Source organism: Streptomyces sp. MH60 (assembly GCF_002939385.1).
Classification (GTDB): domain Bacteria; phylum Actinomycetota; class Actinomycetes; order Streptomycetales; family Streptomycetaceae; genus Streptomyces.
Genome location: NZ_MULI01000005.1, coordinates 115,226 through 171,746, shown reverse-complemented (window position 1 = coordinate 171,746; position 56,521 = coordinate 115,226). Strand labels below are relative to the sequence as shown.

48 protein-coding genes, 2 pseudogenes and 1 riboswitch (2 of these 51 cut by a window edge) are annotated in these 56,521 nt (G+C 72.4%); of the genes and pseudogenes, 16 read left to right on the top strand and 34 right to left on the bottom strand.

Annotated elements, in window-relative coordinates; all coding sequences use genetic code 11:
• The 5 genes in view from BZZ08_RS06375 to BZZ08_RS06355 are tightly spaced (at most 31 nt apart) and all read left to right on the top strand, a layout consistent with a single transcriptional unit that may run on beyond the window.
• A protein-coding gene (locus BZZ08_RS06375) for a hypothetical protein (RefSeq protein ID WP_133169152.1) crosses the window boundary here: on the top strand, positions 1-278 show its 3' end. The gene continues 856 nt to the left of window position 1, outside the view; the window shows 278 of its 1,134 coding nt (coding positions 857-1,134); the start codon falls outside the window, past its left edge; it ends in the stop codon at positions 276-278.
• On the top strand, positions 275-1,009 hold the full coding sequence (locus tag BZZ08_RS06370) for a DUF6182 family protein (protein ID WP_133169151.1): 735 nt from the start codon (positions 275-277) through the stop codon (positions 1,007-1,009). Before BZZ08_RS06375 ends, BZZ08_RS06370 begins: the two co-directional genes overlap by 4 nt.
• On the top strand, positions 1,009-2,634 hold the full coding sequence (locus BZZ08_RS06365; RefSeq protein ID WP_104631140.1) for a GH3 family domain-containing protein: 1,626 nt from the start codon (positions 1,009-1,011) through the stop codon (positions 2,632-2,634). Before BZZ08_RS06370 ends, BZZ08_RS06365 begins: the two co-directional genes overlap by 1 nt.
• A gap of 31 nt (positions 2,635-2,665) precedes the next feature.
• Positions 2,666-5,005 (top strand): phosphotransferase, encoded by a 2,340-nt coding sequence (locus tag BZZ08_RS06360; protein WP_104631139.1) that lies wholly within the window; start codon positions 2,666-2,668, stop codon positions 5,003-5,005.
• A complete protein-coding gene (locus BZZ08_RS06355; protein ID WP_104631138.1) occupies positions 4,998-5,792 on the top strand; it encodes a hypothetical protein in 795 nt (264 codons plus the stop codon). The genes BZZ08_RS06360 and BZZ08_RS06355 overlap by 8 nt, the downstream gene beginning before the upstream one ends.
• A 100-nt stretch (positions 5,793-5,892) precedes the next feature.
• Here the strand turns inward: BZZ08_RS06355 and BZZ08_RS38510 are convergent.
• From BZZ08_RS38510 to BZZ08_RS06345, 3 genes and pseudogenes are all read right to left on the bottom strand, one after another.
• Positions 5,893-6,006 (bottom strand): annotated as a pseudogene (locus BZZ08_RS38510) (HTH domain-containing protein); the annotation flags it as partial.
• A 128-nt stretch (positions 6,007-6,134) separates the two neighbouring features.
• On the bottom strand, positions 6,135-7,499 hold the full coding sequence (locus tag BZZ08_RS06350) for a class I SAM-dependent RNA methyltransferase (protein ID WP_104631137.1): 1,365 nt from the start codon (positions 7,497-7,499) through the stop codon (positions 6,135-6,137).
• A 51-nt stretch (positions 7,500-7,550) separates the two neighbouring features.
• Positions 7,551-9,629, bottom strand: a complete 2,079-nt coding sequence (locus BZZ08_RS06345) for an APC family permease (protein ID WP_104631136.1) — start codon at positions 9,627-9,629, stop codon at positions 7,551-7,553.
• 550 nt (positions 9,630-10,179) lie between these two features.
• Between BZZ08_RS06345 and BZZ08_RS06340 the strand changes: the two genes are divergently transcribed.
• Complete coding sequence (locus BZZ08_RS06340) at positions 10,180-10,851, top strand: potassium channel family protein (RefSeq protein WP_104631135.1); 672 nt, start codon at positions 10,180-10,182, stop codon at positions 10,849-10,851.
• A pseudogene (locus BZZ08_RS06335) lies at positions 10,851-11,510 on the top strand (potassium channel family protein); the annotation flags it as partial. The gene BZZ08_RS06340 and the pseudogene BZZ08_RS06335, both read left to right, overlap by 1 nt.
• Positions 11,511-11,517: 7 nt before the next feature.
• Here the strand turns inward: BZZ08_RS06335 and BZZ08_RS06330 are convergent.
• From BZZ08_RS06330 to BZZ08_RS06295, 8 genes are all read right to left on the bottom strand, one after another.
• Positions 11,518-12,330 carry a DUF3159 domain-containing protein gene (locus tag BZZ08_RS06330; protein ID WP_104631134.1) on the bottom strand — a complete coding sequence of 271 codons (813 nt, stop codon included), beginning with the start codon at positions 12,328-12,330 and terminating at the stop codon, positions 11,518-11,520.
• Positions 12,331-12,333: 3 nt separating this feature from the next.
• On the bottom strand, positions 12,334-12,732 hold the full coding sequence (locus tag BZZ08_RS06325; RefSeq protein WP_078884578.1) for an OB-fold nucleic acid binding domain-containing protein: 399 nt from the start codon (positions 12,730-12,732) through the stop codon (positions 12,334-12,336).
• Between the two features lie 94 nt (positions 12,733-12,826).
• Positions 12,827-13,510: a response regulator gene (locus tag BZZ08_RS06320; RefSeq protein WP_104631133.1), complete on the bottom strand. Its 684-nt coding sequence runs from the start codon at positions 13,508-13,510 to the stop codon at positions 12,827-12,829.
• Positions 13,507-16,062: a sensor histidine kinase gene (locus tag BZZ08_RS06315; RefSeq protein ID WP_104631132.1), complete on the bottom strand. Its 2,556-nt coding sequence runs from the start codon at positions 16,060-16,062 to the stop codon at positions 13,507-13,509. The genes BZZ08_RS06320 and BZZ08_RS06315 overlap by 4 nt, the downstream gene beginning before the upstream one ends.
• A gap of 121 nt (positions 16,063-16,183) precedes the next feature.
• Positions 16,184-16,876 (bottom strand): ABC transporter ATP-binding protein, encoded by a 693-nt coding sequence (locus BZZ08_RS06310; RefSeq protein WP_104631131.1) that lies wholly within the window; start codon positions 16,874-16,876, stop codon positions 16,184-16,186.
• A gap of 187 nt (positions 16,877-17,063) precedes the next feature.
• Positions 17,064-17,816, bottom strand: coding sequence for a DUF3710 domain-containing protein (locus BZZ08_RS06305; RefSeq protein WP_104631130.1), 753 nt, complete (start codon positions 17,814-17,816; stop codon positions 17,064-17,066).
• A gap of 1 nt (position 17,817) precedes the next feature.
• Positions 17,818-18,369: a dUTP diphosphatase gene (dut, locus tag BZZ08_RS06300; RefSeq protein ID WP_104631129.1), complete on the bottom strand. Its 552-nt coding sequence runs from the start codon at positions 18,367-18,369 to the stop codon at positions 17,818-17,820.
• Positions 18,366-18,950 carry a PaaI family thioesterase gene (locus BZZ08_RS06295; protein WP_104631128.1) on the bottom strand — a complete coding sequence of 195 codons (585 nt, stop codon included), beginning with the start codon at positions 18,948-18,950 and terminating at the stop codon, positions 18,366-18,368. The genes dut and BZZ08_RS06295 overlap by 4 nt, the downstream gene beginning before the upstream one ends.
• A 57-nt stretch (positions 18,951-19,007) precedes the next feature.
• Here BZZ08_RS06295 and BZZ08_RS06290 point away from each other — a divergent pair, with 57 nt between their 5' ends.
• Entirely contained in the window at positions 19,008-19,472 is a 465-nt protein-coding gene (locus BZZ08_RS06290) for a DUF3093 domain-containing protein (RefSeq protein WP_104631127.1), read from the top strand.
• Between the two features lie 47 nt (positions 19,473-19,519).
• On the opposite strand, the gene BZZ08_RS06285 is transcribed toward BZZ08_RS06290, so the two are convergent.
• The 4 genes from BZZ08_RS06285 to BZZ08_RS06270 form a co-directional block, all read right to left on the bottom strand.
• Complete coding sequence (locus BZZ08_RS06285) at positions 19,520-20,473, bottom strand: hypothetical protein (RefSeq protein WP_104631126.1); 954 nt, start codon at positions 20,471-20,473, stop codon at positions 19,520-19,522.
• 13 nt (positions 20,474-20,486) lie between these two features.
• Entirely contained in the window at positions 20,487-20,783 is a 297-nt protein-coding gene (locus BZZ08_RS06280; protein ID WP_003993510.1) for a DUF4193 domain-containing protein, read from the bottom strand.
• Positions 20,784-21,188: 405 nt separating this feature from the next.
• Entirely contained in the window at positions 21,189-22,433 is a 1,245-nt protein-coding gene (locus BZZ08_RS06275) for a sensor histidine kinase (protein WP_104631125.1), read from the bottom strand.
• 6 nt (positions 22,434-22,439) lie between these two features.
• Positions 22,440-23,093, bottom strand: coding sequence for a response regulator transcription factor (locus tag BZZ08_RS06270; protein WP_003993508.1), 654 nt, complete (start codon positions 23,091-23,093; stop codon positions 22,440-22,442).
• A 427-nt stretch (positions 23,094-23,520) separates the two neighbouring features.
• Between BZZ08_RS06270 and BZZ08_RS38945 the strand changes: the two genes are divergently transcribed.
• Positions 23,521-23,694, top strand: coding sequence for a hypothetical protein (locus BZZ08_RS38945; RefSeq protein WP_198601315.1), 174 nt, complete (start codon positions 23,521-23,523; stop codon positions 23,692-23,694).
• 121 nt (positions 23,695-23,815) lie between these two features.
• Here BZZ08_RS38945 and BZZ08_RS06260 read toward each other — a convergent pair whose 3' ends face one another.
• Both BZZ08_RS06260 and BZZ08_RS06255 read right to left on the bottom strand, forming a co-directional pair.
• Complete coding sequence (locus BZZ08_RS06260) at positions 23,816-24,634, bottom strand: inositol monophosphatase family protein (RefSeq protein ID WP_104631124.1); 819 nt, start codon at positions 24,632-24,634, stop codon at positions 23,816-23,818.
• A gap of 8 nt (positions 24,635-24,642) precedes the next feature.
• On the bottom strand, positions 24,643-25,770 hold the full coding sequence (locus tag BZZ08_RS06255) for a ferrochelatase (RefSeq protein ID WP_104631123.1): 1,128 nt from the start codon (positions 25,768-25,770) through the stop codon (positions 24,643-24,645).
• Positions 25,771-25,933: 163 nt separating this feature from the next.
• Between BZZ08_RS06255 and BZZ08_RS06250 the strand changes: the two genes are divergently transcribed.
• Both BZZ08_RS06250 and BZZ08_RS06245 read left to right on the top strand, forming a co-directional pair.
• On the top strand, positions 25,934-27,190 hold the full coding sequence (locus BZZ08_RS06250) for an MFS transporter (protein ID WP_104631122.1): 1,257 nt from the start codon (positions 25,934-25,936) through the stop codon (positions 27,188-27,190).
• Positions 27,132-28,469 carry a D-arabinono-1,4-lactone oxidase gene (locus BZZ08_RS06245; RefSeq protein ID WP_104631121.1) on the top strand — a complete coding sequence of 446 codons (1,338 nt, stop codon included), beginning with the start codon at positions 27,132-27,134 and terminating at the stop codon, positions 28,467-28,469. The genes BZZ08_RS06250 and BZZ08_RS06245 overlap by 59 nt, the downstream gene beginning before the upstream one ends.
• On the opposite strand, the gene BZZ08_RS06240 is transcribed toward BZZ08_RS06245, so the two are convergent.
• Positions 28,393-29,334 carry a hypothetical protein gene (locus BZZ08_RS06240; RefSeq protein ID WP_104631120.1) on the bottom strand — a complete coding sequence of 314 codons (942 nt, stop codon included), beginning with the start codon at positions 29,332-29,334 and terminating at the stop codon, positions 28,393-28,395. The genes BZZ08_RS06245 and BZZ08_RS06240 overlap by 77 nt on opposite strands.
• Before the next feature lie 469 nt (positions 29,335-29,803).
• Here BZZ08_RS06240 and sepH point away from each other — a divergent pair, with 469 nt between their 5' ends.
• Positions 29,804-30,862: a septation protein SepH gene (gene sepH, locus BZZ08_RS06235; RefSeq protein WP_104631119.1), complete on the top strand. Its 1,059-nt coding sequence runs from the start codon at positions 29,804-29,806 to the stop codon at positions 30,860-30,862.
• Positions 30,863-31,017: 155 nt separating this feature from the next.
• Here the strand turns inward: sepH and BZZ08_RS06230 are convergent, their stop codons facing one another.
• Positions 31,018-31,869, bottom strand: coding sequence for a sulfurtransferase (locus BZZ08_RS06230; RefSeq protein WP_104631118.1), 852 nt, complete (start codon positions 31,867-31,869; stop codon positions 31,018-31,020).
• Positions 31,870-32,110: 241 nt separating this feature from the next.
• Between BZZ08_RS06230 and BZZ08_RS06225 the strand changes: the two genes are divergently transcribed.
• Entirely contained in the window at positions 32,111-32,914 is an 804-nt protein-coding gene (locus BZZ08_RS06225) for a VOC family protein (RefSeq protein WP_104631117.1), read from the top strand.
• A 46-nt stretch (positions 32,915-32,960) separates the two neighbouring features.
• On the opposite strand, the gene BZZ08_RS06220 is transcribed toward BZZ08_RS06225, so the two are convergent.
• The 6 genes from BZZ08_RS06220 to BZZ08_RS06195 all read right to left on the bottom strand — a co-directional run bounded on the left by BZZ08_RS06220 (position 32,961) and on the right by BZZ08_RS06195 (position 39,398).
• A complete protein-coding gene (locus BZZ08_RS06220; RefSeq protein WP_104631116.1) occupies positions 32,961-33,809 on the bottom strand; it encodes a class II fructose-bisphosphate aldolase in 849 nt (282 codons plus the stop codon).
• A gap of 93 nt (positions 33,810-33,902) precedes the next feature.
• Positions 33,903-34,841 (bottom strand): DMT family transporter, encoded by a 939-nt coding sequence (locus BZZ08_RS06215; protein ID WP_104631115.1) that lies wholly within the window; start codon positions 34,839-34,841, stop codon positions 33,903-33,905.
• Positions 34,838-35,830 carry a BadF/BadG/BcrA/BcrD ATPase family protein gene (locus BZZ08_RS06210; RefSeq protein WP_104631114.1) on the bottom strand — a complete coding sequence of 331 codons (993 nt, stop codon included), beginning with the start codon at positions 35,828-35,830 and terminating at the stop codon, positions 34,838-34,840. The genes BZZ08_RS06215 and BZZ08_RS06210 overlap by 4 nt, the downstream gene beginning before the upstream one ends.
• 49 nt (positions 35,831-35,879) lie before the next feature.
• A complete protein-coding gene (locus tag BZZ08_RS06205) occupies positions 35,880-37,037 on the bottom strand; it encodes an SIS domain-containing protein (RefSeq protein ID WP_104631113.1) in 1,158 nt (385 codons plus the stop codon).
• On the bottom strand, positions 37,034-38,365 hold the full coding sequence (locus BZZ08_RS06200) for a D-tagatose-bisphosphate aldolase, class II, non-catalytic subunit (protein ID WP_104631112.1): 1,332 nt from the start codon (positions 38,363-38,365) through the stop codon (positions 37,034-37,036). The genes BZZ08_RS06205 and BZZ08_RS06200 overlap by 4 nt, the downstream gene beginning before the upstream one ends.
• Before the next feature lie 244 nt (positions 38,366-38,609).
• Positions 38,610-39,398, bottom strand: a complete 789-nt coding sequence (locus BZZ08_RS06195) for a GntR family transcriptional regulator (RefSeq protein ID WP_198601314.1) — start codon at positions 39,396-39,398, stop codon at positions 38,610-38,612.
• Between the two features lie 243 nt (positions 39,399-39,641).
• On the opposite strand from BZZ08_RS06195, the gene BZZ08_RS06190 reads away from it, so the two are divergent.
• Complete coding sequence (locus tag BZZ08_RS06190) at positions 39,642-41,711, top strand: glycoside hydrolase family 36 protein (protein ID WP_104631110.1); 2,070 nt, start codon at positions 39,642-39,644, stop codon at positions 41,709-41,711.
• A gap of 34 nt (positions 41,712-41,745) precedes the next feature.
• Here BZZ08_RS06190 and BZZ08_RS06185 read toward each other — a convergent pair whose 3' ends face one another.
• The 4 genes from BZZ08_RS06185 to BZZ08_RS06170 form a co-directional block, all read right to left on the bottom strand.
• Complete coding sequence (locus BZZ08_RS06185) at positions 41,746-42,396, bottom strand: thymidine kinase (RefSeq protein WP_104631109.1); 651 nt, start codon at positions 42,394-42,396, stop codon at positions 41,746-41,748.
• Between the two features lie 43 nt (positions 42,397-42,439).
• Positions 42,440-43,633 (bottom strand): alkaline phosphatase family protein, encoded by a 1,194-nt coding sequence (locus BZZ08_RS06180; protein WP_104631108.1) that lies wholly within the window; start codon positions 43,631-43,633, stop codon positions 42,440-42,442.
• Complete coding sequence (locus BZZ08_RS06175; protein WP_042825364.1) at positions 43,633-44,229, bottom strand: DUF5998 family protein; 597 nt, start codon at positions 44,227-44,229, stop codon at positions 43,633-43,635. Before BZZ08_RS06175 ends, BZZ08_RS06180 begins: the two co-directional genes overlap by 1 nt.
• A 95-nt stretch (positions 44,230-44,324) precedes the next feature.
• Complete coding sequence (locus BZZ08_RS06170; RefSeq protein WP_104631107.1) at positions 44,325-47,228, bottom strand: bifunctional acetate--CoA ligase family protein/GNAT family N-acetyltransferase; 2,904 nt, start codon at positions 47,226-47,228, stop codon at positions 44,325-44,327.
• A gap of 200 nt (positions 47,229-47,428) precedes the next feature.
• Between BZZ08_RS06170 and BZZ08_RS06160 the strand changes: the two genes are divergently transcribed.
• Positions 47,429-47,710, top strand: coding sequence for an HPr family phosphocarrier protein (locus tag BZZ08_RS06160; protein ID WP_007445064.1), 282 nt, complete (start codon positions 47,429-47,431; stop codon positions 47,708-47,710).
• 166 nt (positions 47,711-47,876) lie between these two features.
• On the opposite strand, the gene BZZ08_RS06155 is transcribed toward BZZ08_RS06160, so the two are convergent.
• From BZZ08_RS06155 to BZZ08_RS06140, 4 genes are all read right to left on the bottom strand, one after another.
• Positions 47,877-48,572, bottom strand: coding sequence for a GntR family transcriptional regulator (locus BZZ08_RS06155; protein ID WP_104631106.1), 696 nt, complete (start codon positions 48,570-48,572; stop codon positions 47,877-47,879).
• Between the two features lie 127 nt (positions 48,573-48,699).
• Positions 48,700-49,464: a M23 family metallopeptidase gene (locus BZZ08_RS06150; protein WP_104631105.1), complete on the bottom strand. Its 765-nt coding sequence runs from the start codon at positions 49,462-49,464 to the stop codon at positions 48,700-48,702.
• A 12-nt stretch (positions 49,465-49,476) separates the two neighbouring features.
• Positions 49,477-49,641: riboswitch (cyclic di-AMP (ydaO/yuaA leader) on the bottom strand.
• Positions 49,642-49,832: 191 nt separating this feature from the next.
• A complete protein-coding gene (locus tag BZZ08_RS06145; protein ID WP_104631104.1) occupies positions 49,833-51,221 on the bottom strand; it encodes a M16 family metallopeptidase in 1,389 nt (462 codons plus the stop codon).
• The gene (locus BZZ08_RS06140; protein WP_104631103.1) at positions 51,218-52,585 is read right to left on the bottom strand and encodes a M16 family metallopeptidase; all 1,368 of its coding nucleotides are present in this window, start codon (positions 52,583-52,585) and stop codon (positions 51,218-51,220) included. The genes BZZ08_RS06145 and BZZ08_RS06140 overlap by 4 nt, the downstream gene beginning before the upstream one ends.
• A 327-nt stretch (positions 52,586-52,912) precedes the next feature.
• On the opposite strand from BZZ08_RS06140, the gene BZZ08_RS06135 reads away from it, so the two are divergent.
• Complete coding sequence (locus tag BZZ08_RS06135) at positions 52,913-55,369, top strand: DNA gyrase/topoisomerase IV subunit A (RefSeq protein WP_104631102.1); 2,457 nt, start codon at positions 52,913-52,915, stop codon at positions 55,367-55,369.
• Between the two features lie 6 nt (positions 55,370-55,375).
• On the opposite strand, the gene BZZ08_RS06130 is transcribed toward BZZ08_RS06135, so the two are convergent.
• Positions 55,376-56,521 carry the 3' portion of a CobW family GTP-binding protein gene (locus BZZ08_RS06130; protein WP_104631101.1) on the bottom strand. Its footprint extends 6 nt past the window's final position, so 1,146 of the gene's 1,152 nt are visible here — the last part of the coding sequence; the start codon falls outside the window, past its right edge — the gene reads right to left on this strand; its stop codon occupies positions 55,376-55,378.

The following is a 56,521-nucleotide window of genomic DNA, read 5'->3' as shown; positions in this document are numbered from 1 at the left end:
ACCGGCTGGGCATGCGGCTGTACTTCGTCGGTACCCTGCACCGGCGCTCCGCCCAGCCGTTCCGGATGGGGCTGCTGCGCCGTTGCGTGGGGCGCGCGGCCCGGCTGCTCGACCGCGCGGCCGCCGGCGACGCGGACCCGGACCGGTGGAACGCCGCTGATCCGCTGGCCCGGCTCCGGGCACCGCACGGATACGTCGACCCCTACCGGCTGACCGCGTCCCTGCTCGGCGGGACCGGCGTCCCTCCCACCCCCGAGATCAGGGCGATCTACACATGAGCGCTCCATGGGCCCTGCGTCCCACCGACGCCGAGGTGCTGGCCGCCGCGGCGCGGGCCAGGGTCAGGGCGGTCCGCGCGGGGCTGGCGGGCAGCGGCCTCCCGGCCCCGCGGGAGCTGACCGCGGTCGTCGTCGTGGAGGACATCGACCCGGCCGCGTTCGTCGCCGGCGCCGCCTCGTTCGCGCTGGCGCTGGAGCCCGGCGTGCGGTCGGGCTGGTACTCCGCCTTCACCCGCACCGTCTTCCTCGCCGGGCGGCCCGGCAGCGTCGCCGGCCGTCATCCGCACCGCCGTCTCGCCCCCGGCGGCGGCCTCGCCTGGTACGGCCCGGCCACCCGACGCGAGCTGTCCGCCCTGTCGCGGATGCTGCGCGCCTTCCAGGGCCCGTTCCCGGTCGAGGTGCCCTCGGGGCCGCTCGCCGTGCGCGTGCCCGGGCGGCCCTCGGGACACCGGGTGGAGATGACGGTGGCCACCGGCGGGGTCCGCAGCGACGCGTACCTGGTGCACGTCCACCACCTGGTCACCGAGGCGGTGTTGCGCGGGCTGGTCGGGCCCGGCGACGCCGTCCGGGTGGAACACCGGGACGTACTCGACCCCCGGGACTTCCGTGCCGCCCTCGACCCGGGCCGCGCCGCCACGGTCCAGACCCGCATCTCCCGCGACGGCACCGACCACGACCGGCTGCGCCTGTACGGCGTACTCATCCCGAACCGCGACCGAGGAGGCCACTGATGGAGGCCGCACGCGTACAGGCGGCGCACCGCCGGCTCTTGGACAGCCTGGACCGGCCCGAGGAGACCCAACGCGAGCTGCTCACCCGGATCCTGGAGCAGAACGCCGGCACCGCGTTCGGCCACGAGCACGGGCTGGCCGGCGTCCGTACCGTCGACGAGCTGCGCCGGGCGGTGCCGATCCGCACCCATGAGGCGCTGATGCCGTGGATCGAGCGGGCGATGGACGGCGAACACCGCGTGCTGACGGCCGACGACCCGGTGGTGTACTTCTCCTCCAGCGGCAGCACGGGCCGCGAGAAGCACATCCCGGTGACCCGCACCTACATGCGGGAGACCTTCCTGCCCTTCTACCACGCCGCCTTCGCCCCGCTGCTCGGCACGCTGCCCGGCTCGGCGACCGCGCCGGACGGAGTGCTGAACCTGTGGCAGGACCCGACCGCGCCCGCGGCCCGCACCCGCAAGGGCCAGCCGCACATCGGCTCCAGCCAGGTCGACTACCGGCGGTTCGGCGAGGACTCGGCCGTCGGACCGGGCAACGACGCCTCCTGGAGCCGGATTCCCGAGGCGCTCGCCTCGGCCGACCCCTGGGAGCGCGCCTACTTCAAGCTCCGGCTCGCCGCCGCGCAGGACATCCGCGTCGTCATCGGCATCAACCCCGCGATGGTCGCCGCCCTGCCCTACCAACTGCGCACCTCGTGGCCCAGGCTGGTCGAGGACATCCGGGCCGGCACGCTCGGCGGCCGGCCGCACACCTCACCCGACCCGGAACGCGCCGACGAGATCGCGCGGTACGCCGCGGCGTTCGGCACCGTGCTGCCCCAGCATCTGTGGCCGCGGCTGACCGCCGTCCTCGTCTGGAACAGCGCCCTCGCCTCCCTCTACCTCCCCCGCGTACGGGAGACCTACGGGCCCGGTGTCCAGCTCTTCGCGGCGCCCGTCGCGTCCTGCGAGGGACCGGCCGCCGTACCGGTGGACCGGCACCCCGGCGGCGCGCCGCTCTATCTGCCCGGCTGCGTCTACGAGTTCGTCCCGGCCGACGGCCCCCTGTCGGCCGACAGCGAGACCCTGCTGCCGACCGAGCTGGAGGAGGGAGCCGACTACCACCTCGTGCTCAGCCACATCGGCGGGCTGTACCGGTGCGCCGTCAATGACGTGGTCCGGGTCGTCGGCCGGGTCGGGCGCACTCCGCGCGTCGAGTACGCGGGCCGGAACGTCGTCCGGTCCGCCGCCGGCGAGCGGCTCTCGGAGGCCGTGACGGTCCGCGCCCTCGGCGCCGCCTGCCGGGACACCGGGGCGGAGATCCGCAACGCCACCTGTCGCCTGGCCCCCGGGCCGCCGGGCCGCTACCAGGTCGCGGTGGCCTTCGCGGGGCCTCCGGTGGCGGACCTGGCCGGCGCGCTGGACGCGCGGCTGGCGCGGCACTGCCCGGGGTACGGGGCCGGCCGCCGGTCCGGACGGATCGCCCCCGTCGAGGTGATCACCGTCCACGAGGACGCCTTCCTGGTCGAGTGGGAGCGCGCGGTACGCGGTGGACAGCGACCGCCCCGCGTCAAGGACCGGGTCTTCCAGCCCTCCGAGGACGCCTGGGCGCGCATCACGTCCACCCGGCCGCAGGCGGCCTGATGCAGACGCCGACCCACGAGACGAGGGACCTATGAGCGACGTCATTCCGGGCCGGGGGCAGTACTCCGAGGAGGCCCGCAGGCAACGGCTGCGCTGGCTGCGGGAGCGCGGCGGCACCGCGCTCGCCTCGCTGGAGAGCACCGGCCTCGCGGCCCGGAACCTGATGGGCAACGTGGAGAACTTCGTCGGCTCCGTGGAGGTGCCGGTGGGTCTCGCCGGCCCGCTGCTGTTCGCCGGGGACGCGGCCCGGGACAGCGTCGTGGCCCCGCTCGCCACCACCGAGGGCGCGTTGGTGGCCTCCGCGTCCCGGGGCGCGCGGGCGCTGACCGCGTCCGGCGGCGTGGTGACGAAGGTGCTGTCGCAGCGCATGACCCGGGCGCCCGTCCTGGAGTTCGACGACCTCAACGCCGCGCACCGGTTCACGGGCTGGCTGCGGGAGCAGCGCGGACTGCTGGAGGAGCAGGTCCGCATGGTGTCCCGGCACACCCGGCTGATCGACGTCGAGCCCTACCAGATCGGCCGCTATCTGCACCTGCGCTGTGTGTTCGAGACGGCCGACGCGGCCGGCCAGAACATGACGACGGCGGCCACCTGGCAGATCCTGCGCCGGCTGACCGAGGCCGTCGCCGACGACGCGGGCATGCGCCCGGTGAACTCCCTGCTGGAGGGCAACCTGAGCAGCGACAAGAAGGTGGCCGTCACCTCCCTGCTCACCGGGCGCGGGACCCGGGTGACGGCGGAGTGCCGGGTGCGCCGCGACGCGGTGACCGGCGTTCTGAAGACCACGCCGGAGGCCATGGTCAAGGGCCATGTGGCGACGGTCCTCGGGGCCCAGCAGGCCGGGATGGTCGGCTACGGCGTGAACGCGGCGAACATCGTCGCGGCCCTGTTCCTCGCCACGGGCCAGGACGCGGCCTGCGTCCACGAGTCGGGCGCGTCGATCTTCTCGATGGAGACGGACGGTGACGATCTCGTCGCCACCCTGCTGCTGCCCAACCTGGTGGTGGGCACCGTGGGCGGCGGCACCGCGCTGCCGCACCAGCGCGACCTCCTCACCCTGCTGGGTTGCGCGGGCACGGGTGGAGCGCGTCGGTTCGCGGAGATCGTGGCCGGGTTCGCCCTCGCCCTGGACGTGTCCACCATGGCGGCGGTGGTCAGCGGCCAGTTCGCGGCCGCGCACCAGCGCCTCGGCCGGGCCCGGCGCGTCGACTGGCTCCAGCCGGGCGACCTGGACGCCGCCCTGTTGCAGCCCCTGCTCGCACAGGGCACCGGCGACCCCCGACTGCACATCACTCGCGTGACCCAGGGACCCAGGCTGCGGGGCGACGGCATCTCCAGCGAGCTGGGCGCACTGGCCGAGCGGCGCAAGCTGACCGGCCTGTACCCGCTGAGCGTCGGCTGGAACGCGGCCGACGGGTCCACCGGCGCCGAGCTGGTGGCAAAGGTCAAGTCGCGCGGGGACGAGATCGTCGGCGGCGTGGCGAAGCTGTTCTCGGTGTGCGGGCCGGAGCTGGACGCGGCCTGGCAACGCTGGGGCGCCGACACCGTGTTCACCGACGCCCACCGCCGGGAACTGGCGGTGTACCGGCGCGGGGAGCCCGTCCTCAAGGACTTGCTGCCGCACTGCTACGGGCTCCTGGAGGACGACGAGCGCGAGGCGTACGTCATCCTCATGGAACGGCTGCCCGACGACGGTGGTCCGTGGAACGCCGCCCGGACCGACCAGGCGCTGCGTGCCGTCGGCGCCGTCCACGGGCACTGGCTCGGCCGCGACCAGGAGGTCCTGGCCGAGGGCTGGCTGCACCACGTGCCCGATCCCCCGCAGCTGGCGAAGGCACGGGAGCTGTGGGCGGCGCTGGTGCGCCATGCCGCGGCCGAGCTTCCCGAACTGCTCGGCGCCCACCGCCGGGACGTCCTGCTCGGCGTGGTCGAGGACGCCGAGCGCTGGACGCAGGAACTGCACGCGATGCCCCGCACCCTGGTCCACAACGACTTCAACCCGCGCAACCTCGCGGTGCGGGAGGGGAGGATCGTGGTGTACGACTGGGAACTCGCCACCGTCGGACCGCCTCAGCGGGACGCCGTCGAACTGCTGGCGTTCACCGCCGGCCCCAACGTCACGGCGGAGGAGGTGGACCGCTTCCTCGACGTGCACGCGCGGGCGGTGGCCTCGGTGTCGCCCCGGGCGGCACGGCTCGTCGCGGACTCCGACTGGAGGCGTGGACACCGGCTGGCGCTGCGGGAGTTCCTGATGACCCGGCTCGCGCTCTACGCGGCCGGGAACACCCAGCGCGAGTTCGCGTTCCTGCCGGAGGTCGTGGCGACCGCGTTCCGGCTGTGGGACATCGAAGAGACCCGGGACGGTGGGTGAGGTGCGCGTCGCCCTCGTCGGCATCGACGGAACCGGGAAGACGACTGTGCTCCGCCGCCTCCGCGAACGGGACGGCGTCGGGGTCGTGCACGCCGTGCGGGGGCACGAGAACCCGGACAATCCGGGCGCCGGGCTGTCCGCGGCGCTGGCCGGCGCCTCCTCCGCGGCGGACGAGGTGGGCCACGTCCAGCTCAAGGTCTGTGTCCTGTACCTCCAGCTGTGCCTGTTCGGTCCGGCGGAGGGGCACGCGGCGGCCGGCGGCCGGACCGTCCTCGCCGACCGGCACCCGCTCGTCGACCCTCTGGTGTACCTGCCCCTGTTCGCCCGCGCCCGGCGGGAGGACGAGCCCGGTTCCGACGTGGACGCCTGGTGGCGCAAGCAGGACCCGGACGCCGCACGGGCGGTGCGCGACTGGCTGCGGACCCGCACCGGGGACACGGACGCCTGGGCGGCGGGCACCGAGGTGCTGCGCTGGGGCACCCTTCCCCCGGACACCCTGTCCACGACCCTCGCCCGCCACTTCGGCGTCAGCCTCCCGGACGGTGTCCTCCTCCTCGACCTGCCCGTCTCCGAAGCCCTTCGCCGCACCGGGCAACGCCCCCGCGGCGGCGAACTCCACGAGACCGAGACGTTCCTCACGGCGACCCGGGAGCGCTACGACACCGTGCTGGAGCACCTCTCCCGCACCCGCCCCGACCTGACGGTACGCCGGCTGCCCTGCTCGGGGCGTTCCGTGGCCGAGGTGGCCGCCGAGGTGCGCGCCGCCGTCGCGGCCTTGTCCTCGTAGTCGTCCCCGGAGCCCCCGCCGGACAACCTGATACCGAGCGGGGCAGGCAGCGCCTCCCGTCGGCCCACGGGAGGCGACGAGGAGCTCCGGGCCGGTGGCGACCGTGACGCCCGCGCTCCGCGTAGACCGGGACCCCCGCCGCGGAGAGCGCCTCCATGCCGCGCAGCACCGTCCGGGCCGACACCTCCGGCTCACAGGCACCAGGCTTCCTCACAGAACGTCAGAGCACGGCGGATGCCGAAGCGATGGGCGTGCGCAGTGTCATGAACCGAATGGCGCAGGCGCGGCAACGCAACGTGGTCAACCCGGTGTCGTGGTCGGTCGAGATGGCAAAAGCCCAGGTCAGCTGCCCTTGCCCGCAGGCTCCAGAATCGCCACGCACTCCACATGGTGCGTCATCGGGAACAGGTCGAACACCCGCAGCATCCGCACCCGGTACCCGCCGTCCCGGAAGTACCCCAGGTCCCGGGCCAGCGCGGCCGGGTCGCAGGCCACGTAGGCGATCCGGCGGGCGCCCAGGGTCGACAGGTGCTCCACCGTCTTGCGGCCGGCGCCCGCGCGGGGCGGGTCGAGGACGATGAGGTCGACCTCGTCGATGCCGGTGCGGGGCAGGACGGACTCGACCTTGCCCTGCTCGATGCGGACGCGGTCGAAGGCGGCGAGGTTGTGGCGGGCGTCCTCGACGGCGCGCTTGCCGGACTCGATGCCGAGGACCGCGCCCTGGTCGCCGACGCGGTCGGCCAGGGCGCCGGCGAAGAGGCCGACGCCGCAGTAGAGGTCCAGGGCCATGTCGCCCTTGCGGGGCAGCAGGCCCTGCATGACCGCCGTCACCAGGGTGTCGGCGGCCTTCGGGTGGACCTGCCAGAAGCCGCCGGAGCCGACCCGGTACGTGCGGCCGTCGGCGCGCTCGCGCACGAAGGGGCGGCCGTGGACGCGGTGGACGCCGCCGTCCTTCTCACCGACGCGCATGACCGAGACCGGGCGGTCCAGTTCCACGATGGGCAGGCGGGCACCGGGGCGCGGGGTGAGGATGACCTGGCGGTCCTGGGAACCGGTCGCGGCGATGGCCTCGACGGACTCCATGCCCGTCCAGTCCCGCGCCTCGATGCCCAGCTCGCTGACGCCCTCCGCCGCGATCATGCAGTGGTCGACCGGCTCGACCTCGTGGGAGCGGTGCTTGCGCAGGCCCGCGCGGCCCTCCGCGTCCACCGCGTACTGCACGCGCGTGCGCCACGACGGGACCTGGCCCGCGGGCACCTTGTCGCCCTCGGCCGGCATCACCGTGCCGTCCCAGCCGGCCTCCTCGGGGGTGAGGCCCGCCAGGCGCTGGAGCTGCTCGACGACGACCTCGCCCTTCAGGCGGCGCTGCGCTCCCGGCTTGGCGTGCTGCCAGTCGCAGCCGCCGCAGCGGCCGGGGCCCGAGAAGGGGCAGGGGGCCTCGATGCGGTCCTTGGAGGGGTCCAGGATCTCGACCGCGTCCGCGCGCAGGAAGCGGGCCCCCTCCTCGCCCTCCGTCACCCGGGCGACGACCCGCTCGCCGGGCAGCGTGTGCCGGACGAACAGCACCTGCCCCTCGGACGTGCGGGCGATGCAGTGGCCGCCGTGGGCGACGGGGCCGACCTCGACCTCGTACTCCTCCCCCACGAGCGAGACCGGCTGCGCGACCGCCCGGGACTCCGCCTGCGACTTGTTCGGTTCTGCCTGCATGGCGGGGTGACTCCAGAGAACGGGGACGACAAAGGACAACAGCCGACCAGTCTACGTGGACGAGGAGGAGTCCTTCGTACGGTCCCGGTCCCGGTCGTGGTGCTGGGCCGGGCCCCGCCGGACCGCGCCGGGCGCGCTCCACTCCTGGCGCTTGCGGGCCCGGCGCCTGGCGGCCTCGGAGGACTCCAGCTGGTACGGGACGGACGTGACCATGACGCCGGGCGTGAACAGCAGGCGGCCCTTGAGGCGCAGGGCGCTCTGGTTGTGCAGCAGGTGCTCGTACCAGTGGCCGACCACATACTCGGGGATGATGACGGAGACCGCGTCGCGCGGGGACTCCTTGCGCAGGCCTTTGACGTACTCGATGACCGGCCGGGTGATCTCGCGGTACGGCGAGTCCAGGACCTTCAGCGGTACGGCGATGCCGCGGCGCTCCCACTCCTCGCGCAGCGCCTTCGTCTCGACCGGGTCGACGTTGACGCTGAGCGCCTCCAGGCTGTCGGAGCGCATGAGCTTGGCGTAGGCCAGGGCGCGGAGCGTGGGCCGGTGGATCTTGGAGATCAGGACCACCGAGTGGACGCGGGAGGGGCGCACCATGTCGTCGCTCTGGGCCTCCTCGGGGTCCTCCGGGGCCGCGATCTCCTCGGCGACGCGGTCGTAGTGCTTGCGGATCGCCGTCATGGTCGCGAAGAAGATGCACATGCCGAGCAGCGCGACCCAGGCGCCGTGCGTGAACTTGGTCGCCAGGACCACGACCAGGACGAGGCCGGTGAAGAAGGCGCCGAAGGTGTTGATCGCACGGGAGCGCACCATGTGGCGGCGCTTGGACTGGTCCCGCTCGGTGGCCAGGTTACGGTTCCAGTGCCGGACCATGCCGATCTGGCTGAGCGTGAAGGACACGAAGACGCCGACGATGTAGAGCTGGATCAGGCGGGTCGAGTCGGCGCCGTAGACGACGACCAGGAGCATGGCGGCGCCGGCGAGGAGCACGATGCCGTTGGAGAAGGCCAGCCGGTCGCCGCGGGTGTGCAGCTGGCGCGGCAGGTAGCGGTCCTGGGCGAGGATCGAGCCGAGCAGCGGGAAGCCGTTGTAGGCGGTGTTGGCGGCGAGGAAGAGGACCAGCGCGGTGGCGGCGGCGAGCACGACGAACAGGAAGCTGCCCTCGCCGAAGACCGCCTCGGCGACCTGGGAGATCACCGGGTGCTGGACGTAGTCGGAGCCGACCGCGACGCCGCCGTGGAACAGCTCGGTGGCCGGGTTCTCCGACATGCGGACGTCGGTCGCGGACGCCAGCGCGATGATGCCGCAGAACATGGTGACGGCGAGCAGGCCCATCATCGCGAGGGTGTTCCCCGCGTTCTTCGACTTGGGCTTGCGGAAGGCCGGGACGCCGTTGGAGATCGCCTCGACGCCGGTGAGCGCGGCGCAGCCGGAGGAGAAGGCGCGCAGGAGGAGGAAGATCAGGGCGAAGCCGGCCAGGCCGCCGTGCTCCGGCTTGATCTGGTAGTCCGCCGTCGGCGCACGCATGGTGTCGCCCAGCACCAGGCCGCGGAACGCGCCCCACGCGATCATGATGAAGACGCCCGCGACGAAGACGTACGTCGGGATCGCGAACAGGGTGCCCGACTCCCGGACCCCGCGCAGGTTCATCAGCGTCAGCAGCAGGATCACGGCGACCGCGCACAGAACCTTGTGCTCGACGACGAAGGGGATCGCCGAGCCGAGGTTCTCGATGCCGGAGGAGATGGAGACGGCGACGGTCAGCACGTAGTCGACCAGCAGGGCGCTGGCGACGGTCAGACCGGCCTTGGGGCCGAGGTTGGTGGTGGCCACCTCGTAGTCGCCGCCGCCGCTCGGGTAGGCGTGCACGTTCTGGCGGTAGGAGGCGACCACGGTGAACATCAGGACCACGACCGCGACCGCGATCCAGGGGCTGAAGTGGTACGCCGACACGCCCGCGATGGACAGGACGAGCAGCACCTCGCCGGGCGCGTACGCCACGGAGGACAGCGGGTCGGAGGCGAACACGGGGAGGGCGATGCGCTTCGGCAGGAGCGTTTCGCCCAGCCGGTCGCTGCGCAGTGCGCGCCCGATCAGGATCCGCTTGGGCACGTCGGTCAGTTTGGACACAACAGAGGATCGTAAGCGTTCGAACGGGCGGCCGCCCAACCGCCACCCCCGATCCGTCCGCAGTCTGCTCTACGGGTGAATTCGGGGAGCGCTCCGGCTGCGGATTCCGCAGGTGACGGGGTTCGCATGTCTATATGACTGCTTACCCGACAAGCACCGTCCGGTTTCCGGCCGTTGCCGCCCCTGGAGGTCCCATGCACCTGAGCGCAGAGCTGATCGGCGGCGCCATCACGCTCGTCGGCCTCGGAATCCTGACGGTCGCCAGCATCCGGAGCATCTGCCGCCGGGGGTCGTCCGCCAGGGGGTGAGACGGCTCCTGCGGGCCCGAGCGGCTTGCCGATACGTTGGATCCGGACGCCGATACGTTGGCTCCGGGCGGGGGAACCCGGCCTCCCGGGCCCCTAGCGGCGTCAGCGTCGGTGCGCACCGGCATGATGTTCCCCTGCGGCCCGCACTCCGGCCGCGACGTGTCGCCAGGCGAGCCGAAAGAGAGACATGAGCACGACATCCACTAAGGCCGACGGGCCCGCAGGAAGCGCGGTGTGAGGCGATGCATATTGTCATCATGGGCTGCGGGCGCGTGGGCTCCGCGCTCGCCCAGACCCTGGAGCAGCAGGGGCACACGGTCGCCGTGATCGACCGGGACCCCACCGCCTTCCGACGCCTCGGATCCTCGTTCGGCGGCCGCCGGGTCACCGGCATCGGTTTCGACCAGGACACCCTGCGCGAGGCGGGGGTGGAGGAGGCCGGCGCCTTCGCCGCCGTCTCCAGCGGCGACAACTCGAACATCATCGCCGCCCGCGTGGCGCGCGAGATGTTCGGCGTGGAGAACGTCGCCGCGCGGATCTACGACCCGCGCCGCGCCGAGGTCTACCAGCGCCTGGGCATCCCCACCGTGGCCACCGTCCGCTGGACGGCCGACCAGATGCTGCGCCGGCTGCTGCCCTCGGGTGCCGAGCCGCTGTGGCGCGACCCCACCGGGGGCGTCCAGCTCGCCGAGGTGCACACCTCCTCGGCCTGGGTCGGGTACAAGATCAGCCGGCTCCAGGAGGAGACGGGCGTGCGGGTGGCGTTCGTCACCCGGCTCGGGGAGGCGATCCTGCCGTCCTCGCAGACCGTCCTTCAGGACGGTGACCTCGTGCACGTAATGATGCGCACCGACGAGGTCGACAAGGTCGAGGCGGCGTTCGCCAAGGGTCCCGAAGAGGAGGGCGGTCACTGATGAGGGTCGCCATTGCCGGAGCCGGTGCGGTCGGCCGTTCGATCGCGGGCGAACTGCTGGAGAACGGCCACGAGGTCCTGCTCATCGACAAGGCGCCGACGGCCATCTCGGTCGAGCGCGTCCCGATGGCGGAGTGGCTGCTCGCCGACGCGTGCGAGATCACGTCCCTGGACGAGGCGGCGCTCCAGCGCTGCAACGTCGTCATCGCCGCGACGGGCGACGACAAGGTCAACCTCGTCGTCTCCCTACTGGCCAAGACGGAGTACGGCGTCCCGCGCGTCGTCGCGCGGGTGAACAACCCGAAGAACGAGTGGCTCTTCAACGAGTCCTGGGGCGTCGACGTGGCCGTCTCCACCCCGCGGCTGATGTCCGCCCTGGTCGAGGAGGCGGTGAGCGTCGGCGACCTGGTCCGGCTGCTGCGCTTCAGCCACGGCGACGCCAACCTGGTCGAGCTGACGCTGCCGGAGGAGTCGGCCCTGGCCGGTACCCAGGTCGGCGACGTCCAGTGGCCCGAGGACACCTCGCTGGTGACGATCATCCGCGGCACCCGGGTGCTGACGCCCTCCCGGGAGGACTCCCTGGAGGCGGGCGACGAGCTGCTCTTCGTCGCCGCGCAGGCCCGTGAGGAGCAGCTGGAGGACCTGCTGTCGGCCCGGCGGCGGCCCGTCAGGCCTTGCGGTGCTTGCCGCCGCGCAGGTCCGCGGCCTCCCCGTCGGCCTCGGACGGCCCCGGCAGGGTCTGGTCCCCCGCCCCCCGCTCGCTCCGTTCCCGCTCGGCCTTCTGGGCCTTCTCGGCCTCCTCCGCCGCCTCCATCTCCGCGAACACGTCGATGGGCGCCGGCGCCTTGGCCAGGAAGACCCAGGTCAGCCAGACGGCGAGCAGGAAGGGCGGGATCTTCAGGGTGACCAGGACCCAGCCGAGCTGCTCGGTGTCCGCCCACCAGTACAGCGGGAAGAGGATCGCGGACTTGGCGAGCAGGATGAAGCCCCAGGCGTAGCTGGCCTTGGTGTACGCCTTCTTGCGGCCCGGGTTGCGGGTGCGCCAGGAGAGGTTCTCCTTGAAGACCGGGCCGAGGATCAGGCCGATCAGCGGCACCCCGGCCAGCGAGGTGACGATGTACGCCAGCGCCAGGCCCAGGGTGTAGAGCATGCCCGGCAGATAGAAGTTCTTGGCGTTGTCGGTCATCATCGCGAAGACCACGCCGAAGGCGACGCCGAAGACCCCGCTGAACGCGTGCTTGACGGTGTCCTTCATCACCAGCCGGACGACGACCAGCACCACCGACACGGCCAGGGCCGCGATCGCCGACATGTGCAGGTCGTTGTTGAGGGTGAAGATGGTGACGAAGAGCAGGCCCGGAAGCACCGTCTCGATCATGCCCCGCACGCCGCCGAACGCCTCGAACAGCGCGGCCTCCGTCACCGCCCGGGCGTCGTCGGCCTCTGTCGTCTCTTCGGTCGGCTTGTCGAGCGACGTCACCGGCTACTCCCGTCCGAGGGGTCTCAGTTCGTATTTCGGGTTGAAGAGCACCCGGCGGCCGTGGCTCATGGAGATCCGGCCCGATGCGATGAGCTTGCGCCCCGGCTCTATACCCACGATGGAGCGTCTGCCCAGCCACACCACGTCCAGGGCGGCGGAACCGTCGAACAGCTCGGCCTCCAGGGCCGGAACGCCCGCACGCGGTCGCAGGGTGACCGTGCGCAAGGTACCAGTAACCGACACGACCTGCCGGTCCTGGCAGTCTCCGATGCGCGTGCAGCCGGCGGTGTCGGCGTCCTCGCGCAGTTCCTCCGACTCCAGCTCCTCCTGGGAGGAGGAGAGCCGGTCGAACATGCGCCGGAACCGGCCCACCGGCTTGTCGGAACGCGGAGCAGCACTCATATCTGAAGCGTACCGGGGCCCGCCGACCGCCATGCACCCCTGCCAGGACGGGATGGCGAGGCTCACTTCGCCCTCACGTCGCGTGCACTGCCTCTCACTTCTCGAAGCGGTATCCCATGCCCGGCTCGGTGATGAAGTGCCGCGGGTGCGCGGGGTCCGCCTCTAGCTTGCGGCGCAGCTGGGCCATGTAGACCCGCAGGTAGTTCGTCTCCGTCCCGTACGACGGCCCCCACACCTCCTGCAACAGCTGCTTCTGGCTGACCAGGCGCCCCGTGTGGCGCACCAGCACCTCCAGCAGGTGCCACTCGGTGGGCGTCAGACGTACGTCCCTGCCGCCCCGGTTGACCTTCTTCGCGGCCAGGTCGACGGTGAACTCCGCGGTGTCCACGACGACCTCGTCCTCGCCGCCGGGGACGGGTTCGGCCCGGCGGACGGCGGCCCGCAGCCGGGCCAGCAGCTCGTCCATGCCGAAGGGCTTGGTGACGTAGTCGTCGGCGCCCGCGTCCAGCGCCTCGACCTTCTCGTCGGAGGAGTGCCGGGCGGACAGCACCAGGATCGGCACCCGGGTCCAGCCGCGCAGTCCCCTGATCACCTCGACGCCGTCCATGTCGGGCAGGCCCAGGTCGAGGACCACCACGTCCGGGTGACGGGCGGCGGCGAGCTGGAGGGCGGTGGCTCCGTCGTGGGCGGCGTCGACCTCGTAGTGCCGTGCCTTGAGGTTGATCACGAGGGCCCGCACGATCTGCGGTTCGTCGTCGATCACGAGCACCCGGGTCATCGGGCGGCCTGCCTTTCTGCCGTGGCCAGGTGGTGGGCCGGCCCGGAATCACCGGACGAGCCCACCGCGCGGAGGGTGAGGACCATGGTGAGACCCCCGCCCGGGGTGTCCTCGGCGTTCAGGGTGCCGCCCATCGCCTCGGCGAAACCGCGGGCCACGGCCAAGCCGAGTCCCACCCCGGCCCCGCGCGGGGCGTCGCCGTAGCGCTGGAAGGGCTCGAAGATGCGGTCCTTGGCCTCGTCCGGCACCCCCGGTCCCCGGTCCACGACCCGCACCTCGACGCGGTCGGCGAGGGCACTGGCGGCGACCAGGACGGTCCGGTCGTCCGGACTGTACTTGACGGCGTTCTCCACCAGGTTGGCCATCGCCCGCTCCAGGAGCCCGGCGTCCACGGCGACCATGGGCAGCGTCTCGGGGATGTCCAGCTCCGCGCTGCCCTCGGGCACCCCGCCGAGCGCCATCGGCGCCACCTCGTCCACGTCGATCTCGCGGATCAGCGGGGTGACGGTGCCGGTCTGCAGGCGGGACATGTCGAGCAGGTTGCCCACCAGGTGGTCGAGGCGGTCGGCGCCCTCCTCGATGCCCTCGAGCAGCTCCGCCCGGTCCTCCTCGGACCAGGCCACGTCGTCGGACCTCAGGCTGGTCACCGCCGCCTTGATCCCGGCCAGCGGGGTGCGCAGGTCGTGGCTGACGGCGGCCAGCAGCGCCGTGCGGATGCGGTTGCCCTCGGCGAGCGCGCGGGCCTGGTCGGCCTCCTCGCGCAGGCGGCGCCGGTCCAGGACGACGGCGGCCTGGGCGGCGAAGGCGGCCAGCACCCGGCGGTCCTCCGCGGGCAGGACCCGGCCGGTCAGCGCGAGGGCCATGTGGTCGCCCACGGGCATGTCCACGTCCGCGTCCTCCGGGCGGTCGACCGGCGGTCCCGACCCGGCGCGTCCCGCGCAGGTCCAGGGCGCCACGTCGCCCTCCCGCTCCAGGAGGGCGGCCGACTCCATGCCGAAGGTCTCGCGCACCCGCTCCAGGAGCGTCTCCAGGCTGGTCTCGCCGCGCAGCACGTCACCGGCGAGGAAGGACAGGATCTCCGACTCGGCGCGCAGCCGGGCGGCCTGGTGGGTGCGGCGGGCCGCGACGTCGACGACCGAGGCGACGGAGAGCGCGACGCCCACGAATATGGCGAGCGCAAGCATGTTCCTCGGGTCGGCGATGGTGATCCGGTTGACGGGGGGCGTGAAGAACCAGTTCAACAGCAGCGACCCCACCGCGGCCGAGGCGAGCGCCGGGTACAGCCCGCCGAGCAGGGCGGCCGCGACGGTCAGCGCCAGGTAGAGCAGCACGTCGTTGGCGAGGCCGAGGTGGACGGTGCTGAGCAGCAGCGACAGCAGCACAGGACCGCCCAGGCCCGCGAACCAGCCCCAGACGCTCCGGGACCGGCCGAGCCGCGCGCCCCTGGCCACCGGCAGCCCGCGGCCCTTGGCGACCTCCTCGTGGGTCACGATGTGGACGTCCAGGTCGGAGCCGGACTCGCGGGCGACGGTGGCGCCGACGCCGGGTCCGAAGACGTACTGCCAGGTCTTGCGGCGTGAGGAGCCGAGGACGATCTGGGTGGCGTTGACGCCGCGGGCGAAGTCGAGCAGTGCGGCCGGTATGTCCTCGCCGAGCACGTGGTGGAAGGTGCCGCCGAGGTCCTCCACCAGAGTGCGCTGCACGGCCAGCTCCTTCGGGGAGGCTGAGGTCAGGCCGTCGCTGCGGGCTATGTACACGGCCAGCACCTCGCCGCCGGCACCCTTCTCGGCGAGGCGCGCGGCCCGTCGTATCAGCGTCCGTCCTTCGGGGCCTCCGGTCAGGCCGACCACGATGCGTTCGCGCGAGCCCCATATCTTCGAGACCCGGTGCTCGCTGCGGTACTGCTGGAGGTACTCGTCGGCCCGGTCCGCGACCCACAGCAGCGCCAGCTCGCGCAGGGCGGTGAGGTTGCCGGGGCGGAAGTAGTTGGACAGGGCCGCGTCGACCTTGTCCGGCTGGTAGATGTTGCCGTGGGCCATGCGCCGGCGCAGTGCCTGCGGCGACATGTCGACCAGTTCGATCTGGTCCGCGCGGCGCACCACCTCGTCCGGCACCGTCTCGCGCTGCCGTACGCCGGTGATGGACTCCACGACGTCGCCGAGTGACTCCAGGTGCTGGATGTTGACGGTCGAGACGACGTCGATGCCGGCGGCGAGGAGTTCCTCGACGTCCTGCCAGCGCTTGGCGTTGCGCACGCCGGGGACGTTGGTGTGGGCCAGCTCGTCCACCAGCGCCACCCGGGGGCGGCGGGCCAGCACCGCGTCCAGGTCCAGCTCGGTGAAGGCGGCGCCCCGGTACTCGATCTCCCGGCGCGGCACCTCTTCCAGGCCGCGCAGCATCACCTCGGTGCGTGCCCTGCCGTGGTGCTCGACGAAGGCCACCACGCAGTCGGTGCCCCGTTCGACGCGCCGGTGCGCCTCGGACAGCATCGCGTACGTCTTGCCGACGCCCGGTGCCGCACCGAGGTAGATCCGAAGCTTGCCGCGTCCCATGGCCTCATTGTCTTCCGGTCACCGCTGATTGCGCAGCGTCGACCCTACGACCCCCCATCGCGGCAAAAGGGGCGGGGACGGGGGTGCCGGCCGTCCTTGACGGAACTCTGACGCCGGGGCGTCACTGCTCGACGATCTCCCCGTCCCGCAGCTCCAGCACCCGGTCGGCGAGGTCGAGCAGGGTGGCGTCGTGGGTGGCGACCAGGGCGGTGACCCGTTCGCTGTGTACGACGGCCCGCAGCAGCTCCATCACCGAGTGCCCGGTCTCCGCGTCCAGCTGGCCGGTGGGTTCGTCGGCGATCAGCAGCGCGGGGTCGTTGGCGAGGGCGCGGGCGATGGCGACCCGCTGCTGCTGCCCGCCGGACAGCTCGCCGGGGCGCTGGGCGGCGTGGTCGGCGAGGCCCACCAGGGAGAGCAGCAGCTCGACGCGTTCCTCGCGTTCCTTCGGCGCGGCCCGGCGCAGCCGCAGCGGTACGCCGACGTTCTCGGCGGCGGTGAGGATCGGGATGAGCCCGAAGGACTGGAAGACGAAGCCGACCCGGTCCCGGCGCAGCGCGAGCAGCCCGTCCTCGTCCAGCTCCGCGAGGTCCCGGCCGTCGACCTCCACGCGTCCGGCGTCCGGTGTGTCGAGGCCGCCGACGATGTTGAGCAGGGTGGTCTTCCCGGATCCCGACCGCCCCTTGAGGGCGACCAGCTCACCGCGCGGCACGTCGAAGGAGACGCCGCGCAGGGCGTGCACGGCGGCGCTGTCCCTGCCGTACGACTTCCGCACGTCCTCGACGCGCACCATGGTCTCCGTGACCACCTGGCTCATGTTGTGCCCTCCCCCGTCGTGCCCCGTGAACCGGGCGCCAGTATCACCACCGCGGGCCGGCGGATTCAACGGCCGCGGCCCGATCGTCCGACGCGACCGCCCCGGTCCGTACCGGCGAGAGGGCCGCGTCCCCCTGGGGAAGCGGCCCTCGTGGCGCGTACGGCGACCAGCCGTGTCGCGTCCTCGCCTAGCGAACCTCGGTGATCTCCGGTCCGCGCTGGAGCTGGCCCATGCCGCCGGCGAAGCGGGAGCCCTCCTCCTGCTGGACCCCTTCGGGGACCATCTGCGCGTCGTTCGGCAGCTTCAGGACGATGGGGTCGCGGGGGGCCATCGGGCCCTCGCCGCGGACGACGACCGTGTCCCGGAAGATCTGCTCCAGGAGACCGGCGGCCTGCGGCTGCACCGCTCCCTGGCCCGAGATCACGCCGCGCAGGAACCAGCGGGGCCCGTCCACGCCGACGAACCGCACGACCTGGAAGCCGCCCGTGCCGTCCGGCAGCTGCACCGGGACCTGGGCCCGCAGCTCCCAGCCCAGCGGACCCTCGACCTCGTCGATGATGCCGCCCTGCTGGGTGATGCCGGAGCCGATCTCCTCGCGCACCTCGCCCCAGATGCCCTCGCGCTTGGGCGCGGCGAAGCCCTGGAGCTGGATGGCGCTGTCGCGCAGCACCACGGTCGCGGCGACGATCGCGTCGCCCGCGACCTCCACCCGCAGTTCCATGCCGTCGACCCCGGGGATGAAAAGGCCGCCCAGGTCGACCCGGCCCTCGGCCGGGTCGCGGACCTCGGTGCTGTCCCAGGGCCCGTCGGGGCGCGGCTCGGGCTCGAGCCGCACGCGTTCGCGCTCTTCGTCCGCCTCGGTGTCGACGCTGTCGACGACCTGCTCGGTCTCGCCGGCCGCGTCCTCGGCGGCATCCCTCTTCTTGCGACGTCCGAACACGTCACTGTCCTTCCCGGTCGGATACGACCGAAGCGTATCGATTCCCACCCGTCGGGCCGCCCTCGGCGACCTGACCGCTTGTGCCGCTTGCACGGTCCAACCCGGCGTGGCCGCCGGTGGACCCGAAGCCCCCCTCGGCCCGCGCCGAGTCGGGAAGCTCCGCGACCTGACGGAAGCGGACCCTCTCGACCTGCTGGACGACCAGTTGGGCAATCCGGTCGAAGCGCTCGAACCGCACGCTCTCGCGCGGGTCGAGATTCACCACGATCACCTTGATCTCCCCACGGTACCCGGCATCAATCGTCCCCGGGGCATTCACGAGGGCGACACCGCAGCGGGCGGCCAGTCCGGAACGTGGGTGCACGAAGGCCGCGTACCCCTCGGGGAGCGCCACAGACACGCCGGTGGGCAGAACGGCGCGTTCGCCGGGCGCCAGCTCGCAGCCGACGGTGGTGCGCAGGTCGGCGCCGGCGTCGCCGGGCTGCGCGTACGCGGGCAGCGGTACGTCGGGGTCGACGCGCCGGATCAGCACCTCGAGGTCGGCACGGCTCACGGGTTCACCTCGAAGGCGCGGGCGCGGCGGAGCTGGTCGGGGTCGTCCATGGCGGCGCGGATCTCCTCCTCGCGGCCGTTCCGGACGAAGTGCTCGACCTCGACCTCGATGAAGAGGGCGTCGGCGCGAACGGCCACGGGGCCGTCGGGTCCGCCGATCCGGCCGGTGGCGGTGGAGTAGATCTTGCGGCCGGCCACCGCGGTGACCTCGGCCTCCAGGTACAGCGTCGTGTCCACGGGCACCGGCCGCCGGAAGTCGGTCTCCAGCCGTCCGGTCACCGCGATCGTGCGCAGCAGCCAGTTCAGCGAGCCCAGCGTCTCGTCCAGGGCGGTGGCCAGCACGCCGCCGTGCGCCAGACCGGGCGCGCCCTGGTGGGCGGGGCGGACGGTGAACTCGGCGGTGATCGACACGCCTTCACCCGCCCGCGCCTGGAGGTGCAGCCCGTGGGGCTGGTCGCCGCCGCAGCCGAAGCACTGTCCGTAGTGGGCGCCGAGCAGCTCGCCGGGGGCGGGCGCGTCGGGGTGCCGTACGGGTTTCACGGCGTCGGCGGGGGGCTGGAGACCTGGGGAAGTACCACTCACAGGCGCAGACCTTACCCGCGCGTCGGCCGAACACCGATACCGTGCCAAGCTTGGTTCATGCAGCTCTCCACGGCCCCGTACGAAGAACGACTCACCGCGCCCCGCTCCTGGTGGCTCGTCTCCTTCCTGGTGGGGCTGGCGTTCGCGCTGATCCTGCTGCCCTTCGGCACGCTGCCGATGCTGGGCGGCCTGGCGGGCGGGACCGCGGTGGCCGCGGTGGCGGCCAGTTCGTACGGCGCGGTCCGCATCCGGATCGTGGGCGACTCGCTGATCGCGGGCGAGGCCAGGGTGCCGCTCTCGGCGCTGGGCGAGGCGGAGGTCCTCGACCCGGAGGAGGCCCGCGCCTGGCGCACGTACAAGGCCGACACCAGGGCGTTCCTGCTGCTGCGCGCCTACATCCCGCGGGCCGTGCGGGTGCTGGTCACGGACCCGGAGGACCCGACTCCGTACCTGTACCTGTCGACGCGCGAGCCGGAGCGGCTGATCGAGGCCCTGACGGCGGCGAAGGCCGCGGCCGCGTAGCACCTGTCCGGCGGACCGGGTCGCGGCGCGGCGGAGGCAGGCCGCGGTCAGCGGCCGTCTTTGCCGAAGTTTTCCCCGCGGCCGACGGAGCCGGGTCCGATGCCCTTGGTGATCTCGCCCATGTCCAGGGCGTCCCGCGGGCGTTCCAGGGCGGGGAGGTCGTCCAGGGCGCTCCAGGCGACCTGGTGCTTGCGCAGGTCGGTCCGGATCCTGGCGGCCAGCTTTCTGGTGTCGCGGCGGTTCATGACCGCGCCCACGGCCGCACCCACCATGAACGGCATCAGGTTTGGCAGGTCGCGCACCATCCGCTTCATGATCTGCTGGCGCAGCTGGCGCTTCATGGGGCCGTTCATCGCCGAGCCGAGGGTCGACGGCTTGGACACGTCGACGCCGCGCTCGTCCGACCACGAGTTCAGGTACGCGGTGCTGCGCTGCCCGAGACCGCCCGGCGGGCGTACGCCGTAGACCTCGTGGAGTTCGGCGATCAGCTTGAGCTCGATCGCCGCGACTCCGGTGATCTCGGCGGCCAGTTCGGTGGGCATCGCGGGCGGCACGGGCAGCATCGCCGCCGCTCCGATGCCCGCTCCCACGGTCGCCGTGCCCTTGGCCGCGCCGGCCACGAGCCGGTCGGCCAGCTCTTCGGGGCCGAGGCCCGGGAACTGCCTGCGCAGCGTCGCCAGGTCCCGTACGGGCACCCGCGGGGCCAGGTCGATGATCCGGTCGGCGAGGTGTCCCAGGGCAGCCCTGGCGCGGGCACCGCCGTTGCGGACCCCCTGCCCCGCCTTCTCCCGGAACGCCGCTGCCCGGCGCCGGGCAGCGGGCGCCGGCGGTCGCGTGGTCGCCGGGAGGTCACTCCGGTCGGCCACCGGTTCGAGCGGGGCCCTCCCCGTATCGGTCGGGCCCCGCTCGTCGTCACGCGCGCTGTACGGGCCGTCGGACGGCCCTTGGTCCGCTCCTCGTCGGGAGAAACGGCGCTTCCAGGGAGGGGTCGAGCCAGTCACGGCCGACCCCGCCTCAGTCGCAGTCGCGGCAGATCGGCTGGCCGTTCTTCTCCCGGGCCAGCTGGCTGCGGTGGTGGACCAGGAAGCAGCTCATGCAGGTGAACTCATCCTGCTGCTTCGGCAGTACACGGACGGCCAGTTCCTCGTTCGAGAGGTCGGCGCCGGGAAGTTCGAGGCCTTCCGCGGCCTCGAACTCGTCGACGTCGACGGCCGAGGCGGACTTGTCGTTCCGCCTGGCCTTCAGCTCTTCGAGGCTGTCCGAGTCGACGTCGTCGTCGGTCTTGCGTGGAGTGTCGTAATCGGTTGCCATGGTCGCTCTCCCCCTCTGGGTGTCTGCGGTGTCTTCAGCGCACGTAACGCGTGAGAGGCCGGACTTGTGCCCGACCTGAGGCGGAGATTTTGCCTCACATCAAGGTCTGTTACTCAATCGACACCCAACCGGACTCCTCATGAGTGATCGGCTTGGATGGCGATGGGGACCGTACACGGTCCGAATGCCGCACTTCAAAGGCGTCTCACCGTGTACTTCCCGTGATCAGGGCCCCTGAAAACCGGGATTTTCCCGGCTTTCCGACAGGGTGCATGATCACGGAGAGTAGAGAGCGGGAAAGCCTCCGCTGTGATCGATCACACACGCGACTCCGAGGCCGGTGGCCTGGAAATTCCGCTCAAAGCGAACATCCTCGGGTCTCGGTGCGATGTCGGGGTCATGATCTCAGACGGGCAGGGTCACCCGCATCACGAGCCCTCCGCCCTCGCGCGGCTGCGCGTAGATGTGCCCGCCGTGCGCCCGGGCCACGGACCGCGCGATGGACAGCCCGAGCCCGACGCCCTTGTCGCTCCCCGTCCGCTCGGTACGCAGCCGCCGGAACGGCTCGAAGAGGTTGTCCACCTCGTACGCCGGTACCACCGGGCCCGTGTTGGTGACCACCAGGACCGCCTGGCCGTTCTCCACGGCGGTGGTGACCTCCACCCAGCCCTGTTCGGCCACGTTGTAGCGCACGGCGTTCTGGACGAGGTTCAGGGCGATCCGCTCCAGCAGGACGCCGTTGCCCTGGACGACCGCGGCCTCGCGGGTGCCGCGGAGCTCCACGCCCTTGGTCTCGGCCTCCGCGTGCACCTGGTCGATGGCCTGGCCGGCCACCTCGGCGAGGTCCACCGGTTTGCGCTCGACGATCTGGTTGTCGCTGCGGGCCAGCAGCAGCAGGCCCTCGACCAGTTGCTCGCTGCGTTCGTTGGTCGCCAGCAGCGTCTTGCCGAGCTGCTGGAGCTCCACCGGCGCGTTCGGATCGGACAGGTGCACTTCCAGGAGGGTGCGGTTGATCGCCAGCGGCGTGCGCAGCTCGTGGGAGGCGTTGCCGACGAAGCGCTGCTGGGCGGTGAAGGCCCGCTGCAGCCGCTCCAGCATGTCGTCGAAGGTGTCGGCCAGCTCCTTCAGCTCGTCGTCCGGGCCGTCCAGCTCGATCCGGCGGGAGAGGTCGGAGCCGGCCACCGCGCGCGCGGTGCGGGTGATCCGGCCCAGCGGCGACAGGACGCGTCCGGCCATGGCGTAGCCGAAGGCGAAGGCGATCACGGCGAGGCCGAGCAGCGCCAGCAGCGAGCGGCTGAGCAGGTTGTCCAGGGCGACCTTGCGCTGGTGGTCCATGCAGTCGCTGATCGCCGCGTTGAAGTCGGACAGCGACAGGTTGCCGTTGTCGACGACGGGACAGTCGCTGCTGGAGACCTTGAGGTTGGTGAAGTCGACGATCTTGTACAGCGGTTCGTTGCCGGTGCGCACCGCCTGGGCGGCCAGCAGGTAGATGATCGACAGCAGCAGGATGCCGGCGATCAGGAACATGCCGCCGTACAGCAGCGTGAGCCTTATCCGGATGGTGGGGCGCAGCCACGGCAGGGGCGTGGCCGAGCGAGGGTCCCACGTGGGCTTGGGGGGCGCCCCGGGGGGCGCGGGTGTCGTCGCCACGGCCGCTCAGATCCGATAGCCGGAGCCGGGGACGGTGACGATGACCGGCGGCTCGCCCAGCTTGCGGCGCAGGGTCATGACGGTCACGCGCACGACGTTGGTGAACGGGTCGGTGTTCTCGTCCCAGGCCTTCTCCAGCAGCTGCTCCGCGGAGACCACGGCGCCCTCGCTGCGCATGAGGACCTCGAGGACGGCGAACTCCTTGGGGGCGAGCTGCACCTCCTTGCCGTCCCGGAAGACCTCGCGGCGGTTGGGGTCGAGCTTGATCCCGGCGCGCTCCAGGACGGGCGGCAGGGGCACGCTGGTCCGCCGGCCCAGGGCGCGCACGCGGGCGATCAGCTCGCTGAACGCGAAGGGCTTGGGCAGGTAGTCGTCGGCGCCGATCTCCAGGCCCTCGACCCGGTCGCTGACGTCGCCGGACGCCGTGAGCATGAGCACCCGCGTGGGCATGCCCAGCTCGACGATCTTGCGGCAGACGTCGTCGCCGTGCACCAGGGGCAGGTCGCGGTCGAGGACGACCACGTCGTAGTCGTTGACGCCGATACGCTCGAGGGCGGCCGCACCGTCGTACACGACGTCGACGGCCATGGCCTCCCGGCGCAGTCCGGTGGCCACCGCATCGGCGAGCAGCTGCTCGTCCTCGACGACGAGTACGCGCACGTCGCTTGTCCTTCCTGTGTCCACCCGCGTAGCGCTTCTCGGACGCACGAGGGCAGGGGGCTGGTGGGTGTGTTGCCTCCATCCTGCCCTTTTCGGCCATAAGTCGGCGGTAAGCCGGGTGCGGGGCCGGTGACGAAGAGGGCCGTGGAAAGGCCGCCGAAGCGGGAATGCGAGATTTTCTCGTGCGGTTGAGGTTTCCGCGAAGGGGAGCAGGGGGAGGACGGCTTTACACCCCGCGATCACGCTCTGCCTGTACCGCGTTACCGCGCGGTACGCCGCGGTCCGCTTCCGCAGAGCGGGCGTGGGTGTCCGGCACCGCCGCCGCCCTGCCCGGCAGCGCTGGGCACTCCACCGGAGGCGTGATCGCCCCTTCCGACCGGCACACCCCCGTGCCAACGACCCACGACCCAGGACGAGGGGGCGCAGCATGGACGCTTTCACCGCAGGACTTCTGCAGCGCATAAAGACGACCGAGTCCGACCTGTCCCGGGCCCGCGACGAGGGCGACGAGTACCTTGTCGACGTGGAGCTGGGCGAGCTGGACGATCTGCGCCGTCTCGCTGCCGAGCACGGCGTGGAGGTCAGCGCGACCAACGCCTGATCGGCCCGCGAAGACGAGGCCCCGGTGGGATCCAGCACCGGGGCCTCGTCGTGCGCGCTGCCGTCCGGCGGCGGGCCGGACGCGGGGCGGGACGCCCACTGACTTCCCGCCCCCCCCGGGGCTACGCGCCGAAGTCCGTCAGGAGCCGCTGGAGGGGTTCGAAGACGGCCGGGGTGGCAGCGATGGTCAGGGCGCCGGTGGGGCGCTCACCGGGGCGTCCACCGGTCACGGCGCCCGCCTCACGGGCGATCAGGTCGCCCGCCGCGAGGTCCCAGGGGTGCAGCCCGCGCTCGTAGTAGCCGTCGAGGCGCCCCGCGGCGACGTCGCACAGGTCGATCGCGGCCGAGCCGCCGCGCCGGATGTCCCGCACCAGCGGGATGAGCCGCCGCGCGATCTCGGCCTGCTCCGCGCGGACGTCGGCGACGTAGTTGAAGCCGGTGGAGACCAGCGCCTGGTCCAGCGGCGCCGCGGACCGGCAGGCGAGCCTGCGTTCGCCCTCCCAGGCGCCCGTGGCCCAGGCGCCGCCGCCCAGCAGCGCGTGGTAGGACTCGCCCCGCATCGGGGCCACGACCACGCCGGCCACCCGCTCGCCGTCCTGCTCGGCGGCGATGGAGACCGCCCAGGTGGGCAGGCCGTACAGGTAGTTGACCGTGCCGTCGAGCGGGTCGATGACCCAGCGGACGCCGCTGGTGCCCTCCACGGCGGCCCCCTCCTCGCCGAGGAAGCCGTCGTCGGGGCGGCGGTCGGCGATCAGCCCGGTGATCAGCTTCTCCGCCGCGATGTCCATCTCGGTGACCACGTCGATCGGGCTGGACTTGGTGGCGGCGACCGCGAGGTCGGCCGGGCGTCCGTCCCGCAGCAGCTCGCCCGCGCGGTGGGCGGCCTCCTGGGCGATCTTCAGCAGGTCGGCGTGGAGCGGGTCGGGCGTCACGTCGGTCACGGGGTTCCTCACGCGTAGGGACTGTCGGCGCCCGCGGCGGCGGGCCGGGGGGCACGGGCGGGGCAGCAGCCGACCGGGCACAGGTTGTGGCTCGCGCCGAGCCTGCCGAGGGCGCAGGGCGTGACCTCCTGCCCGCGTTCGTCGCCCGCCCGCTCCAGGACCAGGTCGCGGACGGCCGCGGCGAAGCGCGGGTCGGCGCCCACGGTGGCCGCGCGGCGCACCGGCAGTCCCAGCTCCTCGGCCTTGGCGGTGGCCTCCGTGTCGAGGTCGTAGAGGACCTCCATGTGGTCGGAGACGAACCCGATGGGGGCCATCACCACCGCGGAGGCACCGGCCGCCCGCCGCTCCTCCAGGTGGTCGCAGATGTCGGGCTCCAGCCACGGGATGTGCGGGGCGCCGGAGCGCGACTGGTAGACGAGCTGCCAGGGGTGGTCGACGCCGGTGCGCTCGCGCACGGCGTCGGCGATCAGCTGTGCCACGTCCAGGTGCTGGCGCACGTACGCCCCGCCGTCGCCGTGCTCCTCGACCGGACCGGACGTGTCGGCGGCGGAGGTGGGGATCGAGTGGGTGCAGAACGCGATGTGCGCGCCGTCCCGGACCTCCTCGGGCAGCTCGGCGAGGGACCGGACGACCCCGTCGACCATGGGCTCGACGAAGCCGGGGTGGTTGAAGTAGTGCCGGAGCTTGTCGACCTTCGGCGGCTCCAGCCCCTCGGACTCCAGGGCGGCGAGCGCGTCCGCGAGGTTCTCGCGGTACTGGCGGCAGCCCGAGTAGGAGGCGTAGGCGCTGGTGGCGAGGACCAGGACGCGGCGCCGGCCGTCGCGGACCATCTCGCGCAGGGTGTCCGTCAGGTACGGCGCCCAGTTGCGGTTGCCCCAGTAGACCGGCAGGTCCAGGCCGTGCTCGGCGAAGTCCTTGCGCAGGGCGTCCAGCAGGGCGCGGTTCTGGTCGTTGATCGGGCTGACGCCGCCGAAGAGGAAGTAGTGCTGTCCGACTTCCTTGAGGCGTTCCTTGGGGATGCCGCGTCCCCGGGTCACGTTCTCCAGGAACGGGACCACGTCGTCCGGGCCCTCCGGGCCGCCGAACGAGAGCAGGAGCAGGGCGTCGTAGGGGCTGGCATCGAGCACGTCTGGCATGCCCCGATCCTGCCACCCGGCACTGACAGCGGGGAAACGGCGGGGTACCGACCGTGCGTTCCACCAGGTCCGAGGGGGTGTTTCCGAACGTGAGGACGAGTAAGCTCTATCGACTGCGTTCGCACCTTACTCAGCCGTGACCGAGCCGCTTCCGGAGACCTCGTTGGCCAGTCCCTACCGCGCCCTGTTCGCCCTCCCCGGCACCAAGGGCTTCTCCGCCGCGGGCTTCCTCGGCCGGATGCCGCTGTCGATGATGGGCATCGGCGTGGTGACGATGATCTCGCAGCTCACCGGGCGGTACGGACTGGCCGGGGCCCTGTCGGCCACCATCGCGCTGGCCGCCGCCGCGGCCGGGCCGCAGGTCTCCCGGCTGGTGGACCGCTACGGGCAGCGCCGGGTACTGCGCCCGGCGACCCTGGTGTCGCTGAGCGCGGCGGCGGTGCTGCTGCCCGCCGCGCACTACGGGTGGCCGGACTGGGTGCTGTTCGTGGCCTGTGTCGGCATCGGCTGCGTGCCGAGCCTCGGGGCGATGGTCCGGGCCCGCTGGGCGGCCCTGTACCGGGGCACACCGCACCTGCACACCGCGTACTCCTTCGAGTCCGTGGTGGACGAGGTCTGCTTCATCTTCGGCCCGATCATCTCCATCGGCCTGTCCACGGCCTGGTTCCCGGAGGCCGGGCCGCTGCTCGCCGCCTGCTTCCTGGCGACCGGTGTCTTCTGGCTGACCGCGCAGCGCGCCACCGAGCCGGAACCGCACCCGCGCGAGCACAAGGGCGGCGGCACGGCACTGCGCTCCCGGGGACTGCAGGTCCTGGTCGGCACGTTCGCGGCCACGGGGACGATCTTCGGGGCCATCGACGTCGTCACCGTGGCGTTCGCCGAGGAGGAGGGGCACAAGGCCGCCGCCAGCCTCGTCCTCGCCCTCTACGCAGCGGGGTCGTGCACGGCGGCCATGATTTTCGGGCTGCTGCGCTTCGCCGGACCGCCGGAACGCCGCTGGCTCCTGGGCGTGTGTGCGATGGCCGTGAGTATGATCCCCCTCCTACTGGTCGGAAACCTGCCGTTTCTGGCCGCGGCGCTGTTCGTTGCGGGTCTGTCCATCGCTCCCACGATGATCACGACGATGTCCCTCATCGAAGAGCACGTACCACGCACGCAGCTCACCGAGGGCATGACCTGGGTGAGTACCGGACTCGCGGTCGGGGTCGCGCTCGGCTCCTCCGCGGGCGGCTGGATGATCGACGCTTCCGGGGCGCGTGCCGGGTACGGGGTTCCGGCGGTGGCCGGGGCCGTCGCGGTCGCGGTCGGTTTCCTCGGGCACCGCCGGCTCAAGCGGCCGGAACCGCGTCGGGGAGGGACCGTTGAGCAGCACACGCACGGCGAGCGGCAGGACGAGCGGCCGGAACGGCACATGGCGTAACTGGGGCGGCAACGTCTCGGCGCGTCCCGCGCGGGAGGTCACTCCCGCCTCCGTCGACGAACTGGCCGACGCCGTTCGCCGGGCGGCCGAGGACGGGCAGCGGGTCAAGGCGGTCGGCACCGGGCACTCGTTCACGTCGATAGCCGCGACGGACGGTGTGTTGATCCGCCCTCAACTGTTGACGGGCATCCGCGGCATCGACCGGGACGCCATGACGGTCACGGTCGAGGCCGGCACCCCGCTCAAGAGGCTCAACCTGGCGCTCGCGCGTGAGGGCCTGTCGCTGACCAACATGGGCGACATCATGGAGCAGACCGTCTCCGGGGCCACCAGCACCGGCACCCACGGCACGGGCCGCGAGTCGGCCTCGATCGCCGCCCAGATCCGGGGCCTGGAGCTGGTCACGGCGGACGGTTCGGTACTGACCTGCTCCGAGGACGAGAACGCCGACGTGTTCGCCGCCGCCCGGATCGGCCTCGGCGCACTGGGCGTCGTCACCGCGATCACCTTCGCCGTGGAGCCGGTCTTCCTGCTCACGGCCCGCGAGGAGCCGATGCCGTTCGACCGGGTCCTGGCCGACTTCGACGAACTGTGGTCGGAGAACGAGCACTTCGAGTTCTACTGGTTCCCGCACACCGGCAGCACCAACACCAAGCGCAACAACCGCAGCGCCGGTCCGGAGCGGCCGGTGGGCCGGTTCCAGGGCTGGCTGGACGACGAGTTCCTCTCCAACGGCCTCTTCCAGGCGGTCAACTGGGTCGGCCGCGCGGCGCCCGCCACCATCCCGGCGATCGCCCGGGTCTCCAGCCGGGCGCTCTCCGCGCGGACGTACACGGACACTCCCTACAAGGTCTTCACATCCCCGCGCCGGGTGCGGTTCGTGGAGATGGAGTACGCCGTCCCGCGCGGGGCCGTCGTCGAGGCGCTGCGCGAGTTGAGGGCGATGGTCGAGCGGTCACGGCTGCGGATCAGCTTCCCGGTCGAGGTGCGCACGGCCCCGGCCGACGACATCACGCTGTCCACCGCATCGGGCCGCGACAGCGCGTACATCGCCGTGCACATGTTCCGGGGGACGCCCTACCAGGCGTACTTCACCGCCGCCGAGCGCATCTTCACGGCGTACGAGGGCCGGCCGCACTGGGGCAAGGTGCACACCCGGGACGCCGCGTACTTCTCCCGGGTGTATCCGCGCTTCGGCGAGTTCACGGCGCTGCGGGACCGTCTTGACCCGGAGCGTCTGTTCCAGAACGACTACTTGCGCCGGGTTCTGGGGTCGTAGCCGAGGCGTCCGGACCGGGGGTCCCGGTGTCACCGGCCCCCCCGTCACCGGTGGCGTCCCCGGTGGGCGTCGGGCCGGGGTCCGTACCGCCCTCCTCATGGGAACCGCCGTCGGACGACGTGCCGTCGCCGGTCGCCTCCGGGCTCCCGGAAGGAGTGGCGGACGGGGCGTCGTCCCCGGACCCGGAGTCCTTCGCGTCACCCGAGTCACCGGAGCCGCCCGAGTCCCGGCCGTCCCGCGCTCCCCCGGAGTCGCCGGAGTCGGAATCGCCGGGCTTCCCCGAATCGGCCGCGGACTTGTCGTGCCCCGTGAAGGCGCTGCCGACGGTGGTGCTGTGACCGCCGCTCAGGTTCTGGCCGGAGGCGACCTCGTAGACGGTGATTCCGGCCATCGTGACGCCGAAGACGAGGGCCGCCGCGAGCAACGGGCGGCGCCGGCCCTTGGTCCGCGCGCGGTAGACGGTGCCCTCGGTGAACTCGCCCGAAGCCGAAGCCGAAGCCGAAGCGGGAGCCGAAGCCGAGTCGGAATCGGGAGCCGCACCGGAAGCGGATGCCTCCGTGAGCGAGGCCGGGACCGACGCCGCCCGCCCGCCGGTCCGCACGGTGGCGACGGTGCGCTTCACCCGGATCTGCTCCCCGGTGCGCTTGAAGAAGTGCTGGAGCACCGAGCCCCCGCAGGTGGCGACGACACTGATCAGACCGGCGCCGGCGATCGTGCCGTAGACACCGAAGGAGGAGGCGAGTTTGGCGGCCACCACCGCGGCCAGGGCGCTGCCCGCGACCTGGGGCACGCTCAGGTCGAGCCGCCTGGACTCCCCCTTCGAACCCACGTCCACCTCACCCGCGTCATCGGACCTTTCACGCATGGTCGGACCTTGCCTGCCTTTCCGTACGGGAGCGATCAACTGCACGAGAAAGGGACGTGCGACCGAAACCATTAGTTCCGTTTCTGGTGATTGCGTGAAGTACGCCACGTCCAAGATCGTCGGAAAGGCGCCGGGGACGGCCAACCGTCACCTCTTGCCAGAAGTTGGGCGGCGTGCCAATCCACGCACGTGGCCCGAATGGAGTACTGTTGCGAGCCCTGGAGCCGGTCTCCCGCGAGGGAGTCGGAACCTTGAAGGACCGCCAGGAGGGGAAAGTTGCACAGGGTGACGGAGTTGGTCACTTAGCGTTGCGAACAGGTAACCGTGCCATAACGGCGATCCCGGGCTCTCGCCCGACACGCCGGGCAACTCGGCAAGGTTGTGGCAGGCTGCACCCGGGCAGGCCACACTCGACAGAGCGGAAGCAGCGACGCACGTGACGTCGGCAGGCACCACCCGGGAGGTCCCCATGCCCGAACTGCGTGTCGTGGCCGTCTCGAATGACGGCACACGGCTGGTGCTGAAGGCTGCGGACAGCACGGAGTACACGCTTCCGATCGACGAGCGGCTCCGGGCCGCCGTACGCGGCGACCGTCCCCGCCTCGGCCAGATCGAGATCGAGGTGGAGAGTCATCTCCGCCCCCGCGACATCCAGGCGCGTATACGAGCCGGCGCGACCGCGGAAGAGGTCGCCCAGATGGCCGGCATCCCCGTCGACCGCGTACGGCGCTTCGAGGGTCCCGTGCTCGCCGAGCGCGCCTTCATGGCGGAGCGGGCCCGCAAGACCCCCGTCCGCCGCCCCGGCGAGAACTCCGGGCCGCCCCTCGGCGAGGCCGTCCAGGAACGGCTGCTGCTGCGCGGCGCCGACAAGGACACCGTCCAGTGGGACTCCTGGCGCCGCGACGACGGCACCTGGGAAGTGCTGCTGGTCTACCTGGTCGCGGGCGAACCGCACTCGGCGAGCTGGACGTACGACCCGCCCCGGCGGCTCGTCCAGGCCGTCGACGCGGAGGCGCGCGCGCTGATCGGCGAGTCCGACGACCTCGCCGCGCCCGAGCCCAGCTTCCCGTTCGTGCCGCGCATCGCCCGGCTGCCGCGCGACCGGCCGCTGGACCGCACCCTCGACCGGGAGCAGCGGGAGCGGCCGAGCCTGCCCCCGCCGCCGTCCGAGCCGTCCGACGACACCGCGGCCACCGCCTCGGCCGAGCGCGAACGGGACTCGCTCACCAGCCTGCTGGAGGCCGTACCGAGCTTCCGCGGCGACCTGGTGGTGCCCGAGCGCGCTCCGGAACCGGTGGAGGAGCCCGTCGAGGAACCCGAGGTGGAGGAGCCTCCCGCCCCCGCGGCGTCGGCCGGTTCCGCCTACGCCGACGTGCTCATGCCGCGCTCGGTGGCCAGCCACCGCGACCGCCTGACCGGCTCCACCGACCGCCAGGCCGAGGCCGACGGCGTCCGGCCGGGCCGCCGCGCGGCGGTGCCGAGCTGGGACGAGATCGTGTTCGGCACGCGGCGCAAGAAGCAGGAGTAGTCGAGTCCCGGCCAGATGAGTGGAGTCTCCACCGAGTGGAGTCTTCGCTGAGTCGAGCCTTCACTGAGTGGAGTCTTCGCCGAAGGCCGTGAACCGTGCCGTACGAGGCCGGGGCCGCACCCGCGTGGGTGCCGCCCCGGCCTCGCGCACGGGCCCTACTGCGGGTCGGGCCCCACCGCGACCGGCCGGGCCGGGTCCGAGGACCACTCGGACCACGAGCCCACGTACAGCGCCGCCGGGATCCCCGCCACCGCCAGCGCGAGCACCTCGTGGGCAGCCGACACGCCCGAGCCGCAGTACACGCCGACCGCGCCGTCCTCCGTCGCGCCCAGGGCCTTGAAGCGTGCCCGGAGTTCCTCGGCGGGCCGGAAGCGCCCGTCCGGGGCCACGTTCTCGGCCGTCGGCGCGGACACGGCGCCCGGGATGTGGCCGCCGACCCGGTCGATCGGCTCTACCTCGCCCCGGTAACGCTCCCCCGCGCGGGCGTCGAACAACACCCCGGACCGGGCCAGCGCGGCGGCGCCGTCCGCGTCCAGCAGCCCCGGCGCGCCCGGCACCGGCGCGAAGTCGCCCTCCGCGGGCGTCGGGACCTCCGTCGACAGCGGCGCGTCCCAGGCCGGCAACCCACCGTCGAGGACCCGCACGTTCGGGTGACCCGTCCAGCGCAGCAGCCACCAGGCGCGGGCCGCCGCCCACCCCTGCCCGCCGTCGTAGACCACGACCGGCCGCCCCTGCGACACGCCCGCCCGGCGCATCGCCGCACCGAACTCCCCGATGTCGGGCAGCGGGTGCCGACCGTTCGCGCCGGGCGCGGAGGCCAGCTCCCCGTCCAGGTCGACGAAGACGGCACCGGGAAGATGCCCGGCCGCGTACTCGGCCCGGCCGTCGAACGGCGGGGCTCCCGCCGCCTTCGCCGTGCTCAGTTGCCAGCGGACGTCGAGCAGGACGGGCGGATGGGCGCCCGCCAGTTCGTCGGCGAGTTCGGATGCGGAGATGATGGCGTTCATGGCCCCATCCTGGCGTACCGAGTGGCCGAGGCGTCGATGTCGGGCTACTCTGCCCGCCGGACAGTACCGATCACGAGGCGTACGGGTTCGGGCACATGCTGTACTGCCCGGCCAGGCGGGCTGCCCCACGAGCGCCGGGTCGCCCGAACCACGCACCGGAACCCGGTGCCGGTATCGGTGCCGAGGCCCGTCGGAGCGGAAGCGGACGCACGGCCCGCGGAGGGCCGAGAAGAGGGTGACGATGACCGACGCACGGGGATCGGACAGCCGGATCGGTGAGACGAACGCCCGGCGCGCGCCCGGCACACCCTGCTGGGTGAGCCTGATGGTGCACGGACCGGCCGCCACCCACGACTTCTACGGAGCCCTGTTCGGCTGGGAGTTCCGGCCCGGCCCGCAGCAACTGGGCCCGTACGCGCGGGCCCTGCTCGACGGGCGGGAGGTGGCCGGCATCGGTCAGCTGCCCCCGGACCGGCAACTGCCCACCGCCTGGACGCCCTACTTCGCCGCCGACGACGTCGACCGGACGGCCGAAACGGTGCGCATGTGCGGTGGCACGGTCGGTGTCGGCCCCCTGGACGCGGGCGAGGCGGGCCGCATGGCCCTCGGCTCCGACCCGGCCGGCGCCGTCTTCGGCATCTGGCAGGCGGCCGCGCACCTCGGCACGGCCATCGCCGGGGTGCCCGGCACACCGGCGTGGAACGAGCTGCTGACGTACGAGACGGCGAGCATCGCCAAGTTCTACGAGAGGGTCTTCGGCTTCGAACTCCTCCCGGAGCCCTCCACCGACCGCGACTACGTCACCCTGCGCCTCGACGGCCGCCCCGTCGCCGGCATCCACGGCGTCGGCGACGCCCTGCCGCGCGACCGGGGGCCGCACTGGATGACGTACTTCGAAGTGGCCGACACGGACGAGTCGGTGGCACGCCTCGTCGACCTGGGCGGGCACGTCCTCGCCCCGGCCCGCGACACGCCGAACGGCCGGGTGGCGACGGTGGTGGATCCGGAGGGGGCGCGGTTCACGCTGCTGCACGCGGAGCGGTGACGGGCGAGGAGGGCGGCTGTCCGCATGCCGCACGCCTCGGCGTCGCTCAGCCGCCCAGCACCCCGAGCAGGACACGTACCGTCTCCGCCATCGTCTCCCGGCCGCGGGCGACGTAGGGGCGGGGGTCGGTCAGGTCGGGGCGCGCCGCCAGTGTCTCGCGGACCGCGCCCGTGAAGGCGACGTTGAGGGCGGTACCGACGTTGATCTTCACGATGCCCGCCCGGACGGCTCGCCGCAGTTCCTCGTCCCCGACCCCCGAGGAGCCGTGCAGCACCAGGGGCACGGGCACGGCCTCCCGCAGTCGTTCGATCAGTGCGTGGTCCAGGGACGCGGACCGTTCGGTCATGGCGTGGCTGCTGCCGACGGCGACGGCCAGGGCGTCCACGCCGGTGTCCGCCACATAGCGCGCCGCCTCCTCCGGGTCGGTGCGCACCCCGGCCGCGTGGGCACTGGCGGGGGCGTCGGGCTTGCCGCCCACGTACCCGAGTTCGGCCTCCAGCCACAGGCCGGCGCCGTGGGCCCACTGGGCCGCGGCGCGGGTGGCGGCGAGGTTCTCGGCGTAGGGCTGCGCCCCGGCGTCGAACATCGCGGAGGAGAACCCCGCGTCGGCCGCCCCGCGCAGCAGCCGCATGTCGGTCACGTGGTCCAGGTGCAGTGCGACGTCGATGTCGCAGGCCTTGCCGACCTCGGCCGCGGCCCGCGCGATCGGCTCCACGCGGCCGCCGTGGAACAGCACGGCGTTCTCGCTGATCTGCAGGATCACGGGGGCGCCCGCGGCCGTCGCGCCGGAGGTGATCGCCTCTGCGTGTTCCAGCGTGATCACGTTGAACGCCGCGACGGACCGGCCCGCGGCGGCGGCCTGCGAGACGAGCTCTCGGGTGGGAACCAGCGGCATGGGGGTGTTCCCCTCGCTTTCGTGTTGCTTCGACGGTCGGTCGGGCCGGTACGGGGCGGGTGCCGCCCGCTCCGGGCGGGCGAGCGTTCGTGACTACCCTCCGACGGAACTCACGTCGTCCTCCGCCGCACCCGGTGCGACGGCGCTCTCGCCGCTCTTCTCGTCGCTGTAGACCATCAGGGTCGAGCCCGCGAGGGCGAGCACGATGCCGAGGGCGCCCCACACGCTGGGCAGCGTCTGGTAGACCGCCAGGGACAGCACGATGGTCAGCACCGGGGCGAGCGCGTTGGTGACGGGGGCGACGACCGTGGCCTTGCCCCGGCTGAACGCCATGACCAGGAACAGCGCGCCGACCGCGTTGAGGACCTGGGTGACCGCGGTGAGCGCCGGTGCCTGCCAGGGTGCCCCGGACGGGAGACCGCCCATGATCGCGAACGCCACGGGAACCAGCAGCAGTCCGCTGATGGTCATCCACCCGAAGGTGGTCGCGTCGTTGACCCCGACGAGCGCGGCCTTGCGCATGCAGAAAGCCTGCACACCCCAGGCGACGCAGACCAGGACGGCGATCAGCAGCCACGGGCCGTGCGCGTCCGAGTCGCCCCCGCCACTGGGGATGCTGAGCAGCACGATCGCCACCAGCGCCGCGACCACGCCCACGACGGCGAGCCGGGTGAGCCGCTCCCGCAGCAGCACCGTCGCCATGAGGACGGTGATCACCGGGGACAGCGACACCAGGGGGAAGATCAGGTACGCCGGGCCGTCGGCGAGGGCCTGGAACAGCAGGAGTTGTCCGCCGGCGCCGGTCAGGCCGGCGATCAGTCCGTACATCGCGGCGACCGGCCTGCGGTCGAACTTGTTGCCGCGCATCGCGAAGTACGCGGGGATGAGCATCGTGAAGGCCCAGATGATGTAGATCATCTCGTTGGGGTAGCCGTACCTGTTGTTCGGCTCGCTGGAGAAGGCGCCCCACACACCCCAGAACAGGACCAGCAGCGATGCGTACAGGATCCAGCCTCTTGCGGCGTTCTTCATTCTTCGTCCTCTCCTGAGGCAGGGGACCCGGGGGTCCTGCGCAGCGCGTCGAGCGCCGGCCGGTCGAGCGGGGTTCCGGCGAGTTTCGCCGCGTACAGGGCAGCGCCCACGACGGGCTCGTACCGGGGGTGCCGCAGCTCGTAGCCGGTGAAGCGGCTCCTCAGTCCGGTGGTGAACGCCTCCAGCACCCCGGCGGCGCCGAAGGTGCCGCCGGAGTAGGAGATGGGTACGGTCTCGTCCGGGCCGAACCCGAGCCGTTCGCGGGTGACTTCCACGAGCAGGGCGAGTTCGCGGCCGGCCGCCGCGAGGATCTCCGCCGCGGCCTCGTCGCCCGATGCGGCCGCCGCTGCCACCGAGCGGCTCAGCGCGGCGATCCGGCCCCGGTCGCCCTGCCACCGGTTGTGGACGACGTCGATGACGTCGAGGTCGGACTCCAGACCGAGCCCGCTTCGGAACACCGCGGCCAGCGGGCCCTCGGGGAGCCGTCCGTCGCTCATCCGGGAGAAGGCGTTGAGGCCGCGGACCGCGATCCAGTACGCCGATCCCTCGTCGCCGAACGTCTCGCTCCAACCGCCGACGCGTACCCCCCGGCCCAGCCGCTCGCCGTAGGTCATCGAGCCGGTGCCGCTGATGACGTTGATGCCGTCGACCGCGCCCAGCGAACCCGCCCAGCCGCAGACCATGTCGTTGTCGCACGCGTAGCGGTCGTGCCCGAGCACCGCTCGCGGGGTCGCGTCGAGGACGGGCAGGTCGCGGGCCGCCTCCCCGTAGCCGGGCAGGCCGAAGAAGGCGTACTCGATGTCGGCCGGGGTCAGTCCGGCCGCCGCGCAGACGGTGTCGACCCCTTCCTTCAGCACCCGCTCGACCAGCTCGATGCCGTGGGAGAAGTAGTACGAGCTTGCCGCCTGTGCTCGCGCCACCACCTGCCCGGACCGGTCGACCAGGCAGAATGCGGTCTTCGTACCACCGCCGTCGACACCCAGGAACATCGTCGTACCTCCCTCCGGCGCCCTCGATCCGCGCCGTCGCCGCCTTCGGTCAGTTGTTCAAGGAGTGCAGGATGACGCCCTGCACCACGCGGTTGACCTCACCCGAGGGGAACGGGTTGTCGGGCCGCAGACCCCGGGCCTGGGAGGCGCGCAGGGCGATGAGCTGGGCGTACACCACGGCGGGCAGTGCCAGGGCGACGTCCTCGACGTCGTCGAGGCCGGGCAGCGGCCAGGCATCGGCCGCGCCCGTTCCCGCGCCGGTCTGCGCGTCGACCGCGACGACACTGCCGGCGGGGAGGTTTCCTCGCAGCTCCGTGACGATGTCGTGGTCGTACTGGCGGGTGTACGGGTCGTTCGACACGTACACCACCGCGACGGAACGTTCGTTGAGCACCGCCTTGGGGCCGTGCCGGAATCCCAGCGAGGATTCCGCGACGGCCATGAGCGTCCCGCCGGTGAGCTCCAGCACCTTCAGTGCCGACTCCTCCGCGAGGCCCTTCAGCGGGCCGCTGCCGAGGAAGACGATGCGCTCGGGCGCGCGGTCCACCAGGGCGCCGGCGGTGCGGTCGGCGGCGGCGCCCTCGATGATCGACTCCGCTGCCCGTGCCAGGCGTTCGGCGACCCCGTCGTAGGCGTCCTTGCCCAGGGCGAGCAGTGCCGCGAGCGTCATGCAGGTGAAGCTCGACGTCATGGCGAAGCCGCGGTCGTTGGACGCGGGCGGCATCAGCAGGACGTGGGACTCCGGCCGCTCGGCGTGCTCGCGTGCCAGGCGGCCCTGCTCGTTGCAGGTGATCACGAGGTGGTGCACCTCGGTGAGCACCTGGTCGGCCAGGGCGGTGGCGGCGACGGACTCCGGGCTGTCACCCGACCGCGCGAAGGAGACCAGCAGCGTGGGCAGGTCCTCGGCGAGGCAGCCGCGGGGGTCGGCGACGAGGTCCGTGGTGGGGACCGCGTCGACGCGCCGGCCCAGGCGCCGTGCCAGGGCCGGCTGGAGCACCTGCCCGGCGAACGCGGAGGTCCCGGCGCCGGTGAGGACCACGCGCAGGTCGCGGCGCGCCACGAGCGGACCCAGGAACGCGTCCAGCGATTCCCGGGAGGCCGTGACGATCCGGTCGACCTCCCGCCACAGGACGGGCTGCTGGGCGATCTCGCGAACGGTGTGGACAGCGCTGTCGTCGAAGGGCAGCGTGCCGGGGGACGTGCTCACACGTACTCCTTCTGGCTGGGCTTCTGGTTCTGGTCCGGACCCTGGTACTGGTCCTGGTTGGCGGCGCGGTCGTAGTCGCGCAGGACGTCGCGGACGTGGTCCACGGCCAGGTCCCGCGGGCGGGCGGCGAGCTCGCCGCGCCGAACGCGGGCGTACTGGAGTGGAAGATGCGCGCTGAGCAGCGGCAGCGGGACCCCCGCGGCCGAAAGGTTGGCCAGCAGACGGGCCTCGGCCGCTTCGATCTCGGGGTCGGTCCAGTAGTAGCGCATCCGGTCGCTGTAGCTGTAGCGGCGGGCGAGGCGCTGCTCGGCGTCGCTGCCCGGGTAGTAGCCCTCCCACTCGGCGGGCTCGGCGAGCATCCGCCGCTCGACGACCTCGGGAAGCCGTGACCGCTCACCGGCCGGCACCAGCTCGTCCTCGATCGCGGCGAGGGCGAACAGTGCCTCACGCAGGGCGAAGGTCAGCCCGGGACCCACCTTGAGGACCGCCCAGTGGTCCTCGACCAGCGCGGTGAGCGCCTCGGCGGTCTGGTAGTCGGTCGAGTGTGCCTCGTAGACCATGGTGGGCTCGTCGTCGAGGACCTTGCGCAGCTCCTCGGTCGATTCCCGCCGGTAGTCGACGACCCGCAGGTGGTCGAACTCCACGGCCGGCTGCACCACCAGGGCCATGACGCGCGGCCAGACCCCTTCGATGCCGTGCCGGGCGAACGCCTTCCGGTGCTGCTCCAGAGTCGTGCGCGCCGCCTCGGGCGTGGTCGGCACGAGGGCGCCGAGCGTCTCGTGCGCGCCACCGGGCGTGGGCACCTCCGTACCGATCACATACCGGATCTGCTCCGCCCGCTCCGGGCCCACCGTGTCCTCCGCCGCCCGGATCAGCCGCGCGGCGCGTTCGGCGACCACGTCGTCGGTCAGCGGCACGGGGTCACCGGCGCAGGGGAAGCTGCAGTCCAGGTGGATCTTGGTGAAGCCCGCCTCGGCGTAGGCCGCGACCAGGGCTTCGGCCCGCTCCATCGCCTGGTCGGGCGTCAGGGACTGCCACCGGTTCGGACCGAGATGGTCGCCACCGAGAATCACCCGGTCCAGTGGCAGACCACGTTCCGTCGCGATGCCGTACACGAGGTCTCGGAAGTCCGCGGGCCGCAGGCCCGTGTAGCCGCCGTACTGGTCGACCTGGTTCGAGGTCGCCTCTACCAGTACAGGACCACCGGTCTCACGCGCCTGCGCCACGGCCGCTTCGATGACCAGCGGATGGGCCGAGCACACCGAGGTGATGCCCTGTGGCCGTCCGGCCTTCTGGCGCCGGACGACCTCGTCCAACGGGCTCTGCATCGCCAACCCCTCACTGAAGTGCGATCTGAGTTCGTTCGCCGGGATGATGACCCGGCCCGAGCTCCTGCGGAACGCTACTGGTCTTATTTCCGGTCGTCAATAGACCTTTTTTGGTATGCATCTGGTCTGCATGGTGGGTAGGCGATGTCCTCCGCCTGCCGCGGAGTGCCGAGCGACGACGCGCCCCGGACCGACGACGAGCCGGGCGTCGGTCGCTCCGACGCCCGGCTCGAGCAGGGGATGGTCAGATCTGGTTGGTGATGGAGGCCCGGAACCGGTAGCGGTCCCCCCGGTAGACCTGGACGGTCAGTTCGATCGGGCGCCCGGCCTGGTTGGAGGTCAGCTGGGTCGCGACCAGCATCGGCATGGTGGCGCCGATCTCGAACAGCTCCATCTCCCGTGCCGTCGGGTGGCGGGCTTCGACCGAGTAGTCGGCGACGCGCGGGAGTTGCGGCGGGTCGGCGGCGCGCAGGATGGCGTACAGCGAGGCGGTGTTGAAGTCGGCGTCGGCCAGGGCCGGACACGCCGACAACGGCAGCCGATTGTGCTCCAGCACGACCAGCAGGCCGTCCAGGAACCGCAGCCGGTGGAGGTCGAAGAGGTCGGCGCCCGGGGCGACGCGGAGCTGTTCGCCCTCCGCCACCGTGGCCGGCCGGACGGTGGCGGAGAGCACCTTGCTGGCCGTCGTCAAGCCGTTGGCCTCGGCGTAGTCGGCGAACCCCTGCACCTGGGGCACAGCCGAGGCGGGCGCCGTCGCCGTATCCGGGAACAGGCCGGGTTCGGCGACGAACCACCCGCGTGACGACGACGGCCGCACGATGCCCCGCGCCTCCAACTGGGCGAGAGCGGCCCGCAGGGTCACGCGCGAAACGGCGTACCGGGTGACCAGCGCCCGCTCGGAGGGCAGCCGGTCACCGGGGCGGGCGGCGGCGGCGCGCAGGTCGTCGAGGAGCCGCGCGGCCGTGCGCTCGTACAGCGGGAGGGCGTCGTCGGCGAAGAGGCCTCGGGGCATCGGCGTGCTCGCTTCGGTCATACCAGAAGCGTACCGGTTCGACCGGCGCGCAGACGCCCGTATCCCTCACTTCCGTACCGGCACGAGGTGAACTCCTGGGCTACGACGAATCTTTGAACCATTGACATGCCAATTGAAGACCACTTACGTTCTCAATGCAGGCCACCCAGAGTCCGATGGTGTCGTCCTCGGCGCTCACGGGTGTCCCGACTCCGTTCGAGGAGCCGGTTACGGACCAGACCCTGCTCCGAAAGAGAGACCGACATGACGGATGTGAACCGGCGAAGCGTGCTGAAGGTGGCGCTGGGGGGTGCCGGGCTGGCCGCCGTCCCCTCCGTGGCTCTGGGCGCCCCGCCCGCGGTCGCCGCTGGGCACCGCGGGCCCGACCTCGTCGGGGTCGGCGACACCTCCATCACGTTGGAGTTCGACGACCGGCTGCGCAGCAGGGTGGCGTTGCGGGGCGTCGACGTCACGCGCTTCGACGCCGGTGAGGCCCTGCTGGTGGGCGACAGGGCGATCGACGAGTTCGCCTACGGCGGCCACGAGACCCGCAGGACCAGGCATTCCCGGCACGGCGCGGGCGTCGGGGTGACGGTCTGGGGCGAGTCCGCGACCGGCGTCCGCAAGACGGTGGAGCTGACCTCCTTCCAGCGTCTGACCGGGATGATCGTGATGAAGGTGACCTACACCAACGGGACCGGTGCCGATCTGCCGGTCACCGGGTGGCGCAGCGGAGCCCACGAACTCCTGGAGGTCCCCGGTGGCTTCTACACCTTCTCGGGTACCACGTACGAGGACCGTCGCGACTGGGTGCAGCCGATGACGGACGGGTTCGTCCAGAAGAACTCGCTGGGGATGGACGCCTCCGACTACGGCGGCGGCACCCCCGTGGCGACCGTGTGGCGGCCGGGCGCCGGTCTCTCCGTCGGGCACGTCGAACCGGTGCCCAGGATGCTGCGCCTGCCGGTGCGCAGGACGGCCGGCGGGGCGAGCCTCGCCGTCGAGGGGGACACCCCGGTCACGCTGAAGCCGGGCCGGCGCCTGACCACCGACGCCACGTTCCTGACCGCCCTGCCGGGCGACCACTTCGTGCCGCTGCAGCGCTATCGCGACTACATGGGGGACGTCGGTCAGCGTGCGCCCAGGACGCCCGAGCCGGCCCTGGAACCCATGTGGTGCGCCTGGGGTTACGAACGTGACTTCACCGTCGAGCAGGTCGTCGGCACGCTGCCCAAGGTGCGTGAGGTCGGCCTCAAGTGGGCGGTGCTCGACGACGGCTGGCAGACCAACGAGGGCGACTGGGACCTCGACCCGCGGAAGTTCCCGCGCGGCGCGAGGGACATGCGCGCCTTCACCCGGCAGATCCGGGACGCCGGCCTGCGGCCGCGCCTGTGGTGGGCTCCGCTGGCGGCGGACCCGGAGAGCGAGCTGTACAAGAACCGCTCCGACATGCTCCTGCTGGACCGCGAGGGCAACAAGCAGCGAGTGAGCTGGTGGGACGCCTGGACCCTGTGCCCCGCGTACCAGCCGACGGTGGACTACTTCGTCGGGCAGGTGAAGCGGTTCATCGGGGACTGGGGATACGAAGGGCTCAAGATCGACGGCCAGCACCTCAACGCCGTCACGCCCTGCTACAACCCGGCGCACGGGCATGCCCGCCCCGAGGAATCGACCGAGGGGCTCGCGCGGTTCTGGAAGGCGGTGTACGAGGCCGCGCACGAGGCGGACCGCGACGCCGTCGTCGAACTCTGCCCCTGCGGCACCGCCTTCGCCTTCCACAACCTGCCCTACGTCGACCAGTACCCGAGCTCCGACCCGCTCTCGTCCTACCAGGTCCGCACGAAGGGCAAGACGATGAAGGCCCTGATGGGCCGGGGCAGCAGCTACTCCGGCGACCACGTCGAACTGAGCGACGGCGGCGACGACTTCGCCTCCAGCTACGGTGTGGGAGCCGTCCTGTCGACGAAGTTCACCTACCCCGCGGGCCCGGACGACGGGATCGTGCTCACCCCGGAAAGAGAAGTCCTCTGGCGCCGGTGGCTGAACCTGTACGAGGAGAACATGCTGTCCACCGGCGAGTACCGGGGCGAGCTGTACGACGTCGGCTTCGACAAGCCCGAGGCTCATGTGGTGGCCAAGGGCGCGGCCCTGCACTACGCCTTCTACGCCGGGCGATGGGACGGGACGGTCGAGCTGCGTGGCCTGGGCCGGGGCAGGTACCGCCTGACCGACCCGTTCAACGGCACCTCTCTCGGAACCGTCGACGCCCGGCACAACACCGTGCGGCTGTCCTTCGAGCGGTTCCAGCTCGTCGTGGCCGAGCGCATCGGCTGATCAGGGCCCGGGCGCGCCGGTCCCGGCACTCGACTCAGGTGGCGGAGACCGGCAGCACGTCCGGTGACAGCGCCGCCGCCCGCGCCGTCCCGCTCGTCATCCGCCGGCGGTGGTGGCGGCGGCACAGCACCTCGTAGCCGACCTCGTCCGGGGACTGGGCGACGTCGCCCACGACCACCTGGGCGCCCTCCACGACCATGACCCCGCCGACGGTGCGGGCGTTGTGCGTGGCGCGGGCGCCGCACCAGCACAGGGCCTCGACCTGGAGCACCTCGACCCGGTCGGCGAGTTCCACCAGCCGCTGGGAGCCCGGGAAGAGCTTGGAGCGGAAGTCGGTGGTGATGCCGAAGGCGTACACGTCGACGTCGAGGTCGTCGACCACCCGCGCGAGCTGGTCGATCTGGTCCGGGGCGAGGAACTGCGCCTCGTCCGCGATCACGTAGTCCACCCGGCCGCCCTGCGAGAGGTGGTCGACGACGTGGGCGTACAGGTCCTGGCCGTCCCCGACCTCGACCGCGTCGGTGACGAGACCGAGGCGGGAGGAGAGTTTGCCCTCGCCCGCGCGGTCGTCGCGGGTGAAGATCATGCCGGCCAGTCCGCGTGCCGAGCGGTTGTGCTCGATCTGGAGAGCCAGTGTCGACTTCCCGCAGTCCATCGTTCCGGAGAAGAACACCAGCTCGGGCATGAGGGGTTGGGCACCTTTCGGCGGAGTAGGGGTGTGCGGGGCGTCAGGAGCGTACTTCGAGCAGCGGGACGAGCTGCTCGGCAGGGGTCATCGAACCGTGGTTGCCGACCATCGCCGACTCCTTGGGCTCGCGCTCGGAGGCGATGAGCAGGACGTCGTCGCGTGCGGCGGCGACGACGTCGCCGATGCGGTCGTACACCCGGTCGTCGATGCGGGGCCCGAACCAGCCCGCCGCGATCGCCTCGTCCCGCGAGGCCACCCAGAACTGCTCACCGAGCACCTCGCGCCAGCAGGTCAGCACGTCGTTGTGAGCGCCGGGGACGGCGTAGACGTGGCGGGCGCGGCCCTCGCCGCCGAGGAGGGCGACGCCCGCCTTCAGCTCCCAGTCCTCGTCGAAGTCGATGCGGTGGTCCTCGTCGAAGGGCACGTCGACCATGCCGTGGTCGGCGGTGACGTACAGGGCGCTGCGCGGCGGCAGCTGCTCGGCGAGGCGCTGGACGAGCCGGTCGACGTGCGCGAGCCGGCCGCGCCAGGTGTCGGAGTCGACGCCGAAGCGGTGGCCCGCGCCGTCGACCTCGGCGTAGTACGTGTAGACGAGGGCCCGGTCGGCACCGGCCAGCTGCTCGGCGGCGCAGTCCATCCGGTCCTCGCCGGACAGGCGTCCGTGGAACTGGCCGCCGCTGAGCGCGACCTTGGTCAGCGGGGTGTTCGCGAACGTCGGGGAGGAGACCTGGGCGGCGTGCACACCCGCCTCGTGGGCGAGGGCGAAGACGGTCGGATACGGCTGCCAGGGGCCCGGCGCGGTCCACGGCTGCCAGCGCAGCTGGTTCATCAGGGCGCCGGTGTCGGGATCGCGCACCGTGTACCCGGGCAGGCCGTGGGCGCCCGGCGGCAGACCGGTGCCGACGGACGCGAGGGAGGTCGCCGTGGTCGCCGGGTAACCGGCGGTGATCGGGCGTCCGGTGCCGCCGCGCGAGCTGTCCAGCAGCGAGTTGAGGAAGGGGGCGTCGTCCGGATGCGCGCGCAGTTGCTCCCAGCCGAGGCCGTCGATCAGGAAGACGCAGTTGCGGTCGGCGGGGGTCAGTTCGGTGATCCCCGCGGTCATGCCGGGAACGCCGAGACCGGCGGCCAGGGTGGGCAGCAGATCGGCGAGGGAGCCCGTGCCGTACTCGGGTACGGGGGCGGAGTCGACGGGGAGCGGTTCCGGGTGGGTGTCCCAGGCGGTGTGCTGCACCATCAGCGCGCGGAGTCCGCGGTCGCCTCGGAGAGGGCCTGGGCGAAGGCGAGCGCCTGGCGCACCGTCTCGGGTCCGTCCCCGGCCTCGCTGACGCGCAGGCTGAGGTCGTCGGCCGTCGAACTGCCCGTGTAGCCGTGGTCGGCCTCGCAGTTGGGGTCGCCGCAGGCGGCGGGCTCCAGGTCGAGGCGGGAGACGGCGCCCCAGCCGATGGTCAGCACGATCTCGCGGGGCAGCGTGCCCGGCTTGTACTGCTCCGGGTTGGCGACGACGCGGCTGACGACGATGGACGAGATCCGGCCGAGCTTGACGGACTCCGTGGACGTCGTGGCGTACGGCGTCGGGGAGGTGTCGTCGGCGGCCTGCTCGTCGGTGTGGCTGACGATGAAGCGGTTGCCGGTGAGGACCAGCACGGTCACGTGCCGGCGCACCTCGTTCTGGTCGAACGTCGTCTCCTGATGGACCAGGTACGACCGCACGGGCTCGCCGCCCACGGCGGCTTCCACCGCCTCGGCCACGAGGGCCGGGTAGTAGCCGCTGCGCTCGATCGCCGCTCGCAGCCCCTGGGTCGTCGTACTGGTCTTGGCCATGCCGTCCATCCTACGGGGACCCACTGACTGCGAGGGACGCTCCCGCGGTACCCGTCCCGGACCGTGCCCGGCGCGGGCACCGGGCGGGTGCGGAGCGTGGCGGGTCAGTACGCCGGCAGGGTCCGCGGGCCCAGGTCGTCGCGGGCGGGAGGGGGTGCGAGGCGTACCGAGGCGCCGAGGACGCTCAGGCCGTGCGGGGCGACCACGACCGGTTCCAGGGTGACCGCGACGACCTCCGGGTGGTCGTCGACCAGCCGGGAGACCCGCAGCAGCAGCTCCTCCAGGGCCGCGGCGTCGACGGGTGCGGAGCCGCGCCAGCCGAAGAGGAGGGGCGCCGTGCGGATGGAGCGGATGAGCGAGGTGGCGTCCCGGTCGGTGACCGGGATCAGCCGGTGCGCCATGTCGCCGAGCAGCTGGGTGGCCGCGCCGGCGAGGCCGAAGGAGAGCACCGCGCCGGCCGCCGGGTCGATGACCGCCCGTACGACGGTGTCGACGCCGCGCGGGGCCATGCCCTGCACCACCGGGCGCAGCTCCGCGGGGGCGCCGAACAGCTCGGTCAGTTCGGCGTAGGCCCGGCGCAGTTGCTCCTCGTTCGCGAGGTCGAGGCGTACGCCGCCCAGGTCGGCGCGGTGCCGCAGGTGCGGGGCGGTGGCCTTGAGGGCCACGGGGTAGCCGATGGTCCGCGCGGCGGCCGCGGCGTCGTCGGGGGTGGGGGCAGGCAGGGCGCGGTGGACGTGGACGCCGTACCTGCCCAGCAGCTCGCAGGTCTCCTGGGCGCCGAGGGTGAGCCCCTGACCGCGCGCGAGGTACCCGGCTATCTGCTCGGCGGCGCCCTTCTCGTCGATGTCCTCGTACTCCGGCACCTTGCCGGGGTCGGCGGCGTCGCGCCGCCACTGGGCATAGGCGACGGCCTCGCCGAGGGCGCGGACGGCGCGCTCGGCGGCGGGGTAGGCGGGGATGAGGTGGGCGCCCTCCGGGACCGGGACGGCGGACGGCTGCCGGGCCGGGGCGGCGCCTGGGCGGGGCGGCCCTGACGGGCGGGGCGGGCCGGAGGCGGACTCCTCGACGGGGCCGGGGGCGGCGTGCGGGGCGGTGCCCGGGGCGGGCTGGGAGGTGGTGCCCGGGGCCGCTTGCGGGGCGGTGCTCGCCGCCGCGGACAGGGCCTCCGCCAGGCCGCCCAGCTCCACATGGACCACGAGGACCGGCTTGGTGGGGACCGCGGCCGCCGCCGAGCGCAGCGCCTGAGCCAGCGCGGCGTCCCCCGCCGCCCCCTCCCCCACCGTCGGGATCGCGGTCACCACGACCGCGTCGCACGTGTCGTCGGCCAGGGCCCTGGCCAGGGCCGCGTGGAAGTCGTCGGCCGAGGCGGCGGTCGTCAGGTCCAGCGGGGGCTGCGGGCGCAGGCCCTCGGAGAGGCACGCGTCGTAGGTGAGCAGCCCCAGGGACTCCGAGTTGCCCAGGATGGCCACCCTCGGTCCGGCGGGCAGCGGCTGGCGGGCGAGGAGCAGCCCCGCGTCGACCAGGTCGGTGATGGTGTCGACCCGGATCACGCCCGCCTGCCGCAGCAGCGCGGAGACCGTCGCGTGCGGCAGCCGGGTCGCCCGTACGGCGTGCCCCTGGGGCGCCACGCCGCCGTGCCGGGCTCCCTGCACCACGACCAGGGGCTTGGCGGCCGCGGTGCGCCGGGCCAGGCGGGTGAACTTGCGCGGGTTGCCGATGGACTCCAGGTACATCAGCGCGACATCGGTCTCCGGGTCGTCGTACCAGTACTGCAGGACGTCGTTGCCCGAGACGTCGGCCCGGTTGCCGGAGGAGACGAACGTGGACACGCCGGTGTGACCGGTGACCCCGCCGCCGCGCCGGTGCAGCCGGGAGAGCAGGGCGATGCCGATGGCACCGGACTGGGCGAACAGGCCGATCCGGCCGGGGCGCGGCATCTCGGGGGCGAGGGAGGCGTTGAGCCGCACGTCCGGGGAGGTGTTGATGATCCCGAAGGCATTGGGCCCGATGATGCGCATGCCGTACGTGCGCGCGTGCCGCACGAGGGCCCGCTGGCGTTCGCGTCCGTCGGGGCCGCTGTCGGCGTATCCGGCGGAGATCACCACCAGTCCCTGCACGCCGTGTTCGCCGCACTCGGTGACGACCTCGGGGACCTGCTCGGCGGGCACGGTGACGACGGCGACGTCGACGGGCCCGTCGATGTCGCGCACGGAGCGGCACGCCGGGACCCCGTCGAGGTGCTTCTGGTCCTCGGGAAAGGCCCTGTTCACGGCGTACAGGCGGCCCGTGTACCCCGCGTCCCGGATGTTTCCGAGGATGCTGCGGCCGACGCCGCCCGGGGTGCGGCCGGTGCCGACGACCGCGACCGAGCCGGGCTGCAGCAGCCGCTGGACGGAACGGGCCTCCGCGCGGTGCTCGCGCGCGTACTGCACGGCGAGCGAGCGGTCGGTGGGTTCGAGATCGAACTCCAGGCGGACCACCCCGTCCTCGAAGCTCCGCTTCTGGGTGTACCCGGCGTCCATGAAGACTTTGATCATCTTGTTGTTGGCGGGCAGCACCTCGGCGGCGAAGCGGCGGATGCCCCGCTCGCGGGCGACGGCGGCGATGTGCTCCAGGAGGGCCGAGGCGACGCCGCGCCCCTGGTGGGCGTCCTGGACGAGGAAGGCGACCTCGGCCTCGTCGGCCGGGGAGGTGGCGGGCGTTCCGCCGGCCCCGATCCGGTCGTAGCGTACGGTGGCGATGAACTCGCCGCCGATGGTGGCCGCGAGTCCCACCCGGTCCACAAAGTCGTGGTGCGTGAAGCGGTGGACGTCCTTGGCGGACAGGCGAGGATACGGCGCGAAGAAGCGGTAGTACTTCGACTCGTCGGAGACCTGCTCGTAGAAGCTGACCAGGCGCTCGGCGTCATCAACGGTGATGGGTCGGACGCGCGCGGTGCCGCCGTCGCGCAGCACCACGTCGGCTTCCCAGTGGGCGGGGTACTCGTGCCGGTCCGACGAGGTCTGCATGGGCCCCAGAGTACGGCTCGCGTCCGACAACGGCGCGGGGCAGTCTGTGGGGGCACGAGCTCGGACCGAGGCCGCGGTCCGAGCACCGCACGGGACGGCGCACGCGGTCGTCCCGGCCTGCTTCACGATGTGGGAAACTGGTCTAGACAAGACTGGTCTAGACAACTCCAACCCTCTGAACACCTGAAGGGCAGCATCACATGGCTGAGCGCCGCGTCAACGTCGGCTGGGCCGAGGGTCTCCACGCCCGCCCCGCCTCCATCTTCGTCCGAGCCGCCACGGCCACAGGCGTCCCGGTGACGATCGCCAAGGCCGACGGGTCCCCCGTCAACGCGGCCTCCATGCTGGCCGTCCTCGGCCTCGGCGCCCAGGGTGGCGAGGAGATCGTCCTCGCCTCCGACGCCGAGGGCGCGGAGGCCGCCCTGGACCGGCTGGCGAAGCTGGTCGCCGAGGGGCTCGAGGAGCTTCCCGAGACCGTCTGAGCCCGAGGGACGGCACCACCGAAAGGCCCGCCGGGACACCGGACGGGCCTTTCGCTTCTTTTCTCTTCCGTTTCTCCGCCCTTTCGGCCCGCCCGCGTGTTCATCCTGTTTACGGCAGCGGAAAACACCGGGCGGAATTCCCCGCCCTTTGTATACGGCACCCGCGTTACCGACGCGGGCCCGCCGTGTTTACGGGATGTTGCGCATTCCTCACACGCTCCGTCCGCCCGCCGCCGGAGGCGAAGCGCAGCCGGTGCCCGGACGCCGACCGCTCGATGTGCAGGGTCATGAGCGCCCGCGCGCGTTCGCCGTCGCCCCGGGTCACCGCATCGGTGATCGCGCCGTGCTCCGCCCAGTACTCCACCGGGCCGGCCGGTGCCTCCACGACGTACATCCAGGCGATCTTGTGGCGGAGCTGGGTCAGCAGCGCCGTCAGGGAGGGGCTGTCGGCCGCGCGGGCGAGGGTCTCGTGGAACCAGCCGCCCAGTGAGCGCAGTTCCTCGCCGGTGCCCTGCCTGGCCCGTTCCTGCCCCAGCCTGACCAGCCCGCGCAACACCCTGAGGTGGGCCTCGGTGCGCCGCCGGGCGGCCCGGGAGGCCCCGAGCGGCTCCAGGAGCGTGCGCGTCTCCAGCAGGTCGGCGGCCTCCCGCTCGGTCGGTTCCGCCACGCACGCGCCCGCGTGCCGCCGGGTCACCACGAAGCCCTCGGCCTCCAGCGTGCGCAGGGCCTCGCGGACGGGGACGCGGGAGACGCCGTAGCGACGGGCCAGGAGTTCCTCGGTGAGCCGGCTCCCGCGGCCGTGTACGCCGGTGACGATGTCGTCCCGGATCGCCGTGCACACGGAATGCGCCGGAATACGCATGAGCGACCTCCCCTTGACCCCCGTGAAACGCCGGTGATTGACGTGTTCTGCCCGACCCCAGGCCAATCAAGCGATATTAAATGCGAAAAGCCCCGGCTAAGGAAGCCGGGGCTTTCGGACGTCTCTGTCAGACGTTGACGCCGTGGGAGCGGAGGTAGGCGACGGGGTCCATGTCCGAGCCGTACTCGGGGCTCGTACGGGCCTCGAAGTGCAGGTGGGGTCCGGTGACGTTGCCGGTGGCGCCGGAGAGGCCGATCTGCTGGCCGGGCCCGACCGACTGGCCGACCGAGACGCCGATGGACGACAGGTGCCCGTACTGCGTGTACGTGCCGTCGTGCATCTTGATCACGACCTGGTTGCCGTACGCCCCGCCCCAGCCGGCCTCGACGACGGTGCCGACGCCCACGGCGTGCACGGTCGTGCCGCTGGAGGCGTGGAAGTCGATGCCGGTGTGGCTGCCGGAGGACCACAGGGAGCTGCCGGCCTGGTAGGCGGTGGAGACGTACGAGGCGGTGATCGGCGCGACGAAGGTGTTGAGGCGCTTGCGCTCCGCCTCCCGCGCGGCGCGCTCCTTGGCCTCGCGCGCCTCCTTGGCCGCCTCGGCCGCTCGCTCGCGGGCCGCTTCCCGGGCCGCCTCGCGGGCGGCGGCGTCCGCGGCCGCCTGCTGCTGGGCGACGGCCTGGGCGTCTATCTCGTCGGCCACGGAGTCGCCGATGGTGACGACCGGTGTGAGTCCGCTCTGCTCCACCGCGGACTCGGCGGCGAGCGCCGGGGCCGCGAGGGTGCCGACGACGCCGGTGGTGGCGAGGGCCGCGACTCCCGCCGCGCGGGCGGTGGTGCGGTGCACCCGGCCGGTACGGCGGTGCTTCCCGGTGGCGCGCGTGAACGCCATGTAGAGGTGTGTCCTTTCCTTCCCTCTCGCCTACCGGGTTAGCTGACGGGTTCGGAGGTGGAAGGTCTCCTACGGACCCCCTCGCTCTGCGCGCGGGCGTCCGATTCACCCCAGGGACTGCGGTGGGTCCCCGGCTCCCCTGGCTCGCGCCGTACGGGGACTCGGCGATGACTGTCCGGTGCCGCGGGTGCGGCGCACTGCATGACGAACAGCCCGGAAGACGCTAAACGCGGCTGCGTTCAATTCTCAAACGCGACAGGCTTTTTGTAGCGCACGCCACAGGGCAGACGGGCAGCCACTCCCCCAATACGGACAAACGGCGGCCCTGGTGACACTCCGGTCACCAGGGCCACCCCACGCGCGTGCCGCTACTCGGCCGCCACCACGGTGACTTCGCCGATGCCGAGGGCCTCGACGGGCTCCTTGATCTGCGCCGCGTCGCCGACGAGGACCGTCACGAGGCGGTCCACCGGGAAGGCGTTCACGACCGCCGCGGTGGCCTCCACGGTGCCCGTGGCGGCCAGTTGACGGTAGAGCGTGGCCTGGAAGTCGTCCGACAGGTGCTGCTCGACCTGGTCGGCCAGCGTGCTCGCCACGGCCGCCGCCGTCTCGTACTTCAGCGGCGCCACGCCCACCAGGTTCTGCACGGCCACGTCACGCTCGGCGTCGGTGAGCCCCTCCGCGGCGAGCTTGCGCAGCACCGTCCACAGGTCCTCCAGGGCGGGACCGGTGTTGGGGGTGTCGACGGACCCGCTGATGGCGAGCATCGCGGCGCCCGTGCCCTCCGGCGCGGACCGCAGGACCTGGCCGAACGCCCGTACGCCGTAGGTGTAGCCCTTCTCCTCGCGCAGGACGCGGTCCAGGCGCGAGGTGAGGGTGCCGCCGAGGCAGTAGGTGCCGAGCACCTGCGCGGGCCACACGCGGTCGTGCCGGTCGGCGCCGGTGCGGCCGATCAGCAGCTGCGTCTGGACGGCGCCGGGACGGTCCACGATGACGACGCGGCCCCGGTCGTCGGCGGTCACCGGGGGCACGGGGCGCGGCTCGGCGGTCGAGCCGGTCCACGCGCCCAGGGTGTCGCCGAGCAGCGCGTCCAGGTCGACGCCGGTGAGGTCGCCGACGACCACCGCGGTGGCGGTCGCGGGGCGGACGTGCCGCTCGTAGAAGGCACGTACGGCCGCCGAGTCGATGGCCGCGACCGTCTCCTCGGTGCCCTGGCGCGGGCGCGACATGCGCGAGTCGGCCGGGAACAGCTCCTTGGAGAGTTCCTTGGCGGCGCGCCGGGAGGGGTTGGCCAGCTCGTGCGGGATCTCGTCGAGCCGGTTGCGCACCAGCCGTTCGACCTCGCTGTCCGCGAAGGCGGGTGCCCTGAGAGCGTCGGCGACCAGGCCGAGGGCCTTGGCGAGGCGCGAGGCGGGCACCTCCAGGCTCAGCCGGACGCCGGGGTGGTCGGCGTGCGCGTCCAGGGTGGCGCCGCAGCGCTCCAGCTCGGCGGCGAACTCCTCGGCCGAGTGCTTGTCGGTGCCCTCGGAGAAGGCGCGCGCCATGATCGTGGCGACGCCGTCGAGACCGGCGGGCTCGGCGTCCAGGGGGGCGTCGAGGAGCACCTCGACGGCGACGACCTGCTGGCCGGGGCGGTGGCAGCGCAGCACGGTGAGGCCGTTGTCGAGGCTGCCGCGCTCGGGGGCGGGGAACGCCCACGGCTTGGGCTCGCCGGCCTGCGGCTGGGCGTGGAATTCCATGGTGGCCAGCTCGGTCACTTGGCCGCCTCCTCGTTCTCGTCGGTGGCGCCGGTCGTGTCGGCGTCGGTCTCGTCGGCGGGGGCGGTGGGCTCGTAGACGAGCACCGCGCGGTTGTCGGGGCGCAGGCGGGCCTTGGCGAGCTCCTGGACCTCCTGCGCGGTCACCTCGAGGACCCGCTGCACCGCGGTGAGGGCGAGCTGCGGGTCGCCGAACAGGACGGCGTACCGGCACAGTTCGTCCGCGCGGCCCGCGACCGTGCCCAGGCGGTCCAGCCACTCGCGCTCGAGCTGGGCCTGGGCGCGCTCCATCTCCTCGGCCGTGGGGCCCTCCTCGGCGAACCGGGCCAGCTCCTCGTCGATGGCCGTCTCGATGACCGGGACCTCCACGTCACCGGACGTCTTCACGTCCAGCCACCCCAGGGAAGGTGCCCCGGCGAGCCGCAGCAGGCCGAACCCGGCGGCGACGGCGGTACGGTCGCGGCGTACGAGCCGGTTGTACAGGCGGGACGACTCGCCGCCGCCCAGCACGGTCAGGGCCAGGTCGGCCGCGTCGCACGCGCGCGTGCCGTCCTCCGGCAGGCGGTAGGCCGCCATCAGGGCGCGGGCCGGGACCTCCTCCTCGACGATCTCGCGCAACTGCCCGCCCATGACGTCGGGCAGCGCACCGTCCCGGGGCGGCTGCTTGCCGTCGTGCGAGGCGATGGAGCCGAAGTACTTCTCGATCCAGGCGAGCGTCTGCTCCGGGTCGATGTCGCCGACGACCGACAGCACCGCGTTGTTCGGCGCGTAGTAGGTGCGGAAGAACGCGCGCGCGTCCTCCAGGGTCGCCGCGTCCAGGTCCGCCATCGAACCGATCGGCGTGTGGTGGTAGGGGTGCCCCTCCGGGTAGGCGAGGGCGGTCAGCTTCTCGAAGGCCGTGCCGTAGGGGACGTTGTCGTAGCGCTGGCGCCGTTCGTTCTTGACGACGTCCCGCTGGTTCTCCATCGACTCCTCGTCCAGGGCGGCCAGCAGGGAGCCCATGCGGTCGGCCTCCAGCCAGAGGGCGAGCTCCAGCTGGTGGGCGGGCATGGTCTCGAAGTAGTTGGTCCGCTCGAAGCTGGTGGTGCCGTTGAGCGAGCCGCCGGCGCCCTGCACCAGCTCGAAGTGACCGTTGCCCTTGACCTGGGCGGAGCCCTGGAACATGAGGTGCTCGAAAAGGTGAGCCAGGCCGGTGCGCCCCTTGACCTCGTGGCGCGAGCCGACGTCGTACCAGAGGCACACCGCCGCGACCGGGGTCAGGTGGTCCTCGGAGAGCACCACGCGCAGGCCGTTGGCCAGGCGGTGTTCGGTCGCTGTCAGGCCGCCGGAGCCTGCCTGGGCTGTGGCCGTGTGACCCATGGGCATGTACGTCCCTTCGATCGCGAGATCCTGGTGGCGTCACTGGGTGAACCACCTGGTGGAATCAGTGGGCGGAACTGCGGAATTCCGCCGATCCTGCCACTGTATGCAAGCGTGCGGGCCACCGGTGGAGTTCCCGGACCTCGTACGCCGAGAGCGAGAACGCGGTCGGCGGGACGGCGGCGCGGACGGCGCCCCGGGACGAGGGCGTACCCTGCGGGCAGCGCCGGGCCGGGCAGCCCGTGACGGGTCCTGGTCGGTCGCTGTCAGTGCCGCAGTCCACAATGGACCGCGTCAGATCACCGTTCACGCTTCAGCAAGGAGCCGGCAGCGATGGCCCGCCGTAGTACGAAGACCCCGCCGCCCGACGACTCGTACGAGGAGAAGATCCTCGACATCGACGTCGTCGACGAGATGCAGGGCTCCTTCCTCGAGTACGCGTACTCGGTCATCTACTCCCGTGCGCTGCCGGACGCCCGCGACGGCCTCAAGCCGGTGCACCGCCGCATCGTCTACCAGATGAACGAGATGGGCCTGCGGCCCGAGCGCGGCTACGTGAAGTGCGCCCGTGTCGTCGGCGAGGTGATGGGCAAGCTGCACCCGCACGGCGACGCGTCGATCTACGACGCGCTGGTGCGCATGGCCCAGCCGTTCTCGATGCGCGTGCCCCTGGTGGACGGCCACGGCAACTTCGGCTCGTTGGGCAACGACGATCCGCCGGCCGCCATGCGGTACACGGAGAGCCGGATGGCCGAGGCCGCCGGCCTGATGACGGAGTCCATCGACGAGGACACCGTCGACTTCGCCCCCAACTACGACGGCCAGGAGCAGGAGCCGGTGGCGCTGCCCGCCGCCTTCCCGAACCTGCTGGTCAACGGCGCCTCGGGCATCGCGGTCGGCATGGCCACGAACATGCCGCCGCACAACCTGCGCGAGGTGATCGCGGCGGCCCGGCACCTGATCCGGCACCCGAACGCCGACCTGGACGCGCTGATGAAGCACGTGCCGGGCCCCGACCTGCCCACCGGCGGCCGGATCGTCGGTCTGCCCGGCATCCGGGACGCGTACGAGACGGGCCGCGGCACGTTCAAGATCCGCGCGACGGTGTCCGTGGAGACGGTGACGGCCCGCCGCAAGGGTCTCGTCGTCACCGAGCTGCCCTTCGCGGTGGGCCCGGAGAAGGTCATCTCGAAGATCAAGGACCTGGTCGGCTCGAAGAAGATCCAGGGCATCGCGGACGTCAAGGACCTGACCGACCGCGCGCACGGACTGCGCCTGGTCATCGAGATCAAGAACGGCTTCGTGCCGGAGGCGGTCCTGGAGCAGCTCTACAAGCTGACGGCCATGGAGGAGTCCTTCGGCATCAACAACGTCGCCCTGGTGGACGGCCAGCCCCTCACCCTGGGCCTCAAGGAGCTGCTGGAGGTCTATCTCGACCACCGCTTCACCGTCGTCCGGCGCCGCAGCGAGTTCCGCCGCAGCAAGAAGCGCGACCGGCTGCACCTGGTGGAGGGCCTGCTCACCGCCCTGGTCGACATCGACGAGGTCATCCGTCTCATCCGCTCCAGCGAGAACTCGGCGCAGGCCAAGCAGCGCCTGATGGACCGCTTCTCGCTGAGCGACGTCCAGACGCAGTACATCCTGGACACTCCGCTGCGCCGGCTCACCAAGTACGACCGCATCGAGCTGGAGTCCGAGAAGGACCGGCTGAACGCGGAGATCGAGGAGCTGACCCGGATCCTCGACTCGGACGCGGAGCTGCGCAAGCTGGTCTCGACCGAACTGGCGGCGGTGGCGAAGAAGTTCGGCACCGACCGCCGTACGACGCTGCTGGAGTCGGGCGGTGCGCCGGTGGCCGCCGTGCCGCTCCAGGTGGCGGACGACCCGTGCCGGGTGCTGCTGTCGTCGACGGGTCTGCTGGCCCGCACCGCCAACGACGAGCCCCTCGTCACGGAGGCGGGCGCCAAGCGGGTCAAGCACGACCTGATCGTCTCCGCGGTGCCGGCCACGGCGCGCGGCGAGGTGGGCGTGGTGACGTCCGCGGGACGGCTGCTGCGGGTGAACGTGGTGGACCTGCCCCAGCTCCCGGAGTCCATGCCGACGCCGAACCTCGCGGGCGGTGCGCCGCTGGCGGAGTTCGTGTCCCTGGAGGACGACGAGGACGTGGTCTGCCTGACCACGCTGGACGAGTCCTCGCCGGGGCTGGCGATCGGCACGGAACAGGGCGTCGTCAAGCGGGTGGTGCCCGACTACCCCTCCAACAAGGACGAGTTGGAGGTCATCACCCTCAAGGAGGGCGACCGCATCGTCGGCGGGGTCGAGCTGCGCACCGGTGACGAGGACCTGGTCTTCATCACGGACGACGCCCAGCTCCTGCGCTACCAGGCCTCGCAGGTCCGCCCGCAGGGCCGGCCCGCGGGCGGTGTGGCGGGCATCAAGCTCACCGACGGCGCGAAGGTCATCTCCTTCACGGCGGTGGACCCGGCGGCGGACGCGGTGGTCTTCACGGTGGCCGGATCGCGCGGCACGCTGGACGACTCCGTGCAGACCACGGCCAAGCTCACGCCGTTCGACCAGTACCCGCGCAAGGGCCGCGCCACGGGCGGTGTGCGCTGCCAGCGGTTCCTGAAGGGCGAGGACTGCCTGGCCTTCGCCTGGGCGGGCACCACTCCGGCGCTCGCCGAGCAGCGGAACGGCGCGCCGGCCCAGCTCCCGGACGTCGACCCGCGCCGCGACGGCTCGGGCGTGTCGCTGCCGAAGACGGTGTCGGTGGTGGCCGGCCCGGCGTAGGGAGACCTAGGGGGTGTCCGGCGGCTCCTCGCCGTCGGGGTCTTCACCCTCGGGGTCCTCGCCGTCGGGATCCTCTCCGTCGGGGTCCACGCCGTCGGGGTCCTCGCCGTCGGGTACGTAGCGAAGGACGCCCCACATGCCGTGCTCGTCGGCGGGCGGGGCGTCGGCGTCCCGGCGGCACGCCTCGAGTTCCTCGCCGAGGGCCGCCGCGTCGATGCCGGAGCCGATGAGGACGAGCTGGGTACGGCGGGCGCCGGCGGTGTCGGCCTCGACGGACGTCCAGGGCTCCGGATAGAAGCGCAGGAAGCGCCCGACGGCGTGGACGGCGTACCGGTTCCGCGAGTCGTACGGTCCGAAGTCGACGTACCCCTTGATCCGGTAGAGGCCCTCGGGCCGGCTGTCGAGGAAGCGCATGAGCCGGCGCGGGTCGAGCGGGACGTCGGAGACGAACGACAGCGTGTCGTAGGCGGCGTGCAGGTGTCCGGGGTGTGCGCCGCCCCCGGAGTGCTCGTGCAGGTCGTCGAAGGACAGCTGCCCCACCCGATCCTCGGCGGGCCGGCAGTCGTAGAGGAACTCGGGGTCGATGCGGCCGTAGGTCGCGGGCACGACGGCGGCGCCGTCGGCGAGCGAGTGCACGAGGGCGAGCACGCGCTCGGCGTCCGGAGCACGGTCGGTCTTGTTGACCACGACCAGGTCGGCGAGGGCCAGGTGCCGGTCGACCTCGGGGTGCCTGGCGCGGGTGTCGTCGAACTCGGCGGCGTCGACGACCTCGACGAGCCCGCCGTACACGACCTCCGGTTGCTCGCTGGCGAGCAGCATGCGCACCAGTTCCTGCGGTTCGGCCAGGCCGCTGGCCTCGATGACGATCACGTCGATGCCGGCCTCGGGGCGCGCGAGCCGCTCCAGGTACCCGTCGAGTTCACTCGCGTCGACGGCACAGCACAGGCAGCCGTTGCCGAGGGACACGGTGGAGTCGCCGAGGGCGCCCGCGACGGCCATCGCGTCGATCTCGATCGATCCGAAGTCGTTGACGACGGCGCCGATACGGCTGCCTCCGCTGCGGTGCAGGAGGTGGTTGAGCAGGGTGGTCTTCCCGGAGCCGAGGAACCCGGCGAGTACGACGACCGGGATCTGCTGCGGAGTCGGGCGCTG

What these genes read in the sequence shown, in the direction of transcription:
- BZZ08_RS06370 (WP_133169151.1), top strand. Translation starts at nt 275, where the DNA reads ATGAGCGCTCCATGGGCCCTGCGTCCCACCGACGCCGAGGTGCTGGCC.
- BZZ08_RS06365 (WP_104631140.1), top strand. Translation starts at nt 1,009, where the DNA reads ATGGAGGCCGCACGCGTACAGGCGGCGCACCGCCGGCTCTTGGACAGC.
- BZZ08_RS06360 (WP_104631139.1), top strand. Translation starts at nt 2,666, where the DNA reads ATGAGCGACGTCATTCCGGGCCGGGGGCAGTACTCCGAGGAGGCCCGC.
- BZZ08_RS06350 (WP_104631137.1), bottom strand. Translation starts at nt 7,499, where the DNA reads ATGCAGGCAGAACCGAACAAGTCGCAGGCGGAGTCCCGGGCGGTCGCG.
- BZZ08_RS06340 (WP_104631135.1), top strand. Translation starts at nt 10,180, where the DNA reads ATGCATATTGTCATCATGGGCTGCGGGCGCGTGGGCTCCGCGCTCGCC.
- BZZ08_RS06325 (WP_078884578.1), bottom strand. Translation starts at nt 12,732, where the DNA reads ATGAGTGCTGCTCCGCGTTCCGACAAGCCGGTGGGCCGGTTCCGGCGC.
- BZZ08_RS06320 (WP_104631133.1), bottom strand. Translation starts at nt 13,510, where the DNA reads ATGACCCGGGTGCTCGTGATCGACGACGAACCGCAGATCGTGCGGGCC.
- BZZ08_RS06315 (WP_104631132.1), bottom strand. Translation starts at nt 16,062, where the DNA reads ATGGGACGCGGCAAGCTTCGGATCTACCTCGGTGCGGCACCGGGCGTC.
- BZZ08_RS06310 (WP_104631131.1), bottom strand. Translation starts at nt 16,876, where the DNA reads ATGAGCCAGGTGGTCACGGAGACCATGGTGCGCGTCGAGGACGTGCGG.
- BZZ08_RS06290 (WP_104631127.1), top strand. Translation starts at nt 19,008, where the DNA reads ATGCAGCTCTCCACGGCCCCGTACGAAGAACGACTCACCGCGCCCCGC.
- BZZ08_RS06280 (WP_003993510.1), bottom strand. Translation starts at nt 20,783, where the DNA reads ATGGCAACCGATTACGACACTCCACGCAAGACCGACGACGACGTCGAC.
- BZZ08_RS38945 (WP_198601315.1), top strand. Translation starts at nt 23,521, where the DNA reads ATGGACGCTTTCACCGCAGGACTTCTGCAGCGCATAAAGACGACCGAG.
- BZZ08_RS06255 (WP_104631123.1), bottom strand. Translation starts at nt 25,770, where the DNA reads ATGCCAGACGTGCTCGATGCCAGCCCCTACGACGCCCTGCTCCTGCTC.
- BZZ08_RS06240 (WP_104631120.1), bottom strand. Translation starts at nt 29,334, where the DNA reads ATGCGTGAAAGGTCCGATGACGCGGGTGAGGTGGACGTGGGTTCGAAG.
- sepH (WP_104631119.1), top strand. Translation starts at nt 29,804, where the DNA reads ATGCCCGAACTGCGTGTCGTGGCCGTCTCGAATGACGGCACACGGCTG.
- BZZ08_RS06230 (WP_104631118.1), bottom strand. Translation starts at nt 31,869, where the DNA reads ATGAACGCCATCATCTCCGCATCCGAACTCGCCGACGAACTGGCGGGC.
- BZZ08_RS06225 (WP_104631117.1), top strand. Translation starts at nt 32,111, where the DNA reads ATGACCGACGCACGGGGATCGGACAGCCGGATCGGTGAGACGAACGCC.
- BZZ08_RS06220 (WP_104631116.1), bottom strand. Translation starts at nt 33,809, where the DNA reads ATGCCGCTGGTTCCCACCCGAGAGCTCGTCTCGCAGGCCGCCGCCGCG.
- BZZ08_RS06215 (WP_104631115.1), bottom strand. Translation starts at nt 34,841, where the DNA reads ATGAAGAACGCCGCAAGAGGCTGGATCCTGTACGCATCGCTGCTGGTC.
- BZZ08_RS06210 (WP_104631114.1), bottom strand. Translation starts at nt 35,830, where the DNA reads ATGTTCCTGGGTGTCGACGGCGGTGGTACGAAGACCGCATTCTGCCTG.
- BZZ08_RS06200 (WP_104631112.1), bottom strand. Translation starts at nt 38,365, where the DNA reads ATGCAGAGCCCGTTGGACGAGGTCGTCCGGCGCCAGAAGGCCGGACGG.
- BZZ08_RS06195 (WP_198601314.1), bottom strand. Translation starts at nt 39,398, where the DNA reads ATGACCGAAGCGAGCACGCCGATGCCCCGAGGCCTCTTCGCCGACGAC.
- BZZ08_RS06190 (WP_104631110.1), top strand. Translation starts at nt 39,642, where the DNA reads ATGACGGATGTGAACCGGCGAAGCGTGCTGAAGGTGGCGCTGGGGGGT.
- BZZ08_RS06185 (WP_104631109.1), bottom strand. Translation starts at nt 42,396, where the DNA reads ATGCCCGAGCTGGTGTTCTTCTCCGGAACGATGGACTGCGGGAAGTCG.
- BZZ08_RS06180 (WP_104631108.1), bottom strand. Translation starts at nt 43,633, where the DNA reads ATGGTGCAGCACACCGCCTGGGACACCCACCCGGAACCGCTCCCCGTC.
- BZZ08_RS06175 (WP_042825364.1), bottom strand. Translation starts at nt 44,229, where the DNA reads ATGGACGGCATGGCCAAGACCAGTACGACGACCCAGGGGCTGCGAGCG.
- BZZ08_RS06170 (WP_104631107.1), bottom strand. Translation starts at nt 47,228, where the DNA reads ATGCAGACCTCGTCGGACCGGCACGAGTACCCCGCCCACTGGGAAGCC.
- BZZ08_RS06160 (WP_007445064.1), top strand. Translation starts at nt 47,429, where the DNA reads ATGGCTGAGCGCCGCGTCAACGTCGGCTGGGCCGAGGGTCTCCACGCC.
- BZZ08_RS06155 (WP_104631106.1), bottom strand. Translation starts at nt 48,572, where the DNA reads ATGCGTATTCCGGCGCATTCCGTGTGCACGGCGATCCGGGACGACATC.
- BZZ08_RS06150 (WP_104631105.1), bottom strand. Translation starts at nt 49,464, where the DNA reads ATGGCGTTCACGCGCGCCACCGGGAAGCACCGCCGTACCGGCCGGGTG.
- BZZ08_RS06140 (WP_104631103.1), bottom strand. Translation starts at nt 52,585, where the DNA reads ATGCCCATGGGTCACACGGCCACAGCCCAGGCAGGCTCCGGCGGCCTG.
- BZZ08_RS06135 (WP_104631102.1), top strand. Translation starts at nt 52,913, where the DNA reads ATGGCCCGCCGTAGTACGAAGACCCCGCCGCCCGACGACTCGTACGAG.